Raw genomic sequence first — 57,671 nt, 5'->3', positions numbered from 1 at the left:
CGTTTTGGTTAATTTAGATTTTGTTACCAAAAATCCAGAGTGGTATGAAGAGCTCATTGCTGAGGACTGGGATTTAATGGTAGTTGATGAAGCTCACCACTTAAATTGGCATCAAGACAACCCTAGCATTGAATATTTATGTATTGAGCAACTAGCCCAGACTATCCCTGGGGTTTTGTTATTAACAGCAACACCAGATCAACTTGGTCATGAAAGCCACTTTGCTCGTTTACGCTTGCTTGACCCTGACCGTTTCTTTGATTATCAAAAATTTACAGAAGAAGAAAGCCACTATACTGAAGTCGCCAATGCCGCCAATGCCTTGGTTGCTAAAGATGCTTTGTCACCCGCACAACAAGCAACATTGACTAAGCTATTAAAAGAAACCGATATCAGTCAACATTTAATAAATATCAATATAGCATTGCCCAGCGATAATGAAATCCTTGCGCAAGATGCATCACGTGAACAAGTGCTAACACAACTACTCGACCGTCATGGCACAGGCCGTATTCTTTTTAGAAACAGCAGAAATACCATAAAAGGTTTCCCTGAGCGTGAATTGCATTCAACGCCTCTAGCTTTGCCAGAAGCTTATCAAGAGCAAATCAATGAGTTTTTATTATCGGACACTAGTGAAAATTTAAAAACCTTGGCTCAAGCTAAACAAGTTTTTACGCCTGAAATTTTGTTTTCGTTAAACAGTCATGAAAATTGGACGGATATCGACCCCCGTGTTGATTACTTAATCGAACTATTACAAACATTGAAAAAAGAAAAGTTATTGGTCATTTGTGCGCATGCACAAACTGCGATTGACTTGGAAGCGGCGTTACGCGTAAAAGAAGGTATTCGTGCAGCGGTCTTTCATGAAGGTTTGAGTATATTCGAACGCGATAAAGCCGCTGCTTATTTTGCCCAAGACGAAGACAGTGCACAATGTTTACTCTGTTCTGAAATAGGCAGTGAAGGTCGAAACTTCCAATTCGCTCATCACTTAGTGTTATTCGATTTACCTAGCAACCCTGATCTTTTAGAACAGCGTATTGGTCGTTTAGACCGTATTGGACAAACACAAACCATTCGTTTGCATGTCCCCTATTTTACTGATTCTGCACAAGGGTTACTTTTTGACTGGTATCAAAATGGTTTAAACGCTTTTGAACATACTTGTATCACTGGCCGAGCAATTTTTGATAAGTTTGGTGATAAACTGTTTGATTTAGCCTTAACGGCGCAGTGGCAGTCGACAGCCGCAGAAAAGTTAATCAATGAAAGCCATGAAGAGCACTTAACCCTTAAAGCGGAATTAGAGTCAGGACGGGATAAATTACTAGAATTACGTTCTTCTGGTCAAGGGCGCTCTCACCAACTAGTTAAAGAAATTTCAGCACTGGACCAACAAATTGAATTGCCACAATTTATGTTTCAAGTACTTGATGTTTTTGGCATTACTCAAGACGACAAGTCAGATAATGCCATCGCTTTACAACCTAGTGAGCACATGCTTTGTGGTAATTTCCCTTGCCTGCCTGATGATGGTACAACCATTACTTTTAACCGAGATACTGCGCTAGCTTGTGAAGATTATCACTTATTAACTTGGGACCACCCTATGGTGCGCGGCGCAATGGATTTAGTGCTCAGTGATCAAACGGGTAACTCGAGCATAGGTTTATTGAAAAACCCAGCATTGCCGGCAGGAACATTTTTTATTGAATGTATTTTTACTATCGAAGCGACCGCTCCCAATCACTTACAGCTGGGGCGTTATTTACCGACGACACCCATACGTGTTTTGGTTGATAAGAATGGCACTGACTTGGCAGATAAAGTGGGTGAAAATGTTCTAGATCAACAGCTTGCACCCGTTAAAAAACAAGTAGCGCTACAATTGGTTAAAGCCTTGAAAGATCAAGTAACACCGTTAGTAGCAAAAGCTGAAGCACATGCTAAGCCACAAGTTTTGAGTATTCAAGAAAAAGCCCTAGCCAATATGCATAAAACGCTAGATGCAGAATTTCAACGCTTAACTGCACTAAAAACTATCAACCCAAGTGTTCGCCAGCAAGAGCTCGACTTTATCAAAGTACAACAAAGTGAATTAAGCCACTACATAGGTAAAGCACAGTTGAAGTTTGAAGCGATACGTTTAATAGTGGTGAGTAACTAACGATGTCAAGCCAACACGAAACTCCAAAAGATCAGCAGGCACAACAAAAAGTTGTGCCTATGGCGCCAAACCCAGAATTTGTTTATTGCCCGCCTATGTCGCCTTATCTTGATATAATTTATCGCGACAATGATATTGTCGTGCTCAACAAACAAAGTGGTTTATTAACCGTTTCAGGTCGTTTACCCGCTCATAAAGATTGTTTACAAAGTCGAGTAAATAAAGTGCTACCAACGGCAACGGTGGTGCATCGATTGGATATGGCAACATCGGGTATATTGATCATGGCGCTACATAAACCTGCACATGTCGCAATTAGCCGAATGTTTCAGCAACGCGAAACGAAAAAAAGCTATATTGCCCGCGTCTATGGTCATATGAAAGATGATAATGGTTCGGTCGATCAACCGCTTATTTGTGACTGGCCAAATCGTCCACGACAAATGGTTGACCATGAACGTGGTAAACAGTCGTTGACCCATTACCGAGTATTATCACGCGATACTGATGCTAACTCGGTGCCAAGTACCTTAGTTGAATTAACCCCGATAACAGGGCGTTCTCATCAACTACGTGTCCATATGTTATTTTTAGGCCACCCTATTTTGGGTGACAGATTATACTCACATGAGTCAGCGGTTACGGCAAGTGCACGGTTATTATTGCATGCGCAGATGTTAGAGCTCGCACATCCATGTACAGAAAAGACACTCACGTTCAAAGTTCCTTGCCCATTTCTTTGATGAGCATTTTTTCTGGTTAAGAAAATAAAGTATTTGCCGATAATTGATCATTCGTCCATTAAACAATTTTCGGTAAGTACTCACCGCCTATAATTTTAAGGAACCTATGTCATTCCGTGTTTTAGCTTCATTAATCATTTTCTGTCTATTTAGCCTTGTTACTATTAATAGTTATGCATTGTTATACCAAGAAGAAAATAAAACCGAAAAGCCAAAAGCTCCAGAGCAGCAAGAGGCGACAAAAACAGCAGATGAATCCAGTGATGCCAGCAAAGTAATTACTAAAAAACGTCCAGAAATTTTCGCCCCTATTAATTCGCTGCTGCAACAAGAACAAGATCTGACTCATTATCTAACGGCTGAAAAAATAACGCCTATGTTAGCTGGCGCTCAAGACTTTATTACCATTATCAATGAAAATACCGCCAGTAATCAAAAAGGGGTAATGATACTGCTCCCTGACTGGGGAATGAGTGCAAAAAGTAGCAACGCCTTAAATTATCTACAAAAAGTACTGCCTAGCCAAGGTTGGACAACCATAGCTATTCAGCCGCCAGGTATTCCTTTAGGTTACCCTTCTCGCGCATTGAAGCGATCAATTCAACTCGAAGAGGATGATAAAACCTTACTGGCACACAAAGAGCGTTTGACCGAACTGATGACGGCGGTGATGGAGAAAGCTAAAGATTATCCAGGTATATTTGTTGTGGTATCAAAAGGCAGTCATGCCATATTACTGGCTAATTTATACAGCACCGGCAAACTTCAATCGCCGAGTGCTATGGTCATGCTTAGTGGTTATATGAATACTGCAGAGCAAAGTCTCTCCTTTGCTAAAGTATTGGCGACCAGTGAGTTTCCTGTCTTAGATATCTATCTGTCAAGAGAGCAGCAATTAGCAACCTCTGCCGCTAAAATTCGTAAAGCACAAGCAGTTAAAGAAATGAAAGTCTATTATCGACAAACTGAACTGCACAATAACCAAATTGGCTATTACCCTGAAAAAGCGTTATTGAGGTCAATAAATGGTTGGCTTAAATCTATTGGTTGGTAACACCCGCTATCAGCTCAAGCGCTGCTCTCAATAAGTTATTGCCCACGTTAGCTGCAATCAACAAAAAGCCCCCGCTGAAGTTATCCTCAGCGGGGGCTTTTTAATCGTTAATAAAAGTTAATTCATTAGCTAACCATTATCAGCAAAGCGATCAGCACTTATAGCTTAAACTCTTGCACTGACTGTTGTAATTCTTCAGCTAACTTAGCGACTTCATTACTTGATTGTGCCGTTTGCTGTGCACCTGCCGTTGTTTGTTCGGCAATGGCAACAATAGACTCTAAATTAACGCTAATCTCATGGGCGACGACACTTTGTTCTTCAGCAGCCGCGGCAATTTGTGTACTTTTATCAAATGCCTCATGAACCGAATGAGTAATAGTTTGCAGCGCTTTCTCTGCTTCTTCGCTCTGTTCTACACAATTTGCTGCTTGCTTTTTACCTGTATCCATAACGCCAACAGCTCGTTGAGCACCGGTTTGCAGTACCTCAATCATGTTTTGTATTTCTTGTGTAGACACTTGCGTTCTACTAGCAAGCGTTCTTACTTCATCAGCAACTACGGCAAAACCACGACCTTGTTCTCCGGCACGAGCGGCTTCAATAGCTGCGTTTAATGCCAGTAAGTTTGTTTGCTCAGCTATGCCGCGAATGACGTCAAGAATACCACCGATAGAAGCACTGTCTTGCTGTAGTTTATTAATAACTTGTGCTGCTTCTTCAACTTCATCAGCAAGTAAGCCGATAGTTTGGCGATTGCGTTCAGAAATAATCTTGATACGCTTGGCTTCGTCATCGGCTTGCTTTATTTCGCCTAATGTATCATTAGCACTTGATAGTACACTTTGAGAAGTACTGCTCATTTGCGTAGTCGCAGAAGCGGCTTGTTCAACTTGTGAGCGTTGTTCTGCGATAGCAATGGTACCTTGTGCGGTTACCGCTGAAGTTTCTTCTGCGGCAGTTGCTAGTTGTGTAGAGCGACTAACAATACCTTGAATAAGCGTACGCAAACTATCAATTAATAAATTACAGTTACGTGATAATTCAGCAAATTCATCTTTACCCGTTTCATCTAACTTATGAGATAAATCACCAGAAGCAACGATGTTAAGCATTTTATTAACCAAAGACAGTGGTCGGGTAATACTAAGCAGTGTAAACCAAGCAATACCAATTGCGGCAACAATTGAAAAAATCATAATACCTATAGTTTGTGAGTTACCATCGGCCACTTTTTCTTGAACAAGTTTACCAGCCGTCAACGCAGTTTGATTCGCTAAATCGACTTGTTTTTCTAAAATGGCATTGGCTTTTTTGATGTCACGTTCTGCAGCATCTAAGTTTTCTGTTGCGACTTTAAGGGCAATCAGTTGTTTATCTTTGTGAGAAAAAATATCATTGTTAGAGTTAATTAATTCAGTTAATTCACTCAAAGCAACAGACAAATCATCAGCTACATCTTCGGCGCCTTGATTAGATAGCTCGGATATAATATCGGTAAATGATTTATTTACATCAACAAAGCTATTGGATATTTGGTTACCAACTAAATCTGTTGACGACCTGTCGATTAAACCTCGATATTCAAGTGCTGAGCTTACTAGCCCATTAAGTAAGGTTTCAATACTTTCACCTAAACTAACCGCTCGCTGAAGCTTAGTGTCAGCTAAGTCGTGGTCGGCAAGGTCTAGTAACATCGTAGCTGCATCATCAGCTTTTTCTTCAAGGTTAGCTATTTTTTCTCTTAAAATAAGTGCTTGATTAATACTGGCTTGCCTATTACTAAAAACCAATCCTATTTCTTTTTCGAGATCTGCATAAACTGAATCGACTTGACCTAGATTAGTTAATAAAGAATTTTCATTTCGCACCACTTGCTTTAATTTCTTCAGCTCAGTAGAAAAGTCATCTTTATCTTGATTATATGCCGTAAGATTATTATTAAGTGGCGTTAATTCGGTTTGATAATATGCACGTAAAGTAAGGTTACCTATTTGGGTTAAGGTGTTAGCAAGCTTGTTACTCCCTTTTAATGTTGGGATCGCCAACTCACTTTGTTGTACAGTAGAGCCTTTAATTATGTTCAAATTCCATAGAGATATAGCACTAGTTATTACTAGTAAGACTGCAATAATGGCAAAACCACCCATTATTTTCATTGCTACCGTTAAATTCATAAATGTCACCGTGTAAATAGATAGTATTGAGTACGAGTGTAAACTAAATTAATTGCTACTTCCTTGAATGCAGGCCTATATTTTCAAAGCCAATAATCATAGCTTATTTGTCATTATTGTCGATTAGATTATCGGTTAATATTGTTAAAAACTTAACCGTTAATTTTATTATAACAAGCTTAAGCTATTTTTCACCTTTAGTTATTGCTTTATTATAAGTTTTTTTATTTTTGTTTTGTACTGTGGCAAGGCTCAGTAAACAACTGCTTGTCAGACCATCGTAATAACGTTAGATGTCCGCCCCAGACGCACCCTGTATCTAATGCATAAATATTGTCAACAGGACAGTGCCCCATTAATGAAGCCCAATGACCAAATATCCAACTATAATTTGTTTGTTTTTGTGTAAACTCAAACCAAGGTTTTATATGGGCAGGTGCTTGCTCAACTGCAAGCTTACATGAAAACTCTAAGCCATAATCGAGTTGGCAATAACGCATTCTGGTCAGTGAGTTAACGGTCACTCGAAATTTTTCATCAGCAGATTTTGCCAAAGACCATAGATTAGGTTCTTCACCATACATTATGGCTAACCAATCATTTCTTAGCGCTGATGCTAGCTTGATATTAACATCGTTTGCTTGTTCCATAGCTTCTGCAGGTGTCCAAAAGGGTGGCAAACCTGCATGACTCATATAAACATTTTCATTGGGTAACTTTTGGATAAGCGGTTGACTAGCAAGCCAACCCATTAACTCATCAACGTCTGCAGCAGCTAATAATTCATCGAAACAATCACTAGCTTTTGTTTTTTTCAAGCCACCATAAATAGCTAATAAGTGCAGGTCATGATTACCTAAAACCACTCGAGCACTATTACCCAGTGCTTTTATATATCTCAGCGTTTTTAAGGAGTCTGGACCTCTAGCAACCAGATCACCCGCTAGCCAAAGCTGGTCAGTTTCAGGCGAAAAGGCAACTTGGTCTAGTAAGGCGCGTAGTTCGTGGTAACAGCCTTGAATATCTCCGACAAAATAGATAGCCATAAACGAAGCGTCGCAGTTAGTTAAGAATGTGTGGCTGAGCTAAACCAAAAACAGGTATCTCAACTTGTTGCAAGTCATTATCATCACTTAGCATTTGGTAATGGCCCTGCATAGTACCGACTGGGGTTTTTAAGATACAACCGCTGGTATAAGTGTACGTGTTGTCTGGGGCTATGATAGGCTGCTTACCGATAACACCTTCACCGGCAACGGTAGAGGTCTTATTGTCGCCATCGGTAATCAACCAATAACGAGACAATAATTTAACCGGTTTATTACTATTATTGGCAATACTAATCGTATAACTAAATACATAGTTCTTTTCGTTTTCAATCAATTGTGAGGCAATATACTCAGTTTTAACGCTGACCGAAATATCATATCCCATAGAAATTGATTCGACTGTAGTTAATGTTGAATCGTCCTTCATAACTCAACCGGGTTATCAGTTAAGAAATTTGCCAGTTTGATATAATCTGTGATCGGTAAGTTCTCTGCACGAAGTCTTGCATCGATACCTAAAGCCGCTAATTGTTCAACCGTAAACAATTTTTTAAAACTATTGCGTATCGTTTTTCTACGTTGGTTAAATGCCGCCAAACAAACTTGGTTAAGCGATTTAATATCTTTTACTGGATTTTTAATCTCACCATGAGGAATTAATCTCACGATAGCAGAATCAACCTTAGGCGCTGGCTTAAAAGCTTCTGGGCCTATTTGCATAACAGGGATAACCTGACACTGATATTGCGTCATGATTGAAAGTCGACCATAGGCTTTACAATTTTCACTAGCAGCCATACGTTGAACAACTTCTTTTTGCAGCATAAAGTGCATATCTTTCACGCTATCTTTAAACGTTAAAAGATGAAAAATAAGTGGCGTAGAAATGTTGTAAGGTAAGTTGCCAAAAATTCTTAAAGGTCGTTCTGCGGTCGCTATTTCACTAAAATCAAATTTAAGGGCATCCGCTTCGTAAATAGTAATTTTATCAGCAATAAAAGGATGATGGCGTAAACGATGGGCAAGATCTCTGTCAAGTTCGACAACAGAAATAGCACCGGCTCGGTCAATAACCGGTTCGGTTAATGCGCCTAATCCAGGACCAATCTCGATAAGATTTTCTCCTGGCTCAGGGTCGATAGCATCAACAATTTTACTGATCACACCTTCGTCATGTAAAAAGTTTTGTCCAAAGCGTTTTTTGGCCTGGTGGCCTAGATGAGTTTTATTATTCATGATTGATTATTTGCTAATTTAATGGCTGTGGTGATTGCTTCAATAAAGCTTCCTGGGTCAGCTAAGTTGGTACCCGCTAATTCAAGTGCGGTACCGTGATCTACCGAGGTTCGAACAAAAGGTAAGCCTAAGGTAATATTAACCGAAGCGCCAAAGCCTTTATATTTCAAGACTGGCAAGCCTTGATCATGATACATAGTTAAAATGGCATCAGCATCACTTAAGTACTTCTCCTGGAAGATAGTATCAGCAGGTAATGGCCCAATAAGCTTGATGCCTTCATCTCTGAGTACATTTAAGGCTGGGATCATCACATCGATTTCTTCTCGACCTAGATGCCCATCTTCTCCCGCATGAGGGTTTATGCCACAGACGTAGATTTTAGGCTCTTTAATACCAAATTTATTAATAAGATCGGTATTTAAAATACGGGTGACTTTTTGTAAACGTTCTGCGGTGATCGCTTTAGAAACATAAGCTAAAGGAATATGCGTTGTCACTAATGCAACTCTTAAGCCTTCTGTCGCCAACATCATCACGACATCGGCACAGTTAGCTTGGCTAGCAAAATATTCTGTATGACCACTGAAAGCGATACCCGCTTTATTAATTAACCCTTTATGCACGGGGCCAGTGACAATAGCATCGATTTCACCAGAGATATTTTTTTCACTGGCAATTCTTAATGTTTCAATGACATAACTACCATTTTCAGCATTAAGCTCACCAGGAATACAAGCCTCAGCCATATCGACAGACAATATCGTTAGTGTCCCAGCTTTTTGAGGTTTAGCGGCTTTCGAAACATCATAATCAATAAATGTGAGTGGTAAACCTAAAACTTCAGCGCGCTCTTGCATTAACTTTTTACAAGCAATTACCACAAGCTCAACGGGCCAATCTTGCTGAGCAATGAAAATGGTTAAGTCTGGGCCAATTCCTGCAGGTTCGCCTGGCGTGATAGCTATACGCTTTGTCATTATTTTGTATCTCGACTAAAAATCTCTACATAGGCTTCATCACGAAGCTCTTTAATCCAACGCGCACTTTCTAAACCAAACTTTCTATTGAATAAAATGCGACGAGCTTTACTTTCATTCATTTGTTCTGTCGCATCAAGTGTTCTTCGACCGGTTAATTGCGCTAAATGCCAACCAAATGAAGTTCTAAAAGGCTTATGCATTTCATCAACTTTTAATCGCGCTAAGGCCGCCTTAAAAGTAGGATCGTAAACATCAGGGTCTGACCAACCTAGATCACCACCTCGCACTGAAGTAGGTCCGTCTGAATACTCTTTAGCTAAGTCGCCAAAATCAGCTTCACCTGCGTTAACTCTGTCCATAAGGCCTAGCAGAATACTTTCAGCTTTGGCTTCACTCAAGATAACAGAAGGTTCAATCAATATGTGCCGTGCTTTCACTTCTTCTACTTCAACGATTTGCAAACCACGAATATCTATAATTTTTACAATACTAAAACCTAAACCGGTACGGATAGGTCCTAAAATTGATTCTTTTTTCTCACCATCAACAATTGATGAGAATAATGTCGGTAATTCATTGATATTTTTCCAACCTAAATCACCACCTTCTAAGGCATTTGAACCGCCTGAAGAAGCAATAGCAATTTTTGCAAAGTCACTGCCGTTATTAAGCAATTCAATTACTTTTTCAGCCCGAACTTTAGCGGCATTCATATCATCTTGTGTTGGATTCGCTGGGAACTCAATCAGTATGTGTCCCAGACGATATTCAACATCAGTATTAATTTTTTCTTCCATAGAAGAAATCAAATTAGCCACGTCTTGTGGTGAAACATAAATACGGCGACTAACACTATTGCGGCGTACCTCGCCAGAAATAAGTTCAGTTCTGACTAGTTCACGATACTTATCGTAATCTGTGCCATCTTTAACAAGATTCTGACGAAACTGGTCTAACGTTAATTTTTCTTCTTTCGCCATATTCGTTAGCGTTTCATCAAGCTGTGCATCACTCACTTGCACACCCATACGTTCGCCTAATTGAGTGATCAACGCATCGTTGATCAACTTTTCAGTGACCTGCGTTCTTAACGCTTTATCTGATGGTAAACTTTGATCATTTTTTAGTGCTTGTTTTTTTATGGTTGCGATTAGGTCTTTTATTTCAGATTCCAAAACAACACCACCATTTACAATGGCTGATACTCGATCAAGTTCAACTTGTTGTGCTTGTACTGGAAAAAAAGATGTTACCGTCAAAGCGCTTGTTAAAAGTAAAAATTTCAATGATTTTTTCATGTATCGTCTATTTCTTATATTTAATTATTGAGAAAGTAAGGGCGTTTGTAGCCAAATATACTTGAGTTGAACATATCTGTAATGTCTTTTGTTCTCATGCTAAATCTTAGCATAAAACCATTGTTGAATTCATCGCGATTTTTATTATTACTCGATGGTTCATCAAAGTTTGCTGTAATATAACGATGATAAGCAAAACTCAGTGACCAACAGCAACTTTGGTACTGTAAACCCGCATAAGTTTCTATGCTTCGATTTTGCTGTAAATCTTGAGTTACTCGGCTAATAACTTGCCAATTTTTATTTATGCTGACATTCCCCGCTAAAGATAGTTGCTCTAATGTTATACCTGAGACATCACGAGTGTATCGATGGTTCAATTGTATTGTTTGATTTTCACCAAAAAGATAATCAATACTGGTTTGACTCTTGTTGGTAACATCATCTTCTGTATTATATTGAATGTCGCTACTGAACTGCCAACTACTATTTATACGAGCGTAGACTTCTGCCGCTAATGCCGAAGCATCGGCTACAATTCCTTGGTTTTCTTCAAAGGTAAAATTACTGTCATTAAGATAAACAATTCGTCCTAAGCTGACCCTAAGTTGTTCTTGATTGGCACTGTCGAGTAAACGACTCGTTATTCCCCAAGAATATTGATTGGCTTGAGCTATCCTATCTAAACCACTAAAACGTTTATCACGAAATAGACCGTTATAGTCATCTTGTAGTGTGGTTGTATCATATAGCCCTATATTACTTTGATCTTTTTCAGGAATATAAAGATATTGCAGTTGCGGCTCTAAGGTTTGTGTAAAACTATTTCCCCAAAAATGACTTTGCCTATCAAAATTAACCCCACCATGAAAACGGACTTTAGGTAATGTTCTGCTTACACTTTCTTCAAGCTCACTTTCCAAAGGAATATTGTCTTGTTGGTAATGGGTTTGTAGTATTTTAAATTCTGAATTCAAAAACCAAGCTGGCGTAACCAAAGGGAAGGTTAAACCCGCTTCAACATGATAGCGCTGTGCGGTTACTTGAGTTTTATCGGCATTGTCAAAATTGGTGACTTCAGAATAGACATCGAATAACCCGTCTAAAACATCAATTTTTTGATGGCTGGCAAGTTCGAGTTGAGCAAGCGCTTTATAGTTTGTTTTATTATCGCCGAGTACTTCAAAGTCTTGTAATTTTACCTTGGCTTGCCAACTATCCGCAAAATAAGCTAATTCACCTGTTTGATATAAGTAAGCATCATTATCATTGTAGTGCTTACTACCAATATCAACTAAATAGTTATCATCACTAATTGTTGTGTAGTCAACGAAAGCGCGAAAGCGCTCTGAAAAGGTGCCAACATGTTGCATACGCACTAAATATCGTGCATCGGTGCTATTTTCTTGTTCATTGTCTTGATCTAGATATTCGAGATCAAATTGTCCTTGTTGTTCATCATGCAAATAACGAAATTCTGTCATTAATTGACTGCCACGCTTCAACATGTATTTTGGGGTAATCGTCGCATCAATATTAGGGGCAATATTCCAGTAATAAGGAATTGACGTGGTAAAACCTGATTTACCTGAATTACCAATTTCAGGATATAAAAAACCCGATTGTCTATCATCACCAATAGGAATCGTAAAATAAGGTAGGTACAAGACCGGCACATTAAAAACTGAAAACCTTGCATTATAAGCTTCTAAATAACGTTCATCTTTAGAAATATTAATTTCGCTGGCATTCATTTGCCAATCAGGTGAAGCGCCATAACAAGTAGTAAAAGAAGAGTCAATTAATGACAAGGTACCTTCTCTAGACACAGAAATAATACCAGCACCACCGTGTCCTGCTATTCCCGCGAGTTGATACTGAGTATTTTTCAAGGTAGTCGCGCCGAGCGATTCACTTATGTTCAATTGGTCGGCAAAAATATCAATGCCTTTATTTTGAAAGTGAATATCGCCCGTGGCCTTAACCGATGAACTTTCTCTATTAAGCTCAATCTCATTAGCAAGAATTGTCTGCTGACTGTTAATCAACATTACATTGCCGGTAAATTTAGCGACTTTATTTTTATTAATACCCGATTTATCAGCTAAAATAGTGATCGCTTTACTCTTTTCAGTAGATTGAGTAGCGGTTAACTGTGGGTAAGTCGGTATAGGGCATTGAGCCATACCATCGAGAATATCGGTAACTTGTTGAGCAACACTATATTTAGCCATTGATAAACAAGTAATTATTAAAATTAAATAGCGCGGAAATGACATTAAAAGTCCGATAGATGAATGATTAAAGCAACAAAGATGAAAGCGAGCCACATTTTATACTCAAACACTTAGATAATATAGCAATTTTCTTTAGGGTGCTAATTCGGTATATTGGTAATACGGGTTGGCATTACTCATTTATGCCCTCACCTAAGATAACTATTAGTACCATTTACTTGAGGAATAGAAAACTTGCCAAGCTCTCGAATTCAAGCGTTACACCTATGGTTGGATAAACAATTTTCAGGCGAACATATTCAATTGACCCCCTTAACTGGCGATGCTGGCTTTCGCTGCTATTATCGCTTTTCGATAAAGGGTCGTTCATTTATCGCCGTTGATGCCCCTAAAGATAAATCTAATAACGCGGCTTTTGTTTTTATGCAAAAGAGTCTTAAGGATAATAATGTCTTAGTGCCTGAAATTATTGCGGCTGATTTATCACTAGGTTTTCTTTGCTTAGCTGATTTTGGTGAAACGCTATTAGCTGATATTTTATCGACTGAAAATATCATTATCACCTATCAAAAAGCTATCGATATTTTACCAAAAATTCAGTCTGCATTGCCCAAGAATACTCAAGAATTACCGCATTATGATCAAGCATTTGTTGAGCTTGAACTGAATATTTTCTCACAATGGTTATTAACTGAGCACCTATCAATTATATTAACTACTGAAGAGCAACAGCAGTTAATAGATTGCTTTTCAATATTAACAGAAAATATGCTGAGCCAACCGCAAGTCTTAGTGCACCGAGATTACCATAGTAGAAATATTATGATCCTCGAGGATAATAATTTCGGCATTATTGACTTTCAAGACGCGGTCATTGGTCCTATCACTTACGATATCGTCTCGTTACTCCGTGACTGCTACCTGAAATGGCCGAACGAGTCTGTTTCATTGTTACTAAACCGCTATATAGATATAATGACAGAGCACTATTCATTAAACGATATCACTCGCCAGCAATGGCAGCGCTGGTTTGATTTAACTGGCTTACAACGCCACATTAAAGCGAGTGGTATCTTTGCCCGTTTACATCATCGCGATAATAAAAGCGGCTACTTAAAAGATATTCCGCTAACACTTAGCTACCTTGTTGAGATCAGTGAAAAATACCCTGAATTAGCCTCTTTACATCAGCTTTTATTAGTAAAAGTACTGCCTGCGATGCAAAATCTTAAAGCGGGTACATTAACATGAAAGCGATGATTTTAGCCGCTGGTCGTGGTGAACGTATGCGCCCCTTAACGGATCATTGCCCAAAACCTTTACTCAGAGTAGCTGGGATCCCGCTAATCGAATACCATATTAATAAACTCGCCCAGTGTGGCATCACAGATATTGTTATTAACTATGCCTGGTTAGGAGAGATGATCGTTGACTATTTAGGTGATGGTAAAAAATTCGGGGTTAATATAAGCTACAGTCCAGAAAATAGTGGTGCACTTGAAACGGCTGGCGGTATTATTCAAGCGCTACCTTTATTAAGCAATAATAACGATAATGAAGCCTTTATGCTGATAAATGGCGATATATTTACTGATGTTAACTTTGCTAACTTACCGACATTAGCCAAAGACCGGTTAGCGCATATCTGCTTAGTTAACAATCCTGATCATAATATAAAAGGTGATTTTATTTTTGATAACAATCAACTCACCAATATTGTAAATCAGTCAGAATCAACACAGAAAAATACTTACACCTTTAGTGGTATTAGTTTATTTCGCACTGATTTTTTTAAAGATAAAAATGCCATGCCAGCATTAAAGCTTGGTCCGATGCTCAAAAGTGCGGTTAGCGACGGTACGGTTTCAGCCAGCATACTCGATTGTGCATGGACCGATGTTGGTACGCCAGAACGTTTAGCGTATCTAAATAGATAAGTTAATCAATTAATAACACAAACAGGTAATATTGATAATGAGAATATGGGGAAAACTTTTAGGCTTTATATTTGGTTTTATGCTGAGTAAAAACCTACTAGGTGCATTAATAGGCATGTTTATTGGTCATAACTTTGATAAAGGCAGAGGCCTTAATTTCAATAATCTTTCAGGCTCGAAAAGCTCAGAAAGTGAACGCCAGAGCGCATTCTTTTACACTTCTTTTTCAGTGATGGGCTACATGGCAAAAGCGAATGGCTTAGTGTCAAAGCATGAAATTGAATTCGCCAATGCTTATATGGACAAATTATCGTTGCAGGGAGAGTCAAGACAACAAGCGCAAGATGCCTTTAGAGAAGGTAAAATGGCGGGTTTTCCACTGAACGATAACCTTGCAAAATTTAAACAAGTTTGCGGAAATCGTCATGATTTATTATTACTCTTTTTAGAGATTCAAATTCAAGTCGCTTTTGCTGATGGTCACCTAGACAGTGATGAACGCCAAGCCTTACACACCATAGCGCAGCAATTAGGCTTTTCAAGTAAAGAGCTTGATAGACTCTTAGAAATGATTATCGCTGGTGCACAATTTCATCAAGGTCAATCAGGTAAAAGCTCTCAATCTCAATTAGAGAATGCCTACAAAGTGTTAGGTGTTGCAGCAGACACACCTGAAAAGGATATTAAGAAAGCTTATCGAAAGTTAATGTCGCAACATCATCCTGATAAGTTGGTTGCTAAAGGTTTACCACCAGAAATGATGGAAATTGCCAAACAAAAAGCACAAGATATTCAAGGGGCATACGAGTTAATCACTAAAAACAAATAACCGCTAATGCCTGTTATTACCAGCAGATATTAGTGCCTAGCTTGCTAGCCGCTCAATGAAAAACGCATACTAGCGTATGCGTTTTTTTTCTTTAAGGTGTTTATTTTCGTTGATAAACACAAAAATCCACATCAAAACTATTTTTGTCATCGGCACTGAGTTTAACGCTACTGGTTAGTTGCCAATCTTCCACCGTATTATATTCAGGAAACTGAGTATCGCCATCGATATCGGCTTTAATATGAGTAATGTAAAGACGGTTAGCGAGGGGTAAACAATGGCTGTAAATAGCACCACCACCAATGACCATCACTTCGTCTACTTCACCCGCTAGCAGTAAAGCTTGCTCGACTGACGTAGCACTGTCTACACCATCAGCGCGGTAGTTTTGGTCACGTGAAATAACAATATTTTGTCTACCTGGTAAAGGACGACCAATAGATTCATAGGTCTTTCGCCCCATAATAATCGGCTTACCTAACGTCGTTTTTTTAAAATAGGCTAAATCAGCCGGTAAGTGCCACGGCATATTATTATCTTTGCCAATAATACGGTTATCAGCATGGGCGACAATCATCGAAAGTAGGGTCATTAACATGGTCTCTCTAAAGGGAATAATTCACTATGTGCTTAATGAAATAACTCATTATTGTTTCACGGGCTTATTTAATATCACTCATCAGGGGATGATAGCGATTTACCCCCTAAAAAAAAAGCTCAAGTAAATTATACTTGGGCTTTTTTATAACAACTAACTAAATGAACAGTGAATAATTACTTACGATATTCAACTTCTACATCGTATTCATCTTCATCCCAGTCTTCGTCACCTAATTCGTCTTCAACGCCGGATACCGCTTCTTCGTGGTAAGTATCCCACTTGAACTCAACCGTTTTATCTTCAGGTGTTTCTTCGATTTCTGGAGGAAGCCCTTCGATAAAAGTCATCACGCCTTGCGTTAGGTCAGCGGTACCAAATTTATTGATAGCAGAGACACTTCGTACTTCGCCAGTCCAATTTAAGCCAGCAACAATACTATCTGTTAGCGCTTTCGCTTCATCTTCTAACATTAAATCAAGCTTGTTAAACACTAACCAGCGCGGTTTAGCAAAAAGTTTTGCTGAATGACGCTCTAATTCACTGATAATAGTTTTAGCGTTTTCAAGCGGATCAGAACCATCGGCAGGCATTACATCAACAAGATGTAATAAAATTCGACAACGCTCTAGATGCTTAAGAAACTGTGTACCTAAGCCTGCGCCTTCTGCTGCGCCTTCAATCAAACCAGGAATATCAGCAATAACAAAACTACGTTGCGTATCTAGGCGAACTACACCTAAGTTAGGCGCCAACGTAGTAAATGGATAATCTGCTACTTTAGGTCGAGCCGCTGAAACACTGCGTATCAAAGTAGACTTACCTGCATTAGGTAAACCTAACAAACCTACATCGGCGAGTAACAATAGCTCAAGCTTGAGACTACGTATTTCGCCCGGTGTGCCATCGGTTTTTTGACGAGGAGCGCGGTTAGTACTACTTTTAAAACGCGTATTGCCTAAACCATGCCAGCCGCCTTTAGCCACTAACATTTTTTGTTCATTGCGGGTTAAGTCACCTAATTGTTCACCGGTGTCTACATCCATAGCACGTGTACCAACAGGTACTTTCAAAATTAAATCTTCTGAACCTTTACCCGTACAATCACGACTTTGACCATTTTGACCGCGCTTAGCACGATGAAAACGCTCGAAGCGGTAATCAATTAAGGTATTCAGGCTTTCGTCAGCCATTAAATAAACGTCACCGCCGTCACCGCCGTCACCACCATTAGGTCCGCCGTATTCAATGTACTTTTCTTTTCGAAAACTTACACAACCGTTGCCGCCGTCTCCGGCCTCAACTCTAATTTCAACTTCATCAACGAATTTCATGGTGCTTTGAAACACTCCAAGATTAAACTATTGCCTTATTATAAGTTATTTTTTGCACTTACGAAAACAAAGTTATTTTTTATACAAAATGAATACCCTTTAAACTAATTAAAGTTACATCATTAAAAGTAAATAAATTTTCAACAACGAGGCGCTTGGTTAAGCAATAGCTGACTATTGGGATTGAAGCAACGAAGTTATTGACTATTTAGGTCATTTAAAAATGAGCCATTAATTAGTGCAATAAGTATTAGATACTCAAGTAATTAAGTATCAAAAAAAAACCCTGCTTAAAGCAGGGTCTTTATTAAGTTTGAGTAACGTTACTAAGCAACAATACTTACAAACTTACGGTTTTTAGGACCTTTAACATCAAATTGTACTTTACCATCAGTTAAAGCAAATAATGTGTGGTCTTTACCAATACCCATGTTTGTTCCAGCGTGGAATTTAGTACCACGTTGACGAACAATAATGTTTCCAGCTAATACAGCTTCGCCACCAAAACGCTTAACACCAAGGCGTTTAGCTTCTGAATCGCGACCATTTCGTGTACTACCTGCAGCTTTCTTATGTGCCATCTTAAATCGCTCCTAATTAGCCGTTAATGCCAGTAATTTTCACTTCAGTGAACCATTGACGATGGCCCGCTTCTTTACGTGAATGCTTACGACGTTTAAATTTAACAATTTTAACTTTATCAGCACGGCCTTGATTTACAATCTCAGCTACTACTTTACCGCCAGCAATGTAAGGCGCGCCTACATTAACTGCTTCGCCGTCAGCGATCATTAAAACGTTATCGAATTCTACTGTTGCACCAATTTCAAGCTCAAGCTTTTCAAGGCGAACTGTTTGTCCTTCAGTTACGCGGTGTTGTTTACCGCCACTTTGGAATACAGCGTACATACCTACTCCGTAAAGCGTCATTTTATTTAGACGCTAGATTTTAAAATATAGGGCGCGAATTCTACGCGAAGATTTTTATTCAGGCAAGTCTAATTCGCATCTATTTCTATTTAATTTACTTATCGATAAACTATTCCGCTACAGCCCTTTATTGCTAAATATTTTCGTGTAAACTCATGCTTCATAAAATCTCTCAAATACAACAACAAAGGTAGCTATAGCCTTCTATGGATATCAAACACATACAAGCCCTCGCTCAAAAAGATATGACAGCGGTAAATAATGTTATTTATTCGCAAATAAATTCTGATGTTGCGTTAATTAATCAGCTTGGCGTTTATATTGTCAATGCCGGTGGAAAACGCATGCGTCCCATGCTAACGGTTCTCGCCGCACGTGCTTTTGGTTATCAAGGTAATGATCATATCTCTATTGCCGCCATTATTGAGTTTATTCACACCGCGACCTTATTACATGATGATGTTGTTGATGAATCAAACATGCGTCGTGGTCGAGAAACTGCTAATGCCCTATTTGGCAATAGCGCCAGCGTACTCGTTGGTGACTTTCTTTATACTCGCTCTTTTCAGATGATGACCAAGTTAGGCAATATGAGAATAATGGATATATTGTCTGATACCACTAACATTGTTGCCGAAGGTGAAGTATTGCAGTTAATGAACTGTAATGACCCTAGCACCACCGAAGAAAGTTATTTTCAGGTTATCTACTGCAAAACAGCGAAACTGTTTGAGGCCGCAACACGTTTAGCAGCAGTTATTGCCGGGCAAGATGAAAAAATTGAAAAAGCGATGCAAGAATACGGTAAATACTTAGGCACGGCTTTTCAATTGGTTGACGATATTATGGACTACACCGCCGATGCTAAAGCGATGGGGAAAAATATTGGTGATGATTTAGCTGAAGGCAAGCCGACTTTACCATTACTTTATGCCATGAAGCACGGTAATGCGCAGCAAAAACAGCTAATAAGCGACGCTATTGAACATTGCAATGGTATGGAGCATTTAGACGAGATACTCGCTGCAATGGAGCAAACAGGCTCTCTCGTGTACACACAAAAGCAAGCAGAGCGAGAAGCGGATAAAGCCATTGATGCGTTAAAAATATTACCCGAGTCTGAACATAAGCAAGCGCTGATATCTCTGGCCCATATTGCTGCAAATAGAAGCGTATAATCATGAAGACCCATTTCGGCTTTTATCTTAATCTTCTTGCTATTTTGTTATTTATTCCAGGGATATTATTACCGATGTTCTCTTTGAGCATGGATGTTAGCGCCACTATTGCCGGACCTGCGCTGACCTCAGAGTTAATTAACAAAGAGCTTTCCCTGTTAACTACAATTCAAGAGCTGTGGCAGAACGATCGTTTATTAGTGTCTGTGCTCATTTTTATTTTCTCTATTTGCATTCCTTTATTGAAAACGGCTTTAGTGGCTTGGTCTTATTTTAAGAGGAAGACTCAGCTAGAAAGAAAAATTATTAGCTTTGTTGGTGCGATTGGAAAATGGTCAATGGCTGACGTTTTTGTGGTGGCAATATTTTTAGCTGTTTTGTCTACTGACCATGCAGAAACAGCAAGCCAACAAACGTTAAGTATTATGGGCTTTAAACTCAATTTAATGATCAGCAGTGAAACACTGTCGGCTGTCGGCCCTGGTTTTTATTTCTTTTGTGCTTATTGTTTACTGTCATTAGTTGGTACGCAGCTGAGTCAAAGTGGTCTAAACAAAAGCCAGCTTAACGACTAGTCCTATAATCTGTTCATCGATATTATCTGTAACAGCATTATCATTGATTATTTTTAGAGATAAAAAAACCGCTAATCTTTACAGAACAGCGGTTTTTTTTATTGCAAAAACGTCAGCCAATAAATATAAATTTACTGCATGAAGCTAATGCTAACGTTCAACAAATTAACCTTTGATGAAGTTAATACCTTCAGTAATGTCAGCTTTCAATGTGTCTAACATATCAACTTTCGCTTTTTCTTCAAAAGCACTTAGTTTACCGTAAGATAAAATTTCGCTAACGCCATTTACGCCTAAACGTACCGGTTGTGCGAAAAATTGTGCATCTTCACCTGCACCTTCAACGTAAGCGTAATCAACCACGTCTTCGCCTTGTAAACCTTTAACTAAAGACATACAAAAACGAGCAGCAGCAGCGCCCATAGATAAAGTAGCAGAACCACCACCGGCTTTAGCGTTAACAACTTCAGTACCTGCGTTTTGAATGCGAGGTGTTAAAGCAGCAATTTCTTCATCAGTAAAAGTAACACCTTCAACTTGTGAAAGAAGTGGTAAAATAGTGGTACCTGAGTGGCCACCAATTACTGGAACTTTAACTTCAGCAACGTTTAAGCCTTTTAATTCAGCAACGAACGCTTCACTACGAATAACATCTAGCGTAGTAATACCAAAGACACGAGCTGCGTCGTAAGTACCTGCTTTTTTGAAGACTTCAGCAACGATAGGAACCGTGCCGTTAACTGGGTTAGTAATAATACCGACTAACGCTTTAGGACAGTTAGCAACAATGCCTTCTGCTAATGTTTTAATAATGCCCGCATTAACCGCGAACAAATCAGCACGATCCATACCTGGCTTACGTGGCATGCCTGCTGGAATTAAAACGATATCAGCGCCTGTTAATGCGTCGCCTAATGCGTCAGCACCAAAACCTTCAACGGTAACAGCTGTAGGTATGTGTGATAAATCAACAGCAACACCTGGAACAACTGGTGCTACGTCATACAAAGATAGCTCAGAACCCGCTGGTAATTGAGTTTTTAATAATAATGATAACGCTTGGCCAATTCCGCCAGCAGCGCCTAAAACAGCAACTTTCATTTGATGTCTCCGGTAGTTAAAGAATATTTGAGTAAATACGTAAATTTTCGTGCCCAAAAGATATAGCATCGGCCACTAAAAAACAATTAATATTAAACTATATATGGCATTAGGATACCGTATAATACTTTTAATGAAATAATACTTAAGTCTTACTTCCTCATCATTAAGAATTTAAGATTAAAAAAAGTGTAGTAGAAAAATAACAAAGAGTACCGTTAAATTATGACAGTTTCACAAAAACAAGAAGCATTAACACAAGCTTTTAAAGATTTATTAAAGCAAGAGCAGTTTGGTTCTCAAGGCGATATAGTTGATGCGTTGAAGAAACAAGGTTTTGATAATATCAGCCAGTCAAAGGTTTCACGTATGCTCAGTAAATATGGCGCAGTTCGCACCCGCAACGCTCGCCAAGAAATGGTTTATTGTTTACCAGCTGAACTAGGCGTTCCAACAGCGAAAAGCCCTTTACGCCAACTAGTGATAGATATTGAATACAATGAAGTCATGATTATTGTTAGAACAAGCCCCGGCGCTGCCCAGTTGATCGCTCGCTTACTTGATAGCTTAAGTAAAAGCGATGGAGTACTGGGTACGATTGCCGGTGATGATACTATTTTTATTGCCCCAACCCATGTTGGACAAATAAAAGAAACCATTGCTAAATTAGAGTTACTTTTTTCAAGAAACTTAAATTAAGCTAAGTTCGAAGACAGTTAGCCATAGTAACATCGCGATTTTACCGGTTTATTAAAGTGCCAACTTAGCTAAAAAATTCAAACTTGGTGCAAAAAAAGATGCGCCAGTTTCTGCTTGGGTATATTTAAGTAGATGGTCAAAATGACCATGAGCATCACTTTGAATCATGGCTTTTAACATCATCTCAAATGGCTCAGGCGAGCGGCAATAAGAAACAAAAAACAAGCCCTGTAACTTCATATCACCATACGGCATACTTTGTCGCACTATTTCGATAGCGTTACCATCTTCGTCTTTAAGATTTACTCGCTTAGTATGCGCGGTCGCTGGTTTATTTTCATTGGAATATTCTTCATTATCCAGTTTTGTTCGTCCAAAAATATCTTCTTGGTCTTTAACCTTTAAGTTATCCCATAAGTTCAAGTTATGGCGATAACGTTGAATATGTAAATAACTACCTGCCGCAAATTCTTCACTCTCTTCATTAGCAATTAGCGCAACTTTGCGGCGGTGTGAACCTTGTGGGTTTTCTGTGCCATCAACAAAACCCGTTAAATCACGACCATCAAGAAACCTAAAGGCACGCACTTGCTCAGCCAATTCAACGCTGTTGGCTAATAAAGCACAAACCTTGGTACTAACAATATGATTAACGTCTGCACGGTCGCTTCTTATTTCGATATAAAGATCATAACTATCAGCCGGAGCTGCGCGATCATCACATTCAAGCGCGGAAAAAGGCTTTAAATTTTTAGGTCTTCCTTGTGGATACAACTCATCCCAATAGTTAGCACCGATAGCAATAACACCAGCTAAGTTAGATTCTGAAAAACGATCTGCGTAATGATCGAATAAGGCAGGTAATCGAGAAAGTGCGTGACGAACATGAGCATTTTTATCATCTAAAACATTAAACATCAGATAATAACCGTGCAAACTAGGTTCTGCGCAAATACCGAATTGTTCTCTTGCCATCAAAATTCCCAAAAATGTAATGTATATTAATATTTCAATTTTACACAGTTTCTTAAAATTCACAGTAAATCATTTACGATAATAAAATAAGATAAAACCGTGTTGCTTTTTACAGCTATGCCAACGCACTTTTATTAGTATGGGCGCAAGTACTGATAATTTCTGTGCAGCTAAAAGTATTAGCCTTTATCTTGTACATAAAAAAACAGCCCTGAGGCTGTTTTATGATTTATCTTGTTAATATAGATAACACTAGTTGGTATTAAGTAAACTCAGGGTAAGCTTCCATACCACAATCTGATTTATCCATACCTTGATACTCTTCTTCTTCAGTTACACGAATACCCATAACTTTCTTAAGTACATACCAGACCACAAAACTTGCACTAAATACCCAGACAAAGATGGTTGCTGCACCGATTAATTGTCCACTAAAACTTGAAGCAGGGTTAGTAAGAGGAACAAGCAGTAAACCAAACAAACCAACGACACCATGTACTGAGATAGCACCGACTGGATCATCTATTTTCAGTTTATCTAAACCAACCACTGACAAGACAACGATGACACCAGCGACCATACCAAACAAGGTTGCTTGCAATGCCGTGGGTGTTGAAGGCTCAGCAGTAATAGCGACTAATCCCGCTAATGCCCCGTTTAATGTCATGGTTAAATCTGCTTTTTTAAATAGTAATTTCGCAAAAATTAACGCGGCGATAGCGCCACCAGCGGCCGCTGCATTGGTATTTAAAAAGACCATAGCAACTGAATGTGAACTGTTGATATCGGCAAGCTTTAAAACCGAACCACCGTTAAAGCCAAACCAACCCATCCATAAAATAAATGTGCCTAATGTCGCCATAGGTAAGTTAGCACCTGGAATGGCATTAATACGACCATCTGCTCCATATTTACCCTTACGTGCGCCAAGTAACAAGACACCCGCTAATGCTGCTGATGCACCTGCCATGTGGACAATACCCGAGCCAGCAAAATCAGAAAAGCCTAAGTCACCTAGGGTGTACAAACCAAAGACAGCATTACCGCCCCAAGTCCAGCTACCTTCAAGTGGATAAATAACGGCAGTTAACACAACGGTAAAAATAAGGAATGCCCATAATTTCATGCGTTCAGCGACGGCACCAGAAACAATCGACATCGCTGTTGCAACAAAGACCACTTGAAAGAAGAAATCAGACGCTTTGGAATATATAGCTCCGCCATTAAAACCATCTTCACGGCCAGAAAATTCTTTTAATACCGCATCAGCATCGATTGTTTCGATGCCAGATAAGAAGAAACCCCCACCGTACATAATTTCGTAACCGCAGGCCAAATACATCATGCAAGCAATAGCATAAAGCGCGACGTTTTTAGTCAAAATTTCTGTGGTATTTTTTGCACGCACTAAACCGGCTTCTAACATAGAAAAACCCGCGGCCATCCACATAACAAGAGCACCACATATCAAGAAATAGAAAGTGTCCATTGCATACTGTAATTGAAAAATATTTTGTTCCATGATTTACCCCTTAAATAGCTTCAACATCTTGCTCACCAGTACGAATACGTACAGCTTGCTGTAAGTCATAGACAAATATTTTACCATCGCCAATTTTACCTGTGTGCGCCGACTCGGTAATTGCTTTGACTAAGCGTTCAACAACATCATCATTGACAGCAATTTCAAGTTTCACTTTCGGTAAAAAGTCCACTTGATACTCAGCACCACGATACAATTCGGTATGCCCTTTTTGTCGTCCAAAACCTTTTACTTCACTGACAGTTAGTCCTTCAACACCAATTTCAGAAATTGCTTCTCTGACATCATCCAGTTTGAAAGGTTTTATTATTGCGTTAACCATTTTCATTATGTTTAGCCTTATTTATGATTTGTACATAACAATACAAATGTTATGCCAAAGACTAAAACACTTAATATTCATAAGGTTAAGGTAAACAATAAAAAAAAGGCTATTTAAAAGCACTTCGTTGGTGCATGAAATTTTATCAATGACAGTAATTGGTGCATGATTTAATTAGCATGCAAGGAAGTCCCGTTTGTTAAATAAAACTATTAGCGGTGTTAGGCAAGGAAAGGTTAATTAGCAAGGATGGCAAAGACAGTTCTGCTATCTAAGAGGTTTATTACTCGGTGACAACTCATGATTAATGAGTGTATTAGCTGCGCAGACAAGGTAAGTGCAATAAAAATTGAGATGAGGTTAGCTCAGCAAAGAAAAGCTATTGCTAAATAGATCACTACCCTCACCCACAGTTATTATATCAAAAGATGTAGCGGTTAATAAAGCATAGAGGCACTTGGGTTAAGTACAGCAAGGATACTTAAACGTTCCATATCACAGAAGTCGCTGGCATCACGCAACAGCTCTTGTTGCACTGATAACGCATCGAGTTTTTCATCACTAATGACATCGGCTTGGCAATGACTTTTGCATTGGTGGTTCAGTGTCATTACTCGTTTAGCAATATAAAGTAACTTAGTTTCGTCGGTACTATGTTGAAACTCCTCTTCATCTTGATAACGTATAGGTTCAATCAAGCTGTAAGGAAGTTGCCATTGTTTTAATAATTCAGCGCTAATGTCAGCGTAGGAAAAACCCAGTATTTGTAGTTGTTTAGTCCAAGGCAATTCATCTGAATTAATATGCTTACATTGTTCTACTTTTTCAGGCATAAATTGATGTATGACTAGTTCGCCTAAATTATGCAGCAAACCTAAAATAAATAATCGTTCCGCATTGGGTACGTTTAGTTTAGTGCCTAAAAATTTAACCGTTAATGCACAGTCAACACTACGCTCCCAAAAGTCATCTAAATATTCGGGACTGGCTTTTAGTTTTCTAAAGGCATCAGTGGTAAAATAAGCAATAACTAAGTTGTAAACTTCGGTAATACCCAAGATTAAAACCGCTTTAGAAATAGTGTCTATTTTACCAGGATAGTTAAAAAAAGAGCTGTTTGAGAGCTTTAAAATAGTCGCTGACAAGGCGGGATCAAGTAAAATGACATCCGCTATATCATCAATAGTTGATGATTCGTTATCAATTAACTCTTTAATGCGGATAAAAGAATCCGACAATACAAATATTTCACTCGCCTGTTCGGCGTATTCAACAGCATTCATAACAAAAATCCTAACAAGAAATATAGGGTTGTTTTTATATAAAAATAAAACACTCAGCAAATAAATTTAAAGCTAACACCCGCTGATGGCTCAGTTTTTCAATAAGATACAAGGTATTAGCAATAACCTAAATTTTACTCAAGTATAGACACTATATTAATAATAAGTGACTTATTTTCAGAAAAAGTCTAATTAGTCTTCAACGGTTAAGGCAACTTGGTAAGAGCCAAATTTTCTAATATTAATAACCCCCTTATCAAAAATAAGATATTGGCCTTTTATCCCTTGTAATAATCCTGAAACTTGGGGTGTTTTATCAAAGTTAAAAGAGCCAATTTTTTCTAAGTACTGCTCAACAGGAAAGTTCAAATTGACTACTGGTTCGTCAAGTAATTCAACGGCGTCTGCACCAAAGCGTAATTTAATATCGTCTAACTGTGCTGCAATTTCAGGTAGTAATGCTTGTGCTTTCGCTTTTAAATCAACCATTTCACCTGCACCTTTTAACATAGCTCGCCAGTTTGTTTTATCGGCAATAAACTTAGCCAGTGCTATTTCAACTAAACCCGATTGTAAGCGTGTACTTACTCTAAATAGTTTTAAAGCTTGTGTTGCACCTTGGTCAATCCAGCGGGTAGGTATTTGAGTATGGCGAGTAATGCCAACTTTAATGCCAGAGGTATTGGCTAAATAAACATAATGATTAACCATGCAATTTTTTACGCCCCATTCTGGCTCACGACAAGTCCCCTGAGCATGATGGCAAGTTTCTGGTTTCATAATACACATATCGCATTGAGCAAGTTTTTGCATACACGGATAACAAAAACCTTGCGAATAACTTTTCTTGGTTACTCTTGCACAATGACGACACGCTATTTTACCTTGGTAATCTAAAGTAATATTTTTCCCAATTAACGCATTCATATCAATGAGCTGATCGCCTATAGGTAATTGGTAATGAACGAGTCCGTTTTCATCTAACTGAGCAGTCATTTTACTCAAAGCACCTGCATCGTAATGGGTCATTTATTGTCTCGGTATGTTTGATGGAGAAATTTATAGGGCATGGTATAAAACTCTGTAAATGACAGCCAGCTTTTTATCGATTTCGGCAACAAAAATTGCGATACTATTGTTATATCAGCAAAACCTTTACAGCCAAGCCAACTTGTATGCAAAAAAAAGAACCAACCGCCAAGCCAACTTGGTTTGTTTATTATTTACGTTGTGCAGACAACAGTTTATACGCGGGTATTACTACCGACTTAATTCGCCGTTTAGGTGAACATAATACTTGTAATAAAACAGGGGCTAAATATACGCGGGTTCGGCGGCCGGTCGAATTAGTTTACGCTGAGCCCCAAGAAAATCGTCAACTCGCTTGCAAGCGCGAATATCAACTAAAGAAGTTTACTAAGCTTAAAAAAGAGACCTTAGTGAAGAACTTTAAGCCAATAATTTTTTAGAAAAGCCCTGACAGTACTGGTCTGCTTAGTATTACTTTTATTAGATAATTTCCATTTGTCGACAAGTAACTGCTAGTATACGGCGGTTTTCACATAATAGATGTATGCAAAATGTTTCTAGAACGTTACTGTAATATTACAAACAATCAAATTAGTTTTTCTCGTCAGCAAGGTAGCGATTTCGCTAAAATAGTTGCCGATGATTTCAATCCGCTGCACGATGCCGATGCAAAACGTTTTTGCGTGCCAGGTGATTTACTTTTTTCATTAGTGCTAGAAAAGTCAGGTTTATCACAAAATATGGGCTTTACTTTTTCAGGTATGGTGACCGATGGCATTAAACTCAATTTTCCTGAAAAAATTGTCGAATCTGCAAGTATTCTTGATGATAATGCTAAAGAATATATGAAAATAGATGCTTCAGGACAGTGTACAACTAACCGTCAATCGATCGATGCTTTGATCCGCGCCTACGTTGAGTTCTCTGGCCATACTTTTCCACATATTTTAGTGAAACTGATGTTTGAAAAAAATGTCATGATCAACCCAACACGTCCAATGGTGATGTACGAGAATATGTTTATTCATTTAGATGAAGTTGATTTTGCCGACGTGCAATTGCAATTAACGACGCCTAGCTTACTCATTGACGGTAAACGGGGTAAAGCAACCTTGCCTTTTGACTTAGTCGCTGATGGCAAAGTGATTGGTCATGGTAAAAAGCACATGTTACTCAGTGGCTTAAGAGATTATGACCAAACCACTATTGATAGTCTCGTTAATCATTACAATGATAAAAAAGCGCAGTACTTAAAATAACCCCTTAATAAGATGATGCGAGTTAAAATTTTATTAACATCATTTTATCAAACGCTAGCTGTTGTGTTCTTCTGTTTTCCACACAAAAAGCAAACTTTTTAATTGTTTTAGGTCGCGAGCATTGCTTTGGCTGTTGATAGTACTCCAGCCATGCTCGCAACTTTTCTCCTTGATAGCGAGATTTTAAGACCAGCGCAGCTGAGGTTTCGAAGGGATCTATACGGTTTTCTTTAATATCACTAGCTGAACTTCTCGATAACTGCTGACCTTTAACAGATATTTTTCTCGGTTTTTTTTTCTGTTTATTTTGCTTATTTACTATGGGCTTTTTTAATCGACTTTGTTGACATTGCCACCATTTTGTTCGAGCACTTTCTTCTTGTTTTTTCAAACGTTCACTTCGTTTTACACTATGACCTTGTCTTTGCTGAGACTGAATATTAGCTAACTTATCTTCATAGCGCTGACAGTGTTTTTTCCCAGCAAAGCTTTGCTGGGAAAAAATTAAAGCCATACTTATAAAAAAAAGTTTAAAATGTACTTTATACATAGCTCCTCCTTGAACTTCGCAATAAAACAACAACTAGCATTAACAGCTTAGTACATTTAATTAACATTACATTAGCAATCGCAAAAAAAACTTCTATACTAAAACCTATCGAGAAATGAGCAAGGATGTTCAATTTTGAAAATATTCACCTTAAAATATTTTGCCATATTCACCAGTTTTATCCTTTGGCCACAAGGCTACACCTCAGAGTTACCAAAAATTCAGCTGGCTACGCCTTATCAAGTAGAGAGTAAAACCCCGATAAAGATCAGCGAATATTTTGTTAGTGAAAAACTTGACGGTATTCGAGGTTATTGGAACGGTAAAAACTTATTAACCCGTGGTGGTAATCTTATCCATGCGCCAAAATGGTTTACTCAAGGTTGGCCATTAACCTATCTTGATGGCGAACTATGGAGCAAGCGCGCTGAATTTGAAAAGATCAGCAGCTGTGTTAGAAAGCATGCCCCCCAACAGCAAATCACAATAAGTTGTTGGCAGAAAATACGCTTTATGGTTTTTGATTTACCCAAGCATTCAGGTACTTTTAGTGAGCGTATTAAGCAAATAAAAGCTGAGATGGCAACAACTGACAATCACTATTGGCAAATCATAAAACAAGAGAAAGTAAACTCAATTGCGATATTGAATCAACGTTTAGCAGACGTGGTCGAAAAAGGCGGGGAAGGACTGATGCTGCATCATCAAGCCGCCTATTATAAAATAGGGAGAAGCCAAGACCTGATAAAATTAAAACAATATGATGATAGTGAAGCGATCGTTGTTGCTTATATCGCAGGTAAAGGCAAGTACAAAAATATGATGGGATCGATAAGAGTAAAAATGAAGTCAGGCTTACTCTTTAAAATTGGTAGTGGTTTTACTGACGAACAACGTAAAAACCCACCAAAGATTGGTAGCACAATTACCTTTAAATACATTGGTAAAACAGCGCGAGGTGTGCCAAAATTTGCTAGCTTTTTACGTGTGCGTACCTTAGCGTTGAGCCAGTAAAACAGACAAAATTACGATTCAATCCTTTAAAAAAGAGAATAATAATTAATGGAATTTCACTTATGGTTATCTTTTGTGGTTATTTGTATGATGGGCGCTTTATCACCAGGCCCGAGTTTAGCATTAGTCATCAAAAACACCCTCGCTGGCGGAACACCACAAGGTTATGCGACGGCGATTAGTCACGGTTTAGGCGTTGCACTTTACGCGGCGATTACAGCAACAGGCATAGCGGTAATTATCGTTAAATCGCCTTTAATATTTAGTATTATTCAATATGCAGGCGCTGCTTTTTTACTTTACTTGGGGGTAAAATCATTATTAAGTAAAAAAAATAACCAAGTATTTTCTCAAGATGACTCCGCGGCAAAAACACAGGTAAATGGCTGGCGAGATGGCTTTTTAATTGCCTTTTTAAATCCTAAACTTGCTATTTTCTTTCTCGCATTATTTAGCCAGTTTTTAGCAGGAGATGCCAGCAGTGAACAAAAAGTAATAATGACCGCCACCGTAGGCAGCATTGATGCTTTATGGTATTGCCTAGTAACTTTTACACTATCGCGCGGTAATATCATTAGTAAGTTACGTGAAAACAGCCATATTGTTGACAAGGTAACCGGCAGCTTTTTGATATTACTTGCAGCACGAATAGTGATTAGCTAAGTCTGGCTTATTAAGACATTGCAATATAGCGAAAATAAAGTACTTTCAAGCCCTTACCTGCTTCAGCCTCAACAAACACCTCAGGGTTATCAATACGATGCTGAAATTGACACTGAGGGCACTCTCTAGCAACTTCAGCTAACAAAAAGTCTTCACTTAAATCAGGGGAGTTTAAACAGAGTATAACATCACTATTATTTGCCATTAATACCGGCAAACGTTTAATGATTTTCTGGTAATCTCGCTCGATATTGACACTCCCTTTTTGGAATGAAGGTGGATCGCAAATTAATAAATCATAAGGACCATATTTTTTTAACTTGCCGTAAGACTTAAATATATCGACACCTTCATATTTTACCTTACTCGCTTCTTGCTTATTAAGTTTATGGTTTTCACGTCCTGTTGATAAAGCGCCTTTACTCATATCAATATTAACGACTTGCTCTGCACCACCGGCGATGGCAGCAATAGAGAAAGCACAGGTGTAGGCAAAAAGGTTTAACACTTTTTTACCTTCACTGTTATCTTTGACCCACTGGCGGCCATTACTCATATCAAGAAACAGTCCAGAATTTTGTGCCTTCCCCAAACTAAGGTGATATTGCAAACCATGTTCTTGTGCCTTTAATGCGGTAATCTCTTCTCCCCAGAGTACTTCACTTGGCGAAAATTTTCGGCTGCGATACTGCACTTGGATAGATAGACATTGTGGTAGCAACTGTTGGATCACGATAACTTGTTCACTTAACCAAGCCTCTTCAACCTCTTGGTAAAGCGTAATAAGCACAACGGGTGAGAACCAATCAACATTAACATGGGTTAAGCCAGGGTAAGCATGACCACGACCGTGAAATAATCGCTGACAATCGACGAGCTTATTTTCATTTTGAAGATGGACTAAAATAGGTTGAAGATGTGTTTGAAGCGTTGAATTCATAACTTAATTTTTTATGGCCAAAAATAAAGCCGCATAATAACAAATTATGCGGCTTTACGTTCAAATCGTTTGCCTGTTTAGTCTAGATTAATAAACTAAAATCCAAAAATACTAAAAGCAAAGAATTTTTGTGTCACCGTATTCAAGAAAATACCCAAGACAATGACTGGAATAAAAGTGCCTAATGAAAAGTTAACGTACTTTTCTACCCAAGAGCCTTTATAAGTATCGTTACCAATAGCCAGCTCTTCTGACAAGTTATGCTTTTTCCAACGATAGCTAACGAAAACACATAATAAAAAGCCGTTTAACGGTAAAATAGTATCGTAGAAAATATCATAAACCACGTCAAAGAATGAACGTGTGCCCCCAGCATAACTGGTAAATTCAGTAAAGAATGACACCATACCAAAAGAGACCATAGCAAAGACTGTTAGCGCGCCACCAACAATCATTAAAATTGATAAAGCTTTTCTGCGGCTATGTTTCTTTTCAGTCACTAAGTAAGAAACGGGTACTTCAATAATCGATACCAGTGATGTTATTGCAGCAAAAAAGACCAACAGGAAGAAAAATGCCGCAACAGCACTCGCACCAATATAACCAAGCGACACTTGTAATGCTAAAAATATTTTAGGTAAAAAAGTAAAGATCAATGAGACTGAGCTGTCACTTAATTCCGCTGGGTTAACATTCGGGTTGAATGAAAACACTGCAGGTAAAATCATTAAACCCGCAGTAAAGGCAACAGCGGTGTCGGTTAGTGCAACCAGTTTTGCAGAATTAACTATGTCGGTTTTATTATTAATATATGAACCGTAAGTAATTAAAATCCCCATACCGAGTGATAGCGAGAAAAAGGCTTGTGACAATGCGCCATTAATGACTGAAGGAGTAATTTTATCAAAATCAGGAACAATAAAGAATTTCACACCAGCAAAAGCATTTTCTAGTGTTAAGACGTAAACCACCATAATTAACAACATCACAAATAATGTTGGCATTAAAACTTTTGCCGCTTTTTCTATGCCCTCTTTGACACCTGCCACTAAGATGAAGTTGACAATAGCCGCTACGGCAAACATAGCAACAAATAAATAGGGACTGTTGATGAACTCACCAAAACCATTGCCACTGGCTAAGTAATCTAATTTACCCGCGAGTGTTAATGCAACATAGCCAAAAATCCAGACCGTTAGCACCATATAAAAAACCGCAATCATAAAGGGAGTTAAGACACCGAATATACCAGCGATACCCCAACCTCTACTGCCGCCACTTAACGCTTTGTAGGCGCCAACAGGTTCTTTTTGGGTTTTTCGACCAACGGCCATTTCTGCAATCATTACCGGTAAACAAATTAAAAATACGAATATTGCATACATGATTAAAAATGCGCCACCCCCATTTTTAGCTGCGTTTACTGGAAAGCCAACTAAATTGCCAATACCAACAGCAGAACCTGCTGCTGCCAAAATAAATCCAAGTTTAGAGCTAAACTGCTCTCTCGATGCGCTCATAAATGTCCTTAATTATAATTATTTGTAGGGCATATTTTGTATAGTTTATTAACTATACGAAAAAAAGAATTGCCTGATGCTAGCAGGCTTTATAATTAATGTCTTCTTTTAGAACGAAGGTATTAGTAATTAAGTGTATAAATATAGTTGCACTTAGACAACAACCAGCCAAACCATTGAAAAACAGATAATAAAAATAATATATTTAGCAAGATACGTTTCTGTACAGCCCCGTTTTGCTATTTTGAGAAGAGCCCACCATTCATAATAGTAAGAATATTTTCCGCTTCTTCTGCCGCAAACACTATTGCCTGAGCTAAATCATCACTTGAAATATTTAAATTCGCGCATAAGCTTTCATCAACACTATCATCATAATCAAACTGATCAGGGTGACTATCAACTAAAGCTAAGCGAGATGCTAAATAGAGTACCTTGACATCTTTATTAATTTGAATAGTTTTCGCTTCATTAAAGTGACGGATCGGTAAAATGATTTTTTCAGGTATTTGCCATATCTTTAACAGTTCGGCAGAAATATCAGTATAAGTAAAACCCAAGGCTTGCTTTTGTAATACCCAAGGCAATTGTTCTGCTGAATATTTTTCACATTTTTTTGCAATCTCAGGGGTTATTTTTGCGACAATCAATTCACCAAAATTTTGCAAGAGTCCGGCAACAAAAAGCCGTTCAATATCTCGTATACCTGCTTTAATGGCTAAGTTTTTAGTCGCTAAGCCACAAAAGATACTCATTCGCCAGAAGCGTTTTAAATCGATAGCCTGATTTGAAAAATGCTTAAAAGCGGTTGCCGCAACATCCACTAACATCATGTTATAAATAGCTTGCGTACCTATAATGGTAATGGCACGTGAAATAGTACTTATTTCGCCAGGAAAACTATAAATCGCACTATTTGCTATTTGTAATAAACGCGAAGTCATCGAAGGATCGACACTGATCACATTAGCAAAGTCTTCAATGCTTGAATCTTCATTTTCCATTAAGGCTTTAATTTTAAAACAGGCATCGGGAAGCGCAAAAGAGCCATTGGCTTGAAGCGCATATTGGTGAGCATCCATTGGGTTATCAATCATTTTTTATAGAATAATATTAATAGTGTAGCTTGTTGCTTTAAAACAGAAAACAAAAAAACGCAGTGATCTTCATCACTGCGTTTTTATATTTTCTATTGAGGTATTTTACTGAGCGAAAGTTTTTCCAAAAAAATCACCTTGGTTCCATGTTGGACGCTTATCACCATTAGCAATTTCTAAACCTATCATCATATTCACTTCGGCAAAACTTGCCGCGGCATCGTAACGAATAGGTAAGGTTATTTCATCACTGTGCTGATGATAATGATTTTTAAGAAAATCACCAAATACCGCACCACCATCTATTTCAGGATCTTTAGATTTAAAGCCCGTCATTAAGAATACAGATGGAATACCAGCTTTTACAAAGCTGTAATGATCGCTGCGAGTAAATAACGCCTGCTCTGGCATAGGATCGTCACTTAACGATAAATTAATTTTTTCGGCAGCACTCGCAACAATAGGCCCTAAACTTGAGTGTGTTGAACCGAAAGCAATAATATCGGCGAACGGATATAAAATTAATGGCATATCTAAATTAACATTGGCGACCATTTTTGATGTAGGTACCGTTGGGTTTGTTGCAAAGTAACTAGATCCTAATAAGCCTTTTTCTTCAGCCGTTACCACCACGAACAAAATAGAACGCTTGGGCTTTTCAGGCATAGCTGATAACAAACGCGCAGTTTCTAATAGTATTGCAACGCCTGAAGCGTTATCAAGCGCACCATTATTGATTTTATCTTCTTCATCACCATGGCTACTAAGACCGATATGATCAAGATGCGCACTAAAAACAACATACTCATCTTTTAGACTTGGATCGCTTCCTTCAATAGCAGCAATGATATTAGGGCTAGTGATCTCTTCATGACGACTTTTACTGGCCATTTCAACGGTTGATTTTAATGCAAAACCTTTAATGGCAACATTGTTTGTATCGTCGCTAAGTATATCCGCTAAAGTTCGCTCAGCACCAACAAATAAAGCCGCTGCAGACTCGGCACTGATATAAGCTCCGCCTTTCAACTGGGGATGTTTACCAAAAGGTATTCCGTCTTTATCTAACCAGTTAAGCCTTGGTGCATCGGCATAACTAGCCGTTTTAGTAAAGGTGCGTACTGCATCGCGTTTTGGCGTATGAATCGTGATAAAACCAACAGCACCATTTTTAACAGCATTTTTTAATTTTTCACTACCCGAGCCAATATGAGCGCCTTCTTCTGAAGGTAAATCGTCTGGACGGCCTGTTAAGACGACAACAACTTTTCCTTCAACATCAATATCTTTATAGTCGTTATACCCAAAATCTTCAGAAACAACGCCGTAACCAATGAAAACAGTTTCCGCTGATATAGCCGATTCTGTCGATGCACTGTCACCCGACATAATAAACGCATCTTTAAATGTGAGCGCAACTTCACCATCGCTATTGATTACCGATAACTTAGCACTATTTTCTTCAAGAAACGCTTTACGAAAAGTAACTTGCTGCTCAAATCCTGCTTGCTCACCCATAGGCGTTAAACCTAATTGCTTGAAGTATGACTTTACGTAATTAGCCGCAATTTGGTAACCATCGCTGCCGGTATCTCTGCCTAACAATGTATCGTCGGCTAAAAATTCTATGTGAGCTCGAATATTGTTTTCATTAACTTGTGGTGCTTTTTCGGCAACAGTTGTCGTTGCTTTTTCGCTCTGTCCACACGCAGATAAGAATGCGATAGTTAATAAACTTACGCTGGCTATTAATTTAAATTTCATTGGTTTTTTCATATTATGGCTTAATTTTTTTTTAAGATCGGTAGATTTATATCGACCGTCACTATAATGATTGTAAAAATAAAACGCTAGTATAGTGACAAAGTTATTGGTTAACACTAATGGCAATTAAACCTGACAGGTCAAAGGGAAAAGTACTGTTAATACCAATAAGGTGTGGTGGTATTATTTAGATAAACTACTTGAGTAAATATTTTTCAGAATCAGCCGCAGCCATAGGCTTAGCATAATAATAGCCTTGGCCATACCGACACGCCATAGCCGTTAGTAGTTCGGCATCGGCTAAGTTTTCAATACCTTCTCCAACCGTGCCCATATTCAAATTAGTAGCTAAATCTATAATTGTTTTTATGATTGCTTGATGATTATCATGTTCATGAGCGTTGTTAATAAATGAGCGATCAATTTTCAGCACATCAATAGGAAAACGATGTAAGTAGCTAAGACTTGAATAACCGGTACCAAAATCGTCAAGCAGAATTTTAACGCCTAGCACTTTTAAAGTATTCATATTCTCTAGCACTAAATCACTATTTTCTAATAAAGCACGCTCAGTTAATTCGACTCTTAGTTGGCTAGGTTTAATGCCCACACGTTGAATTATTTCTTCAATATCTGCGGGCAGGGTTGCACTAAAAAAGTGATTACCATAGAGGTTACAGCTCACATATAAATCGTTACGACCACAGATTGCTTCCCACTGTTTTAACTGTAGACAAGACTTTTCCAGAATAAGAAAATCAATCGCCATGACTAAATTCGTTTCTTCAGCTAACGGGATAAAATCATCGGGATAAACAAAACCACGCTTATTGCTCTGCCAACGCGCCAGTGCTTCAAAACCAACAACAGTTTCAGTTTTTAAATCAACGATAGGTTGAAAGTAAGGAGAAAATTCACTATTGGCTATGCCGTCACGAATATCGGCTTCTAATTCCAGGGCATGTTGCACTTTTTTCTGCATACTAGAATCAAACACTTCATAACGTCCCTTACCTTTATCTTTTGCATGATACATGGCGGTATCAGCATCCCTGAGCATAATATCAGCACTGTCATAACGTTCATTATTAAACAACACGCCAATACTTGTGCCAATAAAAATACTTTGATTTTCAATAGTAAAGGGCGTCGCTAAAAAATCAGTGATACGTTGCGCAATATCATAAGCTTCATGATTAGATTCGAGGTCTTCAATCAAGATAACAAATTCATCACCACCTAATCGAGCAACAGTGTCTTTGTCTCTGACCAGTACTTTTAACTCTTTGGCTATTTCTTGTAAAAGTAAGTCACCGGCATGGTGGCCTAAGCTATCATTAACGACTTTGAAACGGTCAAGATCTAAAAACAACACAGCAAATTTAAGATCTGCTTTTCGTTTATGACAGGCGATAGCGTGGTTTAATAAATTAATAAATAAAGTACGGTTAGGTAAACCGGTTAGAATATCGTGCGACGCCGTATGTTGTAACTTCTCTTCAGCTTGTTTTCTTTGCTTGATTTCGTCTTCTAATGCCACAGTTCGCAGCTTAACCTGCTGCTCTAGAAGGATATGAGACTGTCGTTCAACTTCTAATATGTCACGTCTTTGAATCGCTGATGCAACATGCTGAGAAACAAATTTCAATAGCTCGGCATCTTGTTCGGTAAAGGTTGTTGCTAAATTATAACTTTGTAAGACCATTGCTCCCAACACTACACCTGAATGTATTAATGGCACGCCCAGCCAAGATTTAGTTTCTTTTTGTGGCTCTTTTGTCTCACCTTGTTGATACAAGGCATACATTTTCGGGTAATTAAGTAATTGAGTTTCACCGGTACGAATAATATATTCGGTAAAGCCATTCCCTAATACCCTAGGCTGCGAGTCGACGGCTGCATTGGTAGAGTTTTGATCTAAATAATAAACAAAAGTTAGTGTTTTTGAATGTTGATCATATTTAGTAATATAAAAGTTTTGTGCGTTAATTAACTGACCAACAATATTATGAACCATCGAATAAAATTCATCAATATGGAGCGTAGCATCATTAGTTAACTCTGATATTTTGAAAAGTGACTCTTGCAATAGTTCTGATTTTTCTCGTTCTCTAATTTGCTTCATTAATTCGCGAGTGCGAGAATTTACCGCATTTTGTAAACGCTCATGGTCGTGTAAACGGGTCATAGCGGTAACTATATGCTGAGCGGTAAATTCCATTAGCTCAAGGTCATCTACTTGGTAACGGAGTGCTTCGGAATAACTTTGTACGGCCATAACGCCAATAACAACACCATCATTAAGTAATGGTACACCAAGCCAGTCAGTACTATCGGAGCCAATACGTTTAATTGAATTATTAGCTTCTAATTCAGTCACAATTTCAGGGGTCGCCAAGAGTGATTTAGCCGTTTCAATAACATAGCAAGTCATAGAACCTGCAAATGCTTCAAGGGGTGACTTACCTAGAGGATAATCATCTTTTTCATCGACATCATAAACGAACTCTAACGTTGAAAGGGTTTGGTCATAAAGGGCAATATAAAAATTTTCAGCTCTCATCACTGATGCAATGGATTGGTGAACTTGACCATAAAACATACTTAAATCTGCACAGTCATGAGATAACTGGTTTAACTTAAAAAGTGCAGTATAACGAGCTTCGAGCTTACGGTACTTGCCTAGCAAAGAAATGGTTTCCTTTGCTAGCAAGCTATCGCTCTCGTTCAGCTTATCAAGTTCGTTATTTAAAGGGTCTGTCATACATTACAACTTGAGGTGAGAGTAATAGATTTACTCTGTATAATGACGATATTTAAGCAAAATATCCACTAGATGAAATAAAATACTAGCAATGAGTTAGCTCATTATTATAAAGGAGCACAAGGCTCCTTTATACTTTATTGCTTAACTATGGCTATATTACTTATGGTAAGGCTTACTTAAACGGTGTACTGATTCTATAAAGTGGCCCGCATGTTCTGGGTTCACATCAGGATGTATACCATGACCTAAATTAAAGACATGTCCAGTACCACCGTCACCAAAGCCGGCAAGAATTTTGTCAACTTCTTGCTCAATACGAGGTAATGGCGCGTAAAGCATTGAAGGATCCATATTACCTTGTAAAGCAACTTTGTCGCCAATACGGGCTTTAGCATTTTCAATATCTATGGTCCAATCAAGCGCTACTGCATCACAACCCGTTGCCGCAATAGACTCTAACCACATACCGCCATTTTTAGTAAATAAGGTTACCGGTACTTTACGCCCCTCATTGTGACGAGTTAAACCATCAACAATTTTAGCCATGTACTGTAATGAAAATTCGTTATAATCACGTGGTGATAACACACCACCCCATGTATCAAAGACCATAACAGATTGCGCGCCGGCAGCAATTTGTGCATTTAAATAAGAAATCACTGAATCCGCTAACTTATCTAATAGCATGTGTAATGTTTTTGGCTCAGCAAACATCATTTTTTTGATTTTGGTAAAGGCTTTTGAACTACCTCCTTCAATCATATAAGTCGCTAATGTCCATGGACTACCTGAAAAACCAATCAGAGGTACTTCGCCCTTTAATTCTTTACGAATAGTACGTACCGCATTCATTACATATTGTAATTCTACTTCTGGATCGGGTATGCCTATTTTTTCTACATCAGCTTTACAGGTTATAGGACGCTCAAATTTCGGCCCTTCCCCTGTTTCGAAATACAAGCCTAAGCCCATAGCGTCAGGAATAGTTAAAATATCGCTAAATAAAATGGCGGCATCAAGCGGAAAACGACGTAACGGCTGAATGGTAACCTCACATGCAAGATCAGCATCGCGGCATACCGACATAAAATCGCCAGCGTTTTTGCGAACTTCACGGTATTCAGGTAAGTAACGCCCTGCTTGTCTCATCATCCATACTGGTGTGTAATCTACAGGCTGACGCAAAAGCGCGCGTAAGTAAGTATCGTTTTTTAATTCAGTCATGAAGTATCTTCCCATTTTTATATGCGCGCATTCTACCATTAGCAATTTTTTGGGTCTATGTTCTAAATCAATTCGTTGCTGTAATAATTAGATCTATTTATGATATAAAAACAATAAGCGATTAGTAATCAGTCACTTAATTTCAATAAATATAATTAATTGTAACAAAAGTTACTTTATACGAAAAAAATCGTGGTATAAATGCTCTATTAAAGTTGTTGCGTTAGCTTTTTCGCTTTGTTATAAATTGCCCCGCGTTAAAGAAGTACACAAATAAAAATAATAATAATAAAAGAAATAACTAAAAAGAAGCTAGTATAAACTAGACCTACAGCGAGCAATTCAAGCCTTACACTTTGTAAGGCTTTTTTATTGCCTAAAGAAAAGTATCGCGTTAATAGGCCTTATGAACATAGGCAATGGTTAAGTCCTGTAAAGAATAAACACGCTTGTATAAATAGTTAAACTCTCTTCAAAACTTATTCTTTGGTTGTGAATTTCTAGCAATTTAACCGATATATTTGCTCCTATTAAACTGTAAAATGTCGTACAATTACCTTAATTTATTAATAACTTTTAATCATTACGGAAATCCCCCATGAAAAAAATTATCATTTTATTAACTATTTCAACATTAAGCAGTTCGGCTATGGCACAGGAAACTAGCTGGTTTGATAGCTTAAAAAGCTTTGTTGGAATGGGCGAAGTTGAAGAGCAAAGTGTAAAATTGCCAAGCACTGAAGGTTTAGTTGAACAATTAACAAATTCATTAAATGTTAATACTGAACAAGCAGCTGGCGGTATGGGTGCTATTTTTAATTACGTAAAAAGTAATGTTTCAACAGAACAGTTTAGTCAGTTAGCTAAATCATTACCGGGTGTCGATGGACTTGTTAGTCAAATGCCTGATATTAGCGAACTTAGCTCTGGCAAAGGCTTAAGCGGTTTACTTGACAAAGCTTCACAATACAGCGATTCATTAAAGTCTATTAATGATATAAAAAAGCAATTTGAAGCATTAGGTTTAAATCCAGAAATGATAAGCAGCTTTGTATCTAGTGCTCAAAGCTACTTAGACACTCCACAAGGGCAAGACGCAAAACAAGTATTAACGCAAGGTTTAGGCAAGTTACTCGGGTAACTTGATCTATTAGCGACTAATCGCTGCAGCTAATTTCACTGAGTTTACTAAAACAGAACTTCAGTGAAATTAGCAAATATTGATTTTTAACGACTCATTAAAGACTGTAATTAATATATGCTAATTACCGCTTCATATAACGGTTTTCCCTTATTATAATCATCAAAGAGCAAAAATAACGAATACCCTACCGACGGTATTTCGATACCATAATTACTTTCATAGGCATCGTCAGGAAAGGACTTTTGAAGTTGTTCAAATGATCCCCCTTGAATAAAATCCCCCAAAGCCCAAATAGTAGCTTTTGAATTAGCGTTATCGTTTATAAAGACTTCTTCCAACAAATGAATTTCAACAAGTTCAGTAGTGTTTACCTTTAACATTAAATGTTGGTTATAAAGATTGATAGTGATCCCTCTTGGCAATACTATCCGCCCTTTAGCTTCACCAAGCTGCTCTGCAAGGTTATTAACATTTATTTCTTTGTTTGATACTAGGGCTAAATACGCTTGTGTAATTGCCTCGTTTTGAATCACTTGATCATCAAAAGGCAGCATACGACTTTCTTTATAGTTGCTTTGCTCCATAGAGAAGCCACCCAACGTATATTTCTTTTCATTGGTATGAGAATTTTTACTGGCAATAAAATTTAGTGTTAGCACCTTGTCTTGGCTATTTAAGACTAATTGATTCTTTTCATTTAAAGGTTTATCTAACGCTAATGCAGGATAAACGTCCTTTAAAAGTGCTTTTCGACCGACCTTATTGTTGATCTTCCAAGCATTGGCATCAAAAAAATCAAGTAAAGGAATTTTATTCAAAATACTGGCTGATAAATATGGCAAAGTACTTTGTACCTTTACTAATTTATCCAATTGAAAATGCAACCAATGGTGTCTTCCGTAACCTATAATCAACTCATCAGCCAGCAAGGTTAATTGCACATTAGGCTCACCAAATTTTTTGATGACTTGTTGATAGCTATCGCCCAACTTTACGCCATAAAGACCGTTGGCCAAAGATACCTCAGTATTGATAACTTCAGGCCGGCCAACTCTAGAGTCAGCAGAAGTCAATTTGAAGGTCATCATACTTTTTGCTTTAACACCGTCATGATTATAAGCGGTAAATCTTTGATGGATGACATTTGGAGTGCCCATTTCATCGGCTACTTTTTTCTGTTGACACTGCACAATTAGCTTAGCAAAAAAACGTATTTGTTGTTGCCCACCCTTTTCATCTAAAACGTTAATATCTTCTATTTTTTTATCGATGATAATGACACCATTGGCGCCAGCATCTATCGCTTTTTGTTGTAATTGATTTAATAATCTCTTGGTAGTTTTAGCCATTTGCTGCGCTTTAGCCATACCAATAACACTCGTTTCTTTAATGATTTGGTATTCACAATTAGGGTAGTAGTCAAGAATAGGTGGCAGTACGACTTCCTCAACGGCTGAAAAAGCAAACAAGGAAAAGAGTAAAAAACAACTAAAGGTAACTATTTTTAGAAAAACGTGCATTAAGGTAACTCCGCTATAATTCATGAAGAACTTATATTTATAATAAAATAGCTTTATCAATTACTAACTTTTTGGTCAGTGCATTGATGGCAGGGTAGCGTAAATAAAAATCATTAATATCAATACTTTCAACCTTTGCTTGTAAAGGTTCAGTAACGTTAACATTGATGTGGCGGTTTATATTTTTACTTCTTAGCTCTGCTTGAAGAGGATAATTTAAAAATAAACCTTGTGGATCAAGGACCTCACTCTCCATAGTTTGCCATGCTTGATACCAACTTGCATGGCGATCACCGGAAGCTAAGTTTGTCGCTAAAGACAGGTTAACCACTAGGTTTTTATAGGACGAGTAATTTGTTCTAGCGCCAATAAAAGTGGCTTGGCTATTACTTTTTGCCGTTTCAGAGTCAAACATAGATAACAGTTCGATGGTGTTATCTGTTAATGATTTATTTAAATCTATCAGTAACTTTGCACTTAGGTGCTTAGCGAGCTTAGGTAGATAATCTCTCTCGCGCTCAATGAGCGTTAGTTGGGCTTTAATTCCACGCTGTAATGCAAACCCTGTTGGTAGTATTGACTCGAGGTCACTGCTGTTTATTCGACTTAGCGCTTTGGTTAATTTGGCTTTACTTTGCGTTAACTGGTTGATCACGCTATTAACCTTTATTAAGTCCCAGTCATCAACAGGTCGATTAAGACATTCCTGATAAATTTCAGGTAGATCTGTTGGCCGACTAGTAAATGATTCGCTAATAAATTGCATTATTTTTATTATCGGCACTAACTTTTTAGCTGCCTGTATTAATACTTTTTTATTTTCGGTACTGGGGAAGTGCTGATGAGAATCATGACTTAACAGATAAGCTAAATAGTAATCGCCCTGAGCAAGGTGAACTTGTGCCGCTATTAATTTATCTTGCGCTTTTTCGGCAAGCGTTAATTCAGCTTGGTATTGTGAGGGTTTTAGTTGAACCAGTTTTTTTAATGCGGTGATTGAGTGAGTGAGGTTGAGTTCTTGCTTAGCTTGCTGATATGCCTGCAAGGCTTGGCTATGTTTCGTTGGACTACACGATACGAGTAAAAAAAGTAACCCTACTATAAAGATTCTTTGATAAATAGCCATTAGATAAATTCCATTTTACATTAACGTTTATGCCTAAACTGAATATAAAGTATCAACTAATCAATAACTAATCAAATAGTTGTTCAATGCTGAGTTCAAGTTGCTTGTCGCTTTTTGCCGTATTACAAGAGTTGCTCAAAGCGAACAACTTTTCCTTTTGTTGTAATGATTTCTGTGGTGATGGTTTGGTTATCTTCGCTTAAGGTCAACAAGCCAATACCACTGCCATTAAATAAAGTTACATCGTTAGCTGAATCAATGTAATTAGGCCTTCTCACACGGACCTTCATCCGCCTTCTTTTTGTAAACCAGTTAAGCGGTGAATAAGTCGCATACAAATATTTATTTAGCCTTTCTAAGGTATGTAATAAAGCGGCTGGAAATTCATTTTTTAAACCGCTACAGGTGACTTGTAATATTTTTTAGCTGTTACGACGAAAACGGTGAGTCACTTTATAAACAAAAGAATAGTGCACATCACCTGAAAGAATAATAAAATTAGGCGGTGTTTTATTGTGTCTAAAAATATTTAACATCACATTAGCTGTGCCAGAGTGTGCCATCCAGTTTTCAGCATCTACTGCTAAAGGCTTTCCCCAAAAAGTAAAAATACGCTGAATAGTTTCAATCAACTTAACCCCATAAATAGGTGCAGCAGAGACCATGATAATATTAGGCTCATTAATTAACGCTTGCTGTAGGGCTGATAATGACTGCCAGTCCATTAAGCCAGAAGGTTTGCCGGCATTACTTTCAGAGTACCATCGCTGGGTGCGTGTATCTAATACAACGATTTTAGGTGAGGTATTTAAACTATAATGCCATTCATCCCATTTGAGTATTTTATCAATAAGTTCACTATGGTTTAAATCCCCAGGCGAACTCAATACCGTTTGGGGTTATCTAATCAAGCCGGAGAATTTTTCAGGCCTATTACCCCAAACTTGGCATAAGCAATATCCTATTAACGCCTTACCTATAATTTTTTTGAAAACGTAAAATTATGTAAGCCACCGTAAACAATTAACATACAATTTTTAAATATTTTTGGCTTGTAACTCTCGGTAACATCTTTTCATACTCCTTGTGCCCTCCTTATTATATGCACAATAAATTATTGAGAAAACACCATGAAAAGATTATTACTTAGCGCTTTACTATTTGCCGGATGTGCAAGCCATGGGGTTGACCGAGCAGAGCAACACCAAATAATTAAAGAATTTTATGCGACTATTGCGTCGGTTACTCCGGTAACTTTATCTTCAGAGGTCAAAACAGGTATTATTACCGGTGCTGGCATTGGCTTATTAGGCGAACTTGACGGTAACCATAAAGATATGATTGCAGGGACCATCGCTGGGGCATTAGTTTTTGGGTTATTTACCGCTTTATTTGAAGGGAGTAATGATGCTTTTCAGTACCATCTAAATTCCGCCATCCAAGGTGAATTTGATGTCATTCAAAAGCAAAAAATTCCTGAATCAGTAAGTTGTGTAAAAGTGCGAAGTGGTAAAACGGTTACGTTAATGGCAGCCTCACCTGAAAACTGTTCTAACTTATTTAAATAACTTATACTGATTTCACATAGGATTCTAGAGCAAAAATATGCAAAAGTTATTATCTACTTTACTGATACTTTTTTTATTTTCTTGTGGCTCTGTGTCAATGAGCAATGGTCGACAAAAAATTATAATTAATGGTCAATCAACTCCTTGCGATATTCACCGCAAAGAGATCGATCCCAATTGTAAAACAGAGAATAAAAGCCAAACACCACAAGTAAACATTAAAGCTGATAACCCCAGCGCGGAATAATCGCTTGTTCAATACCTAAATGATCCAACATTCTGCCCACCATAAAATCAATTAAATCATTAATCGACTTGGGGTGATGATAAAAGCCAGGTGCCGCTGGCATGACAGTAACGCCCATTTGTGAAAGTGTCAGCATATTTTGTAAGTGTATGGTAGAAAAAGGTGATTCTCGTACCACTAAAATCAACTGCCCTCTTTCTTTAATAACAACATCGGCAGCACGCTCAATCAAGTTGTCACTCATACCTAAGGTAATAGCGGCTAATGTGCCCGTTGAACAAGGACAGACAATCATTTTTTTAGGGGCAGCAGAGCCAGAAGCCACGGGAGAGAACCATTGTTCTTTGCCAAAGACTGTGATTTGTGAAGGTTTTGCCTTAAATTTTTCACTGAGAAATTGAGTGGCGCCGTCAGGTGAACCCGGTATTTTAATGCCAACTTCTGTGTCAAGAACAACTCGTGCTGCGCTTGAACATAAAACATAAATTTGTACATTCGCAGCAACTAAACATTCGATTAATCTTAATGCATAGGGAGCACCAGATGCGCCGGTAATTGCGACAGTAATTTTTTCTCGAAACTCGTTCATAACTATCCTTTCTTTGCTAATTGATCTAATATTTTTTGGTGAATATTGCCAAATCCACCATTACTCATCACAACGATAGTATCGTCTGCTTGTGAGTTGTTAACGATATGACTCACTAAAACATCTATATCTGTCTCAACAAAACACGGCTGTCGGCATTCTTTAATCAGTGTATTTACTGACCATTGCACTTGCTCGTCTTGAAATAAATAGACAACGTCTGCTTGAGCTAATGATGCTGGAAGGGTGTCTTTATGAATACCTGATTTCATGGTGTTTGATCTTGGTTCTAATACCGCGATTACTCGACATGATTGATCGCCTTCACCGTTAGCACTTACATTCGCTCGAACACCGGCTAACGTTTTAGCAATAGCGGTAGGATGATGGGCAAAGTCATCAAATACACGTACCTTCCCTACTTCACCGCGCAGCTCCAAACGCCTTTTGGTATTAATAAACTCAGCCAGTGCATCAATAGCAACATGGCTAGGAACGCCGGCATGTCGAGCAGCGGCAATAGCCATTAAACCGTTATCGATATTAAAATCACCAATTAAGTTCCATTTTACTGTGCCTTGTATTTCATCCTTAAAGTAGACAATAAACTCACTACCATCGCCAGTAAGCTTTTCTGCATACCAGCCAGATTTACTAAATTCATTGTCGACACTAAATTCTGTGGGTGTCCAACAACCTTGCGCTAAAGTTTCAGTGATGGCTGATTCATTTTTGGGTGACAACACTAGGCCGTTACTTGGCACCATACGAATAAGATGATGAAATTGGCGTTGTATATCAGATAAGTCATTAAAAATATCAGCGTGATCAAACTCCATGTTATTAATCACTAAGGTGCGCGGACGATAATGAACAAACTTAGAGCGCTTATCAAAAAAGGCGGTATCGTATTCATCGGCTTCAATGATAAAAAAGGGGGCGTCACCTAAACGTGCCGAACAATCAAAATTTTGTGGTACACCACCAATTAAGAAACCCGGTTTCATATGAGCATACTCTAGGATCCAGGCAACCATAGAGCTAGTGGTAGTTTTGCCATGAGTACCCGAAATAGCGATGACCCAACGGTCTTTTAAAACATTATCTAATAACCACTGCGGGCCAGACGTGTAGTCGATATTTCTATCGAGTACGTATTCAACCATAACATTGCCGCGTGACATGGCGTTGCCAACAATCACTAAATCAGGCTCATCTTTTAAATGTTCTGTTAAGTAGCCTTGTTTTAACTCAATACCTAATTGTTCAAGTTGTGTGCTCATTGGCGGATAAACATTAGCATCGCAACCTGAAACACGATGCCCCAGCTGTTTTGCAATAGCGGCGATACCGCCCATAAATGTGCCGCAAATACCTAAAATGTGAATATGCATGTTATGTCCGTTAAAGCTTGGTTACCTTGGCAATGCTGTGGTAACCAGTAATAAAAATAAGATCAAAATAATCTCTGATAATATACCTGATAAGATAGTAAAAAGGCATTGCAATGCCTTGTTAATTTAGTAAGTATGCATAGCCATACTAAATTAAAGGATGCGACGTGCGATCACCTTCACTACAATCACTTCATATTTACCCGATTAAATCGGCTGCTGGTATTTCATTATCGACTAGTTGGGTTGATGACTTGGGCTTGAGCCTTGACCGCCGTTTTGTCATAACAGATAAGAATGGCCAATTTATAACCGCCCGCACTGAACCAACACTTTGCCTTATTAAGGTTAATTTATCTGCACAGGGCTTAATATTAACCGCTCCAGATATGCCAGCGCTGCATCTACTTTATCAAGAATTGTCACCCATTTATAAAAAAGTAACGGTATGGCAAGATGAAATACAAGCACAGTATGGCCATGAAAATTTTGATTTATGGTTCAGCCAATTCCTAAAAAAACCTTGCCAGCTTCTTTATTTTGGTAAAAAATCACAGCGTTTAGTTAGCAAAAGTCATAAAAAAATTGCCTTTGCTGACGGTTATCCACTATTGCTTACCTCTCAAGCCTCACTCGATGATTTAAATAACCGGCTAACTCAACAATCAATCCCTGCGATTACCATGAAACAATTCAGACCTAATATTGTGGCTAACCTCTGCGATGCCTACGCCGAAGACACTTGGCAGCATATTCGTATTGGCGAGGTTGAATTTGAAGTAACTAAGCCTTGTTCACGTTGTATTTTCACTACAGTGAACCCTAACAATGCCGAAAATCATCCACAGCAAGAACCGCTAACAACCTTAATAAACTACCGACAAGTGGCCAGTGGAGATGTGATGTTTGGGCAAAATTTAATTGCGCTTAATCAAGGAAGTATTCAGCAAGGTGATGAAATTGTTATTTTAAAGAAGCAAAATCCACCTATATTTATTGCCAAACCAACAACAAAAACAGCTAACAAAAAAACGACTGCACAAGCCAGTGTTAACAAGGAGCCAAAAAAAATGCGTAAAGGAAAAGTTAATTTAAACTTTGAGTCATGGAACAAAAACGTTATTGGCAACACAAAAGACTCTATTTTAGAACAAGGTGAATCAGCAGGAATGCTACTCCCCTATTCATGTCGTGGTGGCATGTGTGGTCGTTGTAAAATAAAACTGATCGATGGTGATGTTAAACAATTAGCTAACGACGGTTTAAGTGACGATGAGAAAGAACAAGGCTTTGTTTTAGCTTGTAGCTCAGTGCCACAATCAGACTTAGTGTTAGCAAAAAGATAATAAGCAACCGCTTTTATTGAAAAATAATTCCCGATAAACCTTTGATACATATATCGTAACGTGACTAAAGTGAACGGCAATTGATACCGTTCTCTTTTTAACGACTATCCATTTTTTTATAACCCACCTTGTATGAAAAAGCGTTGATAAGCAGATATGCTTTACTTTAGCGCTGAGATAATTCAATCCTCTTTACTATATTTTATCTGCTATGTATTTAGCATTTTATCATTCTACTTTTAATCCGCTCTAACAGTATCAAGCTAATGTTTGATGTAAATCAACAATAAAACAGCTGCATCATTAGACAAAATCACAACTTGATTTAAATCAAACTTTGCATTTTAGCAAAGTGACAAAATCAGCCCATTAATTAGTTCTCAAGAAATAAACATTAAACCATATTAAATAACGCCACTGTGTGTGACCTCCTTGTTTGGTCGCAATAACGTGTGTCGAGCCAAAAGATACATACATAAAATAGATAGGATATACACGATGAAATTTACGAAAACAAAATTATCACTGGCTTTAATTACCGGTTCTATTATTTCTGCGCCTTTTGCTATGGCAGACGATGCGGCATTCAATTCAGGTATTAAAAAAGCACTAACAGACAGTAAAGTAAATGTGAGCTTACGCGCCCGCTATGAAGGTGTCGATGAAGACGGTGCAAATGGCACCACAGATAAAGATGCAACAGCGTTAACAATAAAGTCTCGTCTAACCCTACAAACAGGCAATTATAAAAAATGGTCGTTAGGCCTTGAGGTTGATAATGTAACCGCCATTGTTGATGATTATAATGACTTAACCTTTGATTACTCTGGCAGTGATGCTGTCGTTGCTGACCCTGAAATAACCGACGTTAACCAGGCTTTTTTACAATACAATAGCGAAAAAGTTAAATTAACAGCAGGTCGCCAACGTATTTTACATAATAATCAGCGTTTTATTGGTGGTGTTGGCTGGCGTCAAAATGAACAAACCTATGACGGTTACCGTATTGAATATACCGCAAGCGCTGCACTTTCCCTCGATTACAGCTACATCTATAACGCAAACCGCATTTTTGGCGATGACAAAAAAGGTGACGATCTTTCAGGTGCTTTTCATTTTGCGAATGCTGCCTACAAAATTAATACCGAACACAAAATATCAGCATTTGCCTATGTATTAGACTTTGATAGAGCACATGCAATGTCTTCAAGCACCTTCGGCGCTCTTTACAATGGTAAATTTGGCGCGGTAAGTGTTAACTTAAGTGCAGCAATGCAAAGCGACGCCGGTGATAACCCCGTAAATTACGATGCTAACTACTACAATGCTGAGATAGCCACTGACTTAGGTCAAGTTACATTATTAGCAGGCATTGAGGTTTTAGGCAGTGATAACGCTAAAGCAGCATTTAGTACACCTTTTGCGACCTTACATAAATTCCAAGGTTTTTCAGATAAATTCTTAAATACGGGTAGCAGTACTGGCATGCCAAATGGTGTTGAAGATACATACATTAGCGTTAAAACAAAATTGGCTGGAGTTAAGTTAGCGGCAACATTCCATGACCTAGCGGCAAATGAAGGCAATATAGACTATGGTACAGAATTAGATCTTGTCGCCGCCTATACCTTTAAAAAGGATTACGACTTACTGGTAAAATTTGCCCGTTACAGTGCTGATGAATTGAGTACGGATACCAGCAAACTATGGATACAAGTTGCAACTAAGTTCTAGAAACTTACGCTTGAACATCATCTTAATTAAAGGCTGTTACGTAAGTATCAGCCTTTTTTATGTGGGGTGTCTGTTATGTTATTAAAAAACCAACAAAAACAACAGCAAAGCAGCAAAGTAGAAATATATAATGAATTGTCAATGATGAGCGATTAGAATAGCCGCGTTTATTATCTTCCTACCCAAGGGACTATTTTGTTATTAATGCTCGACAATTACGACTCTTTTACTTTTAATTTAGTACATTACTTCCAAGCATTAGGGCAAGAGGTCGTCGTTGCACGAAATGACCGAATAACTTTAGCTGAAATTAGGGTACTATCACCCCAGTATATTGTTATTTCTCCAGGTCCATGTTCTCCAAATGAAGCGGGATTATCATTAGAGATAGTTAAACACTTTGCCGGTAAAGTGCCAATTTTAGGTGTTTGTTTAGGTCATCAGTGCATTGCACAACACTTTGGTGCAAGTATTGAAAAAGCACTTGTCGTGATGCATGGGAAAACAAGTAGAATAAAACATAACGAAAGTGGCTTATTCCATCAATTAAATAACCCTTTAACTGTGACCCGCTATCATTCATTAATTGTTAATAAAGACACTTTGCCTGATTGCCTTGAAGTAACGGCTTGGAGCAAAGATGAACAGGGTAAAAACAATGAAATTATGGCCTTAGCCCATAAAACATTGCCTATTGTAGGTGTACAATTTCATCCTGAATCGATTTTAACGGAACAAGGCATGATGTTACTGAATAACTTTATTACTCACTGCAAATAAAACAAAAAAATTAGCGTCAGGCGATCACTCTCATTTGTCATCATTCATACTTTTGTGTATGTCGCCGATAAAGACTATTCAAGTTCAACTTTATTGGAAAACACCCTATTAGCTCATGCAGATATTTGAAAACAACGACCTAGTCGCCCCAATATATAAAAGAGCGATGAGCTTAATGATCAGTAAAGGCTTTGCTGAAAAGCAAAGTGGAAAAGTGTCTGTTGCTGTCCATCAAAACAGCGAACAAGCTAATCGCCGCAGAGAATTACTTGCGGTTGAAGAAGAAGCAAATAAAAATAAAATCATTCAGGCCCACGGAGAAAGTTTCTTTACTGAGCAAGTCATGGCTAAATTTTTTACCCATGTGACAACTGAAGTAAACAAAAAATTTGATAACAAAGAAAACCTCTACAACAAAATATTAAAAATTGAAGATGCCATTCCCAGTATTATGGAAATACTGTCAGTGCGCGCCGCTTCGATTAATCGTATTATTCCTTTAGCTAAATCATTACCTTGGTTAGCAAATGAGCTAATTAATCTGGTCAATAAACCACAGTATCGTAAACGGGCCGATGTCCAAGTTACTGACGCAAGTTTAGCATTAAGTTATATCGGCTTAGACAATTTAAAGTTAGTCATGCCAACCTTTATGCTCAAACATTGGTTACCTAATAGCACGGCTCCTTACACGTTAATGAAAAGAAAACTTTGGAATGACAGTTTGGCTGTTGCCATGTCTTCCTCAGTATTGGCTAAAAAAGCAGGTATGGATGAATTTTCGGCTTTTGCTGCTGGCATGTTTAGTCACCTAGGACTAATCGCTGTTTCTCGCTGCTTTTTAACCACTTACAGTGAGTTACATACCGCAGAATTAAAAGCTGCTTACGAGAATAAAGATAAAAAACTTCATGATACATTAGTTGCCTTTGACGCTTCACCAGACTTATTAATCGAACAGCTAATAACACGCAGTAGCAAGATATCAGCAGATTTAGTGGAGTTGATGCGTCTAGACCGCTTGCAAATTACCGAAGCTATATTTGATCTTGCCTACACAGAAACATTAGAAAAAATGTGCCCACTAGCGCAAATAGTCACCAAAGCAAAAGCGTATGTTGCTTTTAGAAGCTTAGCTAAAGATGATTTAATCAGTAATGATGAAGCTAAGTTACTGTTAACAACAGTACGAATCACGCCACAAGAGATCAATTTATTAAAGAAAAGCGACATTGATCACATAAAATTAAATTTTAAATAATTTTTGATTAATTATGAAAAGTTTACCTATTGTTAATAACCCACTGTGTTCGTTACCTCACGAGCAATTCCGTTAGTAAGCCTATAAAACTCTCTTTATATAGTTATGCATCTATACTGAATAAAACATGGCAAGCCTTTGTTTTATAAGGTCTGCAGTCATTTTGAGCAAGACAGTACTTGTTTTCTCTGTCATACTTAGCGCCTAATTTTTAGCTTCATCATTTTTATGTCTGCTGAAAAATAAACTAATATAAGGTTTTTACCTGCTGAGCTATTTTGCGGTAATGCCAAGATACACTGCACAGCAGTGTTTAATAACTTGAGGTGTGAACAATGACTAACCATTTTCCTGTAGACCGTAAATTATTTGATGACGTAATGGTACCTAACTATGCGCCGTCAACGGTAATCCCTGTACGTGGTAAAGGCTCTCGTGTTTGGGATCAACAAGACCGTGAATTTATTGATTTTGCTGGCGGTATTGCGGTTAACTGTTTAGGCCATTGTCACCCAGCATTGGTTGGCGCATTAAAAGACCAAGCTGATAAAATTTGGCACTTATCTAACGTAATGACGAATGAACCCGCTTTACGTTTAGCTAAAAAAATGGTTGATCATACTTTTGCAGATAAAGTTTACTTTGCCAACTCGGGCGCTGAAGCAAATGAAGCAGCCCTTAAATTAGCTCGTCGCTGGGCACTTGATGTTCATGGCGCAGGCAAAACACAAATTATTGCATTTAATCAAGGTTTTCACGGCCGTACTTTCTTTACCGTTACTGTTGGTGGACAAAAAGCTTATTCAGATGGTTTTGGCCCTAAGCCTGGTGATATAGATCACGTTGACTACAACGACCTAGAAGCACTAAAAGCAATTATGTCTGATAAAACTTGTGCCATAATGATTGAACCATTACAAGGTGAAGGCGGTTTAGTTTCTCCTACACAAGAGTTCATTGAAGGTGTGCGTGAACTTTGTGATCAACATAACGCTTTACTAATCTTTGATGAAGTACAGACAGGTGTTGGCCGTACTGGCGACTTATATGCTTATATGGGTCTAAATGTTGTACCTGATATTTTAACAACCGCAAAAGCATTAGGTGGTGGTTTTCCAATCGGCGCGATGATAACAACAACCGAACTTGCTAAACACCTTAAAATAGGTACTCACGGTAGTACTTATGGTGGTAACCCATTAGCCTGTGCTGTAGCTGAAGCCGCATTTGATACGGTTAATACGCCAGAAATTTTAAATGGTGTAAAAGAAAAAGCAAAACGCTACGTTGCAGGTTTAAACGCAATTAATGCTAAGCATAAAGTATTTAAAGAAATTCGTGGTAAAGGCTTGTTAATTGGTGCGGTACTAACCGAGCAGTATCATGGCAAAGCAAAAGACTTTTTAAACGCTGCTTTAGAAGAAGGTGTTATGACCTTAGTTGCTGGCGCAAACATTATTCGTTTTGCTCCTTCATTAGTTATTCCAGATGCTGATATCGATGAAGGCTTAGCGCGTTTTGAAAAAGCTGTTGCTAAACTAGCAAAATAGTCATTGTTAAATTACGTTAATAAAACAATTACACCGTTGAAATTGTAGTTATTTTTCTAAAATGACTGCAATTTCATTTTTCTTTGTAAAAAATGAGATCTTTCTATGATTATTATACGCCCTATTCAAGCGAGCGATTATGACTCTTTACATCGTATTGCGATAGAATCAGGACACGGTTTTACATCACTACCTGTCAATGAAGGCTTATTAAAGCAACGTATCGCTCATTCTGAGTATTCTTTCGATAAAGATGTGTCGCACCCGTCTAGCGAAGGTTATCTGTTTGTAATGGAAGATACTGACACGGGTCAGGTTGTTGGTACAAGTGGTATTGAAGCCGCTGTAGGTTTAGAAGATGCTTTTTACCATTATCATTTAGGTAAAGTCGTCCATAACTCTCGTGAGTTAGGCATTTATAATACCGTAGAAACATTGTCACTGTGTAATGACTACACGGGTGCATCTGAAATTTGTACTTTGTTTTTGGGTGAGAGTCACCGAAAAAATAAAAATGGCCGTTTTCTGTCTCGTTGTCGCTTTTTGTTTATGGCTGAACATCACGAGCGCTTTGCAGACACAGTTATCGCTGAGATGCGTGGTATATCTGATGAAGAAGGACGATCTCCTTTTTGGAATTGGTTAGAAGAGCATTTCTTTTCGATGGACTTTCCAACAGCCGATTACTTAACCGGTATTGGTAAAAAAGTCTTTATCGCTGAGTTAATGCCAAAGCATCCTATCTATGTCAGTTTATTAAGCAAAGATGCACAAAAAGTGATTAACGAAGTTCATCCTAAGACATTACCTGCCTTGCGATTATTAGAAGCCGAAGGTTTTGCCCGCCGAGGATACGTTGACATCTTTGATGGTGGCCCCACGGTTGAAGCACAAACAGCCAAAGTAAAAACAATTCGAAATAGTGGCAAGTATCAAGTCATTATTGGTGAGACAGATGATAAAGCTAATTTTATTATTTGTAACACGAAAGTTGCAGGTTTTAGAGCTGTTCAAGCAAAGGTATCGCTAAGAGCAACTGCTGAACAGGTGTTGATGTCAGACGATATCGCTAAAGCACTGCATGTAAATGAAGGTGATTTTGTACGCTTAGTTCGCAATTAACGTAAACCTTGATTCTCTAAGCAATCATTTTATTTCACTGAGCAGCGCGCAGTGAAATAATAATTAGTTCATTAGGTGGGTTTTTATGTCACCTGGTAACGTCGTAAAGTATAAGGACAGAAAAATGTCAAAAGCAATACAATTAATTAATGGTCAGTGGCAAGCAGGTTTAGGTCACGATGTTAGCTCGTTAAACCCAGCAAGAAACACAGTTATTTGGCAGGGAAAGTCTGCTTCTAAAGAACAAGTTGATATTGCGGTAAAAAGTGCGAGAGCGGCGTTTGAGTCATGGGCAGACATGAGCCTTGAAGCACGTATTGCTATTGCTGAAAAATTTGCTGTGCTTCTTGGCGAGAACAAAGAAAATCTGGCAATAACCATTGCAGAAGAAACAGGTAAGCCTCTTTGGGAAACCCGTACAGAAGTTGGCGCCATGATGGGTAAAATAGCGATTTCTGTCAAAGCAAACAATGAGCGAACGGGTACTGTTGAAAACCCAATGCCTGGCGCAAAAGCAATGATACGTCATAAGCCTCATGGTGTTGTTGCCATTTTCGGTCCTTACAACTTCCCTGGTCATTTACCTAACGGACATATTGTTCCTGCATTAATAGCGGGTAACACAGTTGTATTTAAACCAAGTGAATTAACACCAAAAGTTGCTGAAGAAACCTTAAAACTTTGGTTACAGGCGGGTTTACCAAACGGTGTCATAAATCTCGTACAAGGTGAAGTTGAAACAGGCAAAGCGCTTGCTTCACATCCACAAATCGATGGTTTGTTTTTTACCGGTAGTTCAAATACTGGCCATTTATTACATGAACAATTTGGCGGCCAACCGGGTAAGATTTTAGCTTTAGAAATGGGTGGAAATAACCCACTAATCGTTAAAGATATTAGCGATGTTAAAGCGGTAGTGCATGATATTATTCAATCAGCCTTTGTTACTACAGGACAGCGTTGTACCTGTTCAAGACGCTTATTTATTGAAGCAGGCGAACAAGGTGATGCTATTATCGCTAAGCTTATTGAAGCGACAAAAGCGATTAAAATAGGTTATTTTGACGATGAAGAACAACCTTTTATCGGTTCAATGATTTCTGAAAAAGCAGCGTTAAGTCTTGTTGCTGCACAGCAACAGTTACTAGATTTAGGTGCACAATCATTAGTTGAAATGAAGCATTTAGAAGCAGGTACTGGTTTTATTTCTCCGGGTATTGTTGATGTAACATCGATTAAAGCTATGCCTGATGATGAGCATTTTGGTCCATTATTAAAAGTATACCGTTACACAGATTTCGACGCGGCGATCAATGAAGCAAACAACACTTCATTTGGTTTGTCTGCTGGCCTATTAAGTGACAGCGAAGATTTATACAACCACTTCTTCCGTAGAATACGTGCAGGCATTGTTAATTGGAATAAACCGATTACTGGCGCAAGTAGTGCGGCTCCATTTGGTGGTATTGGCGCAAGTGGTAACCATAGAGCAAGTGCATTCTATGCAGCTGATTACTGTGCTTACCCAGTAGCCTCTGTTGAAGCACCTAAAGTGTCATTACCAGCAACATTAAGCCCAGGCTTGAGTATTTAGGCACACTTACAGTAATGTACGCTAATAAGTTAATAATCAAAGCTGGGCTTCGTCCCAGCTTTTTTAAGAATATAGATCAAATCTAGCCATTCAGCCTGAATAGTTAGCAGTGACTCGCATTCTCATAAATCCTTTTAAAATGAACGCCTCTCTTTAACTATTCATTAGTCACTAATTTTACCTACTCCTACTACGGATATTTACATGACAAATATTAATTCAATTCAACACCAGCAAGTTACTGACTTGTTTACTAACATTTGGCAAAACTATATTGAAGTTACGCCTTCTGCCGATAAAATTCATCATTTACTCAGCTCAGGAGGCGATTTAATCAACGATCATGTTGCTTATCGAACCTTTGATAGTGCGAAGGTAAATTTAGATAAATTAGCCGCTATCTTAATAGCGCTAGGTTATAAATATTCTGGTGAATATGACTTTTCAAGCAAAAAACTTAATGCAAAACATTTTGAACACAGTGATGCGAGCTTGCCAAAAGTTTTTATCAGTGAATTACGCGTCAAAGAATTCTCAGTTAATGTTCAAAACATTATCGAAAAAATGGTTAGTGCTATAGACGATGAGAAGGTTGCACAGAGTAGTTTCTTGTAT

Annotated in this window: 54 protein-coding genes (2 of these 54 cut by a window edge); 24 read left to right on the top strand and 30 right to left on the bottom strand. The window is 38.2% G+C overall.

Annotated elements, in window-relative coordinates; genetic code table 11:
* The 3 genes from rapA to H4J57_RS06585 all read left to right on the top strand — a co-directional run.
* Positions 1–2,173: the 3' portion of an RNA polymerase-associated protein RapA gene (gene rapA / locus H4J57_RS06595; protein ID WP_182242300.1), read on the top strand. It extends 755 nt beyond the left edge of the window; only the last 2,173 of its 2,928 coding nucleotides appear in the window; the start codon falls outside the window, past its left edge; its stop codon occupies positions 2,171–2,173.
* A 59-nt stretch (positions 2,174–2,232) separates the two neighbouring features.
* Positions 2,233–2,916: a pseudouridine synthase gene (locus tag H4J57_RS06590; protein ID WP_182242375.1), complete on the top strand. Its 684-nt coding sequence runs from the start codon at positions 2,233–2,235 to the stop codon at positions 2,914–2,916.
* 106 nt (positions 2,917–3,022) lie between these two features.
* Positions 3,023–3,970: a DUF3530 family protein gene (locus tag H4J57_RS06585; protein ID WP_182242299.1), complete on the top strand. Its 948-nt coding sequence runs from the start codon at positions 3,023–3,025 to the stop codon at positions 3,968–3,970.
* Positions 3,971–4,128: 158 nt separating this feature from the next.
* On the opposite strand, the gene H4J57_RS06580 is transcribed toward H4J57_RS06585, so the two are convergent.
* From H4J57_RS06580 to H4J57_RS06550, 7 genes are all read right to left on the bottom strand, one after another.
* A complete protein-coding gene (locus tag H4J57_RS06580) occupies positions 4,129–6,147 on the bottom strand; it encodes a methyl-accepting chemotaxis protein (protein WP_182242298.1) in 2,019 nt (672 codons plus the stop codon).
* Positions 6,148–6,371: 224 nt separating this feature from the next.
* Positions 6,372–7,193 (bottom strand): symmetrical bis(5'-nucleosyl)-tetraphosphatase, encoded by an 822-nt coding sequence (locus H4J57_RS06575; protein WP_182221740.1) that lies wholly within the window; start codon positions 7,191–7,193, stop codon positions 6,372–6,374.
* 16 nt (positions 7,194–7,209) lie between these two features.
* Positions 7,210–7,623: a Co2+/Mg2+ efflux protein ApaG gene (gene apaG / locus H4J57_RS06570; RefSeq protein WP_259364818.1), complete on the bottom strand. Its 414-nt coding sequence runs from the start codon at positions 7,621–7,623 to the stop codon at positions 7,210–7,212.
* Positions 7,620–8,432 (bottom strand): 16S rRNA (adenine(1518)-N(6)/adenine(1519)-N(6))-dimethyltransferase RsmA, encoded by an 813-nt coding sequence (rsmA, locus tag H4J57_RS06565; protein ID WP_070375746.1) that lies wholly within the window; start codon positions 8,430–8,432, stop codon positions 7,620–7,622. Before rsmA ends, apaG begins: the two co-directional genes overlap by 4 nt.
* The gene (gene pdxA, locus H4J57_RS06560; RefSeq protein WP_220465259.1) at positions 8,429–9,412 is read right to left on the bottom strand and encodes a 4-hydroxythreonine-4-phosphate dehydrogenase PdxA; all 984 of its coding nucleotides are present in this window, start codon (positions 9,410–9,412) and stop codon (positions 8,429–8,431) included. Before pdxA ends, rsmA begins: the two co-directional genes overlap by 4 nt.
* A complete protein-coding gene (gene surA / locus H4J57_RS06555) occupies positions 9,412–10,713 on the bottom strand; it encodes a peptidylprolyl isomerase SurA (RefSeq protein ID WP_182213745.1) in 1,302 nt (433 codons plus the stop codon). Before surA ends, pdxA begins: the two co-directional genes overlap by 1 nt.
* Before the next feature lie 20 nt (positions 10,714–10,733).
* Positions 10,734–12,992, bottom strand: coding sequence for an LPS-assembly protein LptD (locus H4J57_RS06550; protein WP_182221739.1), 2,259 nt, complete (start codon positions 12,990–12,992; stop codon positions 10,734–10,736).
* A gap of 192 nt (positions 12,993–13,184) precedes the next feature.
* Here H4J57_RS06550 and H4J57_RS06545 point away from each other — a divergent pair, with 192 nt between their 5' ends.
* Genes H4J57_RS06545 through djlA form a run of 3 tightly spaced genes read left to right on the top strand, consistent with a single transcriptional unit; the run spans position 13,185 to position 15,716 of the window.
* Positions 13,185–14,201: an aminoglycoside phosphotransferase family protein gene (locus H4J57_RS06545; protein WP_182221738.1), complete on the top strand. Its 1,017-nt coding sequence runs from the start codon at positions 13,185–13,187 to the stop codon at positions 14,199–14,201.
* Complete coding sequence (murU, locus tag H4J57_RS06540) at positions 14,198–14,887, top strand: N-acetylmuramate alpha-1-phosphate uridylyltransferase MurU (protein WP_182242297.1); 690 nt, start codon at positions 14,198–14,200, stop codon at positions 14,885–14,887. The genes H4J57_RS06545 and murU overlap by 4 nt, the downstream gene beginning before the upstream one ends.
* Positions 14,888–14,924: 37 nt before the next feature.
* Positions 14,925–15,716: a co-chaperone DjlA gene (gene djlA / locus H4J57_RS06535; protein WP_070375740.1), complete on the top strand. Its 792-nt coding sequence runs from the start codon at positions 14,925–14,927 to the stop codon at positions 15,714–15,716.
* A gap of 100 nt (positions 15,717–15,816) precedes the next feature.
* Here djlA and folA read toward each other — a convergent pair whose 3' ends face one another.
* From folA to rplU, 4 genes are all read right to left on the bottom strand, one after another.
* Entirely contained in the window at positions 15,817–16,308 is a 492-nt protein-coding gene (gene folA, locus H4J57_RS06530) for a type 3 dihydrofolate reductase (RefSeq protein WP_182221736.1), read from the bottom strand.
* 182 nt (positions 16,309–16,490) lie between these two features.
* The gene (gene cgtA / locus H4J57_RS06525; protein WP_070375739.1) at positions 16,491–17,648 is read right to left on the bottom strand and encodes an Obg family GTPase CgtA; all 1,158 of its coding nucleotides are present in this window, start codon (positions 17,646–17,648) and stop codon (positions 16,491–16,493) included.
* Positions 17,649–17,974: 326 nt separating this feature from the next.
* On the bottom strand, positions 17,975–18,229 hold the full coding sequence (gene rpmA / locus H4J57_RS06520) for a 50S ribosomal protein L27 (protein ID WP_070375738.1): 255 nt from the start codon (positions 18,227–18,229) through the stop codon (positions 17,975–17,977).
* 16 nt (positions 18,230–18,245) lie between these two features.
* Positions 18,246–18,557, bottom strand: a complete 312-nt coding sequence (rplU, locus tag H4J57_RS06515; protein WP_070375737.1) for a 50S ribosomal protein L21 — start codon at positions 18,555–18,557, stop codon at positions 18,246–18,248.
* A gap of 227 nt (positions 18,558–18,784) precedes the next feature.
* On the opposite strand from rplU, the gene ispB reads away from it, so the two are divergent.
* Together ispB and H4J57_RS06505 are read left to right on the top strand one after the other, a co-directional pair.
* Positions 18,785–19,756: an octaprenyl diphosphate synthase gene (gene ispB, locus H4J57_RS06510; protein WP_182221735.1), complete on the top strand. Its 972-nt coding sequence runs from the start codon at positions 18,785–18,787 to the stop codon at positions 19,754–19,756.
* Between the two features lie 2 nt (positions 19,757–19,758).
* On the top strand, positions 19,759–20,331 hold the full coding sequence (locus H4J57_RS06505) for a paraquat-inducible protein A (RefSeq protein ID WP_182213756.1): 573 nt from the start codon (positions 19,759–19,761) through the stop codon (positions 20,329–20,331).
* A gap of 165 nt (positions 20,332–20,496) precedes the next feature.
* Here the strand turns inward: H4J57_RS06505 and mdh are convergent, their stop codons facing one another.
* Positions 20,497–21,432: a malate dehydrogenase gene (mdh, locus tag H4J57_RS06500; protein ID WP_182213758.1), complete on the bottom strand. Its 936-nt coding sequence runs from the start codon at positions 21,430–21,432 to the stop codon at positions 20,497–20,499.
* 225 nt (positions 21,433–21,657) lie between these two features.
* On the opposite strand from mdh, the gene argR reads away from it, so the two are divergent.
* Complete coding sequence (gene argR, locus H4J57_RS06495; RefSeq protein WP_070375733.1) at positions 21,658–22,131, top strand: transcriptional regulator ArgR; 474 nt, start codon at positions 21,658–21,660, stop codon at positions 22,129–22,131.
* Between the two features lie 51 nt (positions 22,132–22,182).
* Here the strand turns inward: argR and H4J57_RS06490 are convergent, their stop codons facing one another.
* The 5 genes from H4J57_RS06490 to H4J57_RS06470 form a co-directional block, all read right to left on the bottom strand.
* Positions 22,183–23,106 (bottom strand): Dyp-type peroxidase, encoded by a 924-nt coding sequence (locus H4J57_RS06490; RefSeq protein ID WP_182213759.1) that lies wholly within the window; start codon positions 23,104–23,106, stop codon positions 22,183–22,185.
* 262 nt (positions 23,107–23,368) lie between these two features.
* Positions 23,369–24,628 carry an ammonium transporter gene (locus H4J57_RS06485; RefSeq protein WP_182213761.1) on the bottom strand — a complete coding sequence of 420 codons (1,260 nt, stop codon included), beginning with the start codon at positions 24,626–24,628 and terminating at the stop codon, positions 23,369–23,371.
* Between the two features lie 10 nt (positions 24,629–24,638).
* Complete coding sequence (locus H4J57_RS06480; protein WP_070375731.1) at positions 24,639–24,977, bottom strand: P-II family nitrogen regulator; 339 nt, start codon at positions 24,975–24,977, stop codon at positions 24,639–24,641.
* Between the two features lie 431 nt (positions 24,978–25,408).
* Positions 25,409–26,254 carry an HDOD domain-containing protein gene (locus H4J57_RS06475; protein WP_182242296.1) on the bottom strand — a complete coding sequence of 282 codons (846 nt, stop codon included), beginning with the start codon at positions 26,252–26,254 and terminating at the stop codon, positions 25,409–25,411.
* A gap of 192 nt (positions 26,255–26,446) precedes the next feature.
* Positions 26,447–27,283 carry a DUF2797 domain-containing protein gene (locus tag H4J57_RS06470; protein WP_070375728.1) on the bottom strand — a complete coding sequence of 279 codons (837 nt, stop codon included), beginning with the start codon at positions 27,281–27,283 and terminating at the stop codon, positions 26,447–26,449.
* Between the two features lie 146 nt (positions 27,284–27,429).
* On the opposite strand from H4J57_RS06470, the gene H4J57_RS06465 reads away from it, so the two are divergent.
* Together H4J57_RS06465 and H4J57_RS06460 are read left to right on the top strand one after the other, a co-directional pair.
* Positions 27,430–27,723, top strand: a complete 294-nt coding sequence (locus tag H4J57_RS06465; protein ID WP_182213763.1) for a GIY-YIG nuclease family protein — start codon at positions 27,430–27,432, stop codon at positions 27,721–27,723.
* 111 nt (positions 27,724–27,834) lie between these two features.
* Entirely contained in the window at positions 27,835–28,542 is a 708-nt protein-coding gene (locus H4J57_RS06460; protein WP_182242295.1) for a DUF3581 family protein, read from the top strand.
* Between the two features lie 22 nt (positions 28,543–28,564).
* Here H4J57_RS06460 and H4J57_RS06455 read toward each other — a convergent pair whose 3' ends face one another.
* Positions 28,565–29,092, bottom strand: coding sequence for a hypothetical protein (locus H4J57_RS06455; protein WP_182242294.1), 528 nt, complete (start codon positions 29,090–29,092; stop codon positions 28,565–28,567).
* Between the two features lie 135 nt (positions 29,093–29,227).
* Here H4J57_RS06455 and H4J57_RS06450 point away from each other — a divergent pair, with 135 nt between their 5' ends.
* Complete coding sequence (locus H4J57_RS06450) at positions 29,228–30,106, top strand: DNA ligase (protein ID WP_220470275.1); 879 nt, start codon at positions 29,228–29,230, stop codon at positions 30,104–30,106.
* Between the two features lie 48 nt (positions 30,107–30,154).
* Positions 30,155–30,769 carry a LysE family translocator gene (locus H4J57_RS06445; RefSeq protein WP_070375724.1) on the top strand — a complete coding sequence of 205 codons (615 nt, stop codon included), beginning with the start codon at positions 30,155–30,157 and terminating at the stop codon, positions 30,767–30,769.
* Positions 30,770–30,779: 10 nt separating this feature from the next.
* On the opposite strand, the gene H4J57_RS06440 is transcribed toward H4J57_RS06445, so the two are convergent.
* From H4J57_RS06440 to hemE, 6 genes are all read right to left on the bottom strand, one after another.
* On the bottom strand, positions 30,780–31,709 hold the full coding sequence (locus H4J57_RS06440; RefSeq protein ID WP_182242293.1) for a class I SAM-dependent methyltransferase: 930 nt from the start codon (positions 31,707–31,709) through the stop codon (positions 30,780–30,782).
* A gap of 95 nt (positions 31,710–31,804) precedes the next feature.
* Complete coding sequence (locus tag H4J57_RS06435; RefSeq protein ID WP_182222447.1) at positions 31,805–33,229, bottom strand: sodium-dependent transporter; 1,425 nt, start codon at positions 33,227–33,229, stop codon at positions 31,805–31,807.
* A gap of 239 nt (positions 33,230–33,468) precedes the next feature.
* Complete coding sequence (locus tag H4J57_RS06430; protein ID WP_182242292.1) at positions 33,469–34,311, bottom strand: HDOD domain-containing protein; 843 nt, start codon at positions 34,309–34,311, stop codon at positions 33,469–33,471.
* Between the two features lie 120 nt (positions 34,312–34,431).
* Positions 34,432–36,090 carry a M28 family metallopeptidase gene (locus tag H4J57_RS06425; RefSeq protein WP_182242291.1) on the bottom strand — a complete coding sequence of 553 codons (1,659 nt, stop codon included), beginning with the start codon at positions 36,088–36,090 and terminating at the stop codon, positions 34,432–34,434.
* 196 nt (positions 36,091–36,286) lie between these two features.
* The gene (locus H4J57_RS06420; RefSeq protein ID WP_182242290.1) at positions 36,287–38,854 is read right to left on the bottom strand and encodes an EAL domain-containing protein; all 2,568 of its coding nucleotides are present in this window, start codon (positions 38,852–38,854) and stop codon (positions 36,287–36,289) included.
* Between the two features lie 159 nt (positions 38,855–39,013).
* Entirely contained in the window at positions 39,014–40,081 is a 1,068-nt protein-coding gene (gene hemE / locus H4J57_RS06415; protein WP_182222449.1) for a uroporphyrinogen decarboxylase, read from the bottom strand.
* Between the two features lie 598 nt (positions 40,082–40,679).
* Here hemE and H4J57_RS06410 point away from each other — a divergent pair.
* Entirely contained in the window at positions 40,680–41,222 is a 543-nt protein-coding gene (locus tag H4J57_RS06410; RefSeq protein ID WP_182213778.1) for a DUF2780 domain-containing protein, read from the top strand.
* A gap of 110 nt (positions 41,223–41,332) precedes the next feature.
* On the opposite strand, the gene H4J57_RS06405 is transcribed toward H4J57_RS06410, so the two are convergent.
* The 4 genes from H4J57_RS06405 to H4J57_RS20355 form a co-directional block, all read right to left on the bottom strand.
* Positions 41,333–42,745, bottom strand: coding sequence for a hypothetical protein (locus tag H4J57_RS06405; RefSeq protein WP_182242289.1), 1,413 nt, complete (start codon positions 42,743–42,745; stop codon positions 41,333–41,335).
* Positions 42,746–42,782: 37 nt separating this feature from the next.
* The gene (locus H4J57_RS06400) at positions 42,783–43,871 is read right to left on the bottom strand and encodes a hypothetical protein (RefSeq protein WP_182242288.1); all 1,089 of its coding nucleotides are present in this window, start codon (positions 43,869–43,871) and stop codon (positions 42,783–42,785) included.
* Between the two features lie 122 nt (positions 43,872–43,993).
* A complete protein-coding gene (locus H4J57_RS20360) occupies positions 43,994–44,161 on the bottom strand; it encodes a hypothetical protein (RefSeq protein ID WP_182222450.1) in 168 nt (55 codons plus the stop codon).
* Positions 44,162–44,293: 132 nt separating this feature from the next.
* Complete coding sequence (locus H4J57_RS20355; protein ID WP_182213785.1) at positions 44,294–44,758, bottom strand: hypothetical protein; 465 nt, start codon at positions 44,756–44,758, stop codon at positions 44,294–44,296.
* Positions 44,759–45,001: 243 nt separating this feature from the next.
* On the opposite strand from H4J57_RS20355, the gene H4J57_RS06385 reads away from it, so the two are divergent.
* Positions 45,002–45,439 carry a hypothetical protein gene (locus H4J57_RS06385; protein WP_182169200.1) on the top strand — a complete coding sequence of 146 codons (438 nt, stop codon included), beginning with the start codon at positions 45,002–45,004 and terminating at the stop codon, positions 45,437–45,439.
* A 37-nt stretch (positions 45,440–45,476) separates the two neighbouring features.
* Complete coding sequence (locus H4J57_RS06380; protein ID WP_182213787.1) at positions 45,477–45,686, top strand: hypothetical protein; 210 nt, start codon at positions 45,477–45,479, stop codon at positions 45,684–45,686.
* On the opposite strand, the gene H4J57_RS06375 is transcribed toward H4J57_RS06380, so the two are convergent.
* A complete protein-coding gene (locus tag H4J57_RS06375) occupies positions 45,658–46,275 on the bottom strand; it encodes a flavin prenyltransferase UbiX (RefSeq protein ID WP_182213789.1) in 618 nt (205 codons plus the stop codon). The two genes, H4J57_RS06380 and H4J57_RS06375, sit on opposite strands and share 29 nt — an antisense overlap.
* 2 nt (positions 46,276–46,277) lie before the next feature.
* Positions 46,278–47,669 (bottom strand): UDP-N-acetylmuramate:L-alanyl-gamma-D-glutamyl-meso-diaminopimelate ligase, encoded by a 1,392-nt coding sequence (mpl, locus tag H4J57_RS06370; RefSeq protein WP_182242287.1) that lies wholly within the window; start codon positions 47,667–47,669, stop codon positions 46,278–46,280.
* 167 nt (positions 47,670–47,836) lie between these two features.
* On the opposite strand from mpl, the gene H4J57_RS20265 reads away from it, so the two are divergent.
* The 8 genes from H4J57_RS20265 to H4J57_RS06330 all read left to right on the top strand — a co-directional run.
* Positions 47,837–49,015 (top strand): MOSC N-terminal beta barrel domain-containing protein, encoded by a 1,179-nt coding sequence (locus H4J57_RS20265; protein WP_182242286.1) that lies wholly within the window; start codon positions 47,837–47,839, stop codon positions 49,013–49,015.
* A gap of 498 nt (positions 49,016–49,513) precedes the next feature.
* Positions 49,514–50,749 carry an alginate export family protein gene (locus H4J57_RS06360; RefSeq protein WP_182242285.1) on the top strand — a complete coding sequence of 412 codons (1,236 nt, stop codon included), beginning with the start codon at positions 49,514–49,516 and terminating at the stop codon, positions 50,747–50,749.
* A gap of 195 nt (positions 50,750–50,944) precedes the next feature.
* Positions 50,945–51,529: an aminodeoxychorismate/anthranilate synthase component II gene (locus tag H4J57_RS06355; RefSeq protein WP_182242284.1), complete on the top strand. Its 585-nt coding sequence runs from the start codon at positions 50,945–50,947 to the stop codon at positions 51,527–51,529.
* Between the two features lie 115 nt (positions 51,530–51,644).
* A complete protein-coding gene (locus H4J57_RS06350) occupies positions 51,645–52,790 on the top strand; it encodes an HDOD domain-containing protein (protein ID WP_182169190.1) in 1,146 nt (381 codons plus the stop codon).
* 335 nt (positions 52,791–53,125) lie between these two features.
* On the top strand, positions 53,126–54,340 hold the full coding sequence (locus tag H4J57_RS06345) for an aspartate aminotransferase family protein (RefSeq protein WP_070375700.1): 1,215 nt from the start codon (positions 53,126–53,128) through the stop codon (positions 54,338–54,340).
* A gap of 105 nt (positions 54,341–54,445) precedes the next feature.
* Positions 54,446–55,462 (top strand): arginine N-succinyltransferase, encoded by a 1,017-nt coding sequence (astA, locus tag H4J57_RS06340; protein ID WP_182213797.1) that lies wholly within the window; start codon positions 54,446–54,448, stop codon positions 55,460–55,462.
* 124 nt (positions 55,463–55,586) lie between these two features.
* A complete protein-coding gene (gene astD, locus H4J57_RS06335) occupies positions 55,587–57,056 on the top strand; it encodes a succinylglutamate-semialdehyde dehydrogenase (RefSeq protein WP_182222451.1) in 1,470 nt (489 codons plus the stop codon).
* Between the two features lie 204 nt (positions 57,057–57,260).
* Positions 57,261–57,671 carry the 5' portion of a DUF1338 domain-containing protein gene (locus H4J57_RS06330; protein ID WP_182213800.1) on the top strand. The gene runs 411 nt beyond the window's last position, so 411 of the gene's 822 nt are visible here — the first part of the coding sequence; it begins with the start codon at positions 57,261–57,263; its stop codon lies beyond the right edge, outside the window.

The sequence above is a fragment of the Colwellia sp. BRX8-7 genome, assembly GCF_014077275.1.
Taxonomy (GTDB): domain Bacteria; phylum Pseudomonadota; class Gammaproteobacteria; order Enterobacterales; family Alteromonadaceae; genus Colwellia_A.
The sequence above is the reverse complement of the archived record's forward strand: the minus strand, read 5'-3'. Positions and strand labels throughout refer to the sequence as shown.

Coding starts and splice junctions, on each gene's coding strand:
- H4J57_RS06590 (WP_182242375.1), top strand. CDS start 2,233: ATGGCGCCAAACCCAGAATTTGTTTATTGCCCGCCTATGTCGCCTTAT.
- H4J57_RS06585 (WP_182242299.1), top strand. CDS start 3,023: ATGTCATTCCGTGTTTTAGCTTCATTAATCATTTTCTGTCTATTTAGC.
- H4J57_RS06580 (WP_182242298.1), bottom strand. CDS start 6,147: ATGAATTTAACGGTAGCAATGAAAATAATGGGTGGTTTTGCCATTATT.
- H4J57_RS06575 (WP_182221740.1), bottom strand. CDS start 7,193: ATGGCTATCTATTTTGTCGGAGATATTCAAGGCTGTTACCACGAACTA.
- apaG (WP_259364818.1), bottom strand. CDS start 7,623: ATGAAGGACGATTCAACATTAACTACAGTCGAATCAATTTCTATGGGA.
- rsmA (WP_070375746.1), bottom strand. CDS start 8,432: ATGAATAATAAAACTCATCTAGGCCACCAGGCCAAAAAACGCTTTGGA.
- pdxA (WP_220465259.1), bottom strand. CDS start 9,412: ATGACAAAGCGTATAGCTATCACGCCAGGCGAACCTGCAGGAATTGGC.
- surA (WP_182213745.1), bottom strand. CDS start 10,713: ATGAAAAAATCATTGAAATTTTTACTTTTAACAAGCGCTTTGACGGTA.
- H4J57_RS06550 (WP_182221739.1), bottom strand. CDS start 12,992: ATGTCATTTCCGCGCTATTTAATTTTAATAATTACTTGTTTATCAATG.
- murU (WP_182242297.1), top strand. CDS start 14,198: ATGAAAGCGATGATTTTAGCCGCTGGTCGTGGTGAACGTATGCGCCCC.
- djlA (WP_070375740.1), top strand. CDS start 14,925: ATGAGAATATGGGGAAAACTTTTAGGCTTTATATTTGGTTTTATGCTG.
- folA (WP_182221736.1), bottom strand. CDS start 16,308: ATGACCCTACTTTCGATGATTGTCGCCCATGCTGATAACCGTATTATT.
- cgtA (WP_070375739.1), bottom strand. CDS start 17,648: ATGAAATTCGTTGATGAAGTTGAAATTAGAGTTGAGGCCGGAGACGGC.
- rpmA (WP_070375738.1), bottom strand. CDS start 18,229: ATGGCACATAAGAAAGCTGCAGGTAGTACACGAAATGGTCGCGATTCA.
- rplU (WP_070375737.1), bottom strand. CDS start 18,557: ATGTACGCTGTATTCCAAAGTGGCGGTAAACAACACCGCGTAACTGAA.
- ispB (WP_182221735.1), top strand. CDS start 18,785: ATGGATATCAAACACATACAAGCCCTCGCTCAAAAAGATATGACAGCG.
- H4J57_RS06505 (WP_182213756.1), top strand. CDS start 19,759: ATGAAGACCCATTTCGGCTTTTATCTTAATCTTCTTGCTATTTTGTTA.
- mdh (WP_182213758.1), bottom strand. CDS start 21,432: ATGAAAGTTGCTGTTTTAGGCGCTGCTGGCGGAATTGGCCAAGCGTTA.
- argR (WP_070375733.1), top strand. CDS start 21,658: ATGACAGTTTCACAAAAACAAGAAGCATTAACACAAGCTTTTAAAGAT.
- H4J57_RS06490 (WP_182213759.1), bottom strand. CDS start 23,106: ATGGCAAGAGAACAATTCGGTATTTGCGCAGAACCTAGTTTGCACGGT.
- H4J57_RS06485 (WP_182213761.1), bottom strand. CDS start 24,628: ATGGAACAAAATATTTTTCAATTACAGTATGCAATGGACACTTTCTAT.
- H4J57_RS06480 (WP_070375731.1), bottom strand. CDS start 24,977: ATGAAAATGGTTAACGCAATAATAAAACCTTTCAAACTGGATGATGTC.
- H4J57_RS06475 (WP_182242296.1), bottom strand. CDS start 26,254: ATGAATGCTGTTGAATACGCCGAACAGGCGAGTGAAATATTTGTATTG.
- H4J57_RS06470 (WP_070375728.1), bottom strand. CDS start 27,283: ATGACCCATTACGATGCAGGTGCTTTGAGTAAAATGACTGCTCAGTTA.
- H4J57_RS06465 (WP_182213763.1), top strand. CDS start 27,430: ATGCAAAAAAAAGAACCAACCGCCAAGCCAACTTGGTTTGTTTATTAT.
- H4J57_RS06460 (WP_182242295.1), top strand. CDS start 27,835: ATGTTTCTAGAACGTTACTGTAATATTACAAACAATCAAATTAGTTTT.
- H4J57_RS06455 (WP_182242294.1), bottom strand. CDS start 29,092: ATGTATAAAGTACATTTTAAACTTTTTTTTATAAGTATGGCTTTAATT.
- H4J57_RS06445 (WP_070375724.1), top strand. CDS start 30,155: ATGGAATTTCACTTATGGTTATCTTTTGTGGTTATTTGTATGATGGGC.
- H4J57_RS06440 (WP_182242293.1), bottom strand. CDS start 31,709: ATGAATTCAACGCTTCAAACACATCTTCAACCTATTTTAGTCCATCTT.
- H4J57_RS06435 (WP_182222447.1), bottom strand. CDS start 33,229: ATGAGCGCATCGAGAGAGCAGTTTAGCTCTAAACTTGGATTTATTTTG.
- H4J57_RS06430 (WP_182242292.1), bottom strand. CDS start 34,311: ATGGATGCTCACCAATATGCGCTTCAAGCCAATGGCTCTTTTGCGCTT.
- H4J57_RS06425 (WP_182242291.1), bottom strand. CDS start 36,090: ATGAAATTTAAATTAATAGCCAGCGTAAGTTTATTAACTATCGCATTC.
- H4J57_RS06420 (WP_182242290.1), bottom strand. CDS start 38,854: ATGACAGACCCTTTAAATAACGAACTTGATAAGCTGAACGAGAGCGAT.
- hemE (WP_182222449.1), bottom strand. CDS start 40,081: ATGACTGAATTAAAAAACGATACTTACTTACGCGCGCTTTTGCGTCAG.
- H4J57_RS06410 (WP_182213778.1), top strand. CDS start 40,680: ATGAAAAAAATTATCATTTTATTAACTATTTCAACATTAAGCAGTTCG.
- H4J57_RS06405 (WP_182242289.1), bottom strand. CDS start 42,745: ATGCACGTTTTTCTAAAAATAGTTACCTTTAGTTGTTTTTTACTCTTT.
- H4J57_RS06400 (WP_182242288.1), bottom strand. CDS start 43,871: ATGGCTATTTATCAAAGAATCTTTATAGTAGGGTTACTTTTTTTACTC.
- H4J57_RS20360 (WP_182222450.1), bottom strand. CDS start 44,161: ATGAAGGTCCGTGTGAGAAGGCCTAATTACATTGATTCAGCTAACGAT.
- H4J57_RS06385 (WP_182169200.1), top strand. CDS start 45,002: ATGAAAAGATTATTACTTAGCGCTTTACTATTTGCCGGATGTGCAAGC.
- H4J57_RS06380 (WP_182213787.1), top strand. CDS start 45,477: ATGCAAAAGTTATTATCTACTTTACTGATACTTTTTTTATTTTCTTGT.
- H4J57_RS06375 (WP_182213789.1), bottom strand. CDS start 46,275: ATGAACGAGTTTCGAGAAAAAATTACTGTCGCAATTACCGGCGCATCT.
- mpl (WP_182242287.1), bottom strand. CDS start 47,669: ATGCATATTCACATTTTAGGTATTTGCGGCACATTTATGGGCGGTATC.
- H4J57_RS06360 (WP_182242285.1), top strand. CDS start 49,514: ATGAAATTTACGAAAACAAAATTATCACTGGCTTTAATTACCGGTTCT.
- H4J57_RS06350 (WP_182169190.1), top strand. CDS start 51,645: ATGCAGATATTTGAAAACAACGACCTAGTCGCCCCAATATATAAAAGA.
- H4J57_RS06345 (WP_070375700.1), top strand. CDS start 53,126: ATGACTAACCATTTTCCTGTAGACCGTAAATTATTTGATGACGTAATG.
- astA (WP_182213797.1), top strand. CDS start 54,446: ATGATTATTATACGCCCTATTCAAGCGAGCGATTATGACTCTTTACAT.
- astD (WP_182222451.1), top strand. CDS start 55,587: ATGTCAAAAGCAATACAATTAATTAATGGTCAGTGGCAAGCAGGTTTA.